Source organism: Stenotrophomonas sp. LC732 (genome assembly GCF_052446685.1).
GTDB classification, from domain to species: Bacteria; Pseudomonadota; Gammaproteobacteria; order Xanthomonadales; family Xanthomonadaceae; genus Stenotrophomonas; species Stenotrophomonas muris.
On the sequence record NZ_CP199214.1, the window covers coordinates 4,777,242 to 4,833,028 of the forward strand.

At 66.9% G+C, this 55,787-nt stretch carries 52 protein-coding genes and 1 riboswitch (2 of these 53 cut by a window edge); of the genes, 37 read left to right on the forward strand and 15 right to left on the reverse strand.

Annotation, left to right across the window (positions count from 1 at the left end; translation table 11 throughout):
* Window positions 1–1,483, forward strand: the 3' portion of a protein-coding gene (locus ACT6SE_RS22460; protein ID WP_046427990.1) for a putative peptide modification system cyclase. The gene continues 1,007 nt to the left of window position 1, outside the view; 1,483 of the gene's 2,490 nt are visible here — the last part of the coding sequence; its start codon lies off the left edge, out of view; it ends in the stop codon at window positions 1,481–1,483.
* Between the two features lie 7 nt (window positions 1,484–1,490).
* Here ACT6SE_RS22460 and ACT6SE_RS22465 read toward each other — a convergent pair whose 3' ends face one another.
* Window positions 1,491–1,784 (reverse strand): NHLP-related RiPP peptide, encoded by a 294-nt coding sequence (locus tag ACT6SE_RS22465; RefSeq protein WP_014645567.1) that lies wholly within the window; start codon window positions 1,782–1,784, stop codon window positions 1,491–1,493.
* A 138-nt stretch (window positions 1,785–1,922) separates the two neighbouring features.
* Here ACT6SE_RS22465 and ACT6SE_RS22470 point away from each other — a divergent pair, with 138 nt between their 5' ends.
* Window positions 1,923–3,089, forward strand: a complete 1,167-nt coding sequence (locus ACT6SE_RS22470; RefSeq protein WP_046427993.1) for a putative peptide maturation dehydrogenase — start codon at window positions 1,923–1,925, stop codon at window positions 3,087–3,089.
* Between the two features lie 19 nt (window positions 3,090–3,108).
* Here the strand turns inward: ACT6SE_RS22470 and ACT6SE_RS22475 are convergent, their stop codons facing one another.
* Genes ACT6SE_RS22475 through ACT6SE_RS22485 form a run of 3 tightly spaced genes read right to left on the reverse strand, consistent with a single transcriptional unit; the run spans window position 3,109 to window position 7,917 of the window.
* Window positions 3,109–5,124, reverse strand: a complete 2,016-nt coding sequence (locus ACT6SE_RS22475) for an acetyl/propionyl/methylcrotonyl-CoA carboxylase subunit alpha (RefSeq protein ID WP_414616865.1) — start codon at window positions 5,122–5,124, stop codon at window positions 3,109–3,111.
* Window positions 5,125–5,132: 8 nt separating this feature from the next.
* The gene (locus ACT6SE_RS22480) at window positions 5,133–6,743 is read right to left on the reverse strand and encodes a carboxyl transferase domain-containing protein (protein ID WP_046427997.1); all 1,611 of its coding nucleotides are present in this window, start codon (window positions 6,741–6,743) and stop codon (window positions 5,133–5,135) included.
* A 10-nt stretch (window positions 6,744–6,753) separates the two neighbouring features.
* Window positions 6,754–7,917 carry an isovaleryl-CoA dehydrogenase gene (locus tag ACT6SE_RS22485; protein WP_014645571.1) on the reverse strand — a complete coding sequence of 388 codons (1,164 nt, stop codon included), beginning with the start codon at window positions 7,915–7,917 and terminating at the stop codon, window positions 6,754–6,756.
* Between the two features lie 159 nt (window positions 7,918–8,076).
* Between ACT6SE_RS22485 and ACT6SE_RS22490 the strand changes: the two genes are divergently transcribed.
* The 3 genes from ACT6SE_RS22490 to ACT6SE_RS22500 all read left to right on the forward strand — a co-directional run bounded on the left by ACT6SE_RS22490 (window position 8,077) and on the right by ACT6SE_RS22500 (window position 11,075).
* Window positions 8,077–8,694: a TetR/AcrR family transcriptional regulator gene (locus ACT6SE_RS22490; RefSeq protein ID WP_014645572.1), complete on the forward strand. Its 618-nt coding sequence runs from the start codon at window positions 8,077–8,079 to the stop codon at window positions 8,692–8,694.
* Window positions 8,695–8,902: 208 nt separating this feature from the next.
* Window positions 8,903–9,421, forward strand: a complete 519-nt coding sequence (locus ACT6SE_RS22495) for a c-type cytochrome (RefSeq protein ID WP_014035592.1) — start codon at window positions 8,903–8,905, stop codon at window positions 9,419–9,421.
* 208 nt (window positions 9,422–9,629) lie between these two features.
* Entirely contained in the window at window positions 9,630–11,075 is a 1,446-nt protein-coding gene (locus ACT6SE_RS22500) for an ExeM/NucH family extracellular endonuclease (protein ID WP_014645574.1), read from the forward strand.
* 122 nt (window positions 11,076–11,197) lie between these two features.
* Here ACT6SE_RS22500 and ACT6SE_RS22505 read toward each other — a convergent pair whose 3' ends face one another.
* The gene (locus ACT6SE_RS22505) at window positions 11,198–12,055 is read right to left on the reverse strand and encodes a membrane protein (protein WP_046428023.1); all 858 of its coding nucleotides are present in this window, start codon (window positions 12,053–12,055) and stop codon (window positions 11,198–11,200) included.
* A gap of 43 nt (window positions 12,056–12,098) precedes the next feature.
* On the opposite strand from ACT6SE_RS22505, the gene ACT6SE_RS22510 reads away from it, so the two are divergent.
* Both ACT6SE_RS22510 and zapE read left to right on the forward strand, forming a co-directional pair.
* The gene (locus ACT6SE_RS22510) at window positions 12,099–12,770 is read left to right on the forward strand and encodes an alpha/beta hydrolase (protein WP_014645576.1); all 672 of its coding nucleotides are present in this window, start codon (window positions 12,099–12,101) and stop codon (window positions 12,768–12,770) included.
* Window positions 12,767–13,867: a cell division protein ZapE gene (zapE, locus tag ACT6SE_RS22515; protein ID WP_046428031.1), complete on the forward strand. Its 1,101-nt coding sequence runs from the start codon at window positions 12,767–12,769 to the stop codon at window positions 13,865–13,867. Before ACT6SE_RS22510 ends, zapE begins: the two co-directional genes overlap by 4 nt.
* A gap of 100 nt (window positions 13,868–13,967) precedes the next feature.
* Here the strand turns inward: zapE and ACT6SE_RS22520 are convergent, their stop codons facing one another.
* Entirely contained in the window at window positions 13,968–14,804 is an 837-nt protein-coding gene (locus ACT6SE_RS22520; protein ID WP_032956617.1) for a DUF2884 family protein, read from the reverse strand.
* 554 nt (window positions 14,805–15,358) lie between these two features.
* Between ACT6SE_RS22520 and ACT6SE_RS22525 the strand changes: the two genes are divergently transcribed.
* Both ACT6SE_RS22525 and ACT6SE_RS22530 read left to right on the forward strand, forming a co-directional pair.
* Window positions 15,359–17,761 (forward strand): ribonucleoside-diphosphate reductase subunit alpha, encoded by a 2,403-nt coding sequence (locus tag ACT6SE_RS22525; RefSeq protein ID WP_014645579.1) that lies wholly within the window; start codon window positions 15,359–15,361, stop codon window positions 17,759–17,761.
* A gap of 144 nt (window positions 17,762–17,905) precedes the next feature.
* Window positions 17,906–18,925, forward strand: coding sequence for a ribonucleotide-diphosphate reductase subunit beta (locus tag ACT6SE_RS22530; protein ID WP_005420683.1), 1,020 nt, complete (start codon window positions 17,906–17,908; stop codon window positions 18,923–18,925).
* A 123-nt stretch (window positions 18,926–19,048) separates the two neighbouring features.
* Here the strand turns inward: ACT6SE_RS22530 and ACT6SE_RS22535 are convergent, their stop codons facing one another.
* Window positions 19,049–19,684, reverse strand: a complete 636-nt coding sequence (locus ACT6SE_RS22535; RefSeq protein WP_032956621.1) for a LysE family translocator — start codon at window positions 19,682–19,684, stop codon at window positions 19,049–19,051.
* Window positions 19,685–19,836: 152 nt separating this feature from the next.
* On the opposite strand from ACT6SE_RS22535, the gene ACT6SE_RS22540 reads away from it, so the two are divergent.
* From ACT6SE_RS22540 to ACT6SE_RS22550, 3 genes are all read left to right on the forward strand, one after another.
* Window positions 19,837–20,238, forward strand: coding sequence for an acyl-CoA thioesterase (locus tag ACT6SE_RS22540; protein WP_004153688.1), 402 nt, complete (start codon window positions 19,837–19,839; stop codon window positions 20,236–20,238).
* Between the two features lie 56 nt (window positions 20,239–20,294).
* Complete coding sequence (locus tag ACT6SE_RS22545) at window positions 20,295–21,101, forward strand: NAD-dependent protein deacetylase (RefSeq protein WP_046428042.1); 807 nt, start codon at window positions 20,295–20,297, stop codon at window positions 21,099–21,101.
* A gap of 140 nt (window positions 21,102–21,241) precedes the next feature.
* Window positions 21,242–22,339, forward strand: coding sequence for an NADH:flavin oxidoreductase/NADH oxidase (locus ACT6SE_RS22550; protein ID WP_080342702.1), 1,098 nt, complete (start codon window positions 21,242–21,244; stop codon window positions 22,337–22,339).
* Window positions 22,340–22,342: 3 nt separating this feature from the next.
* On the opposite strand, the gene ACT6SE_RS22555 is transcribed toward ACT6SE_RS22550, so the two are convergent.
* The gene (locus ACT6SE_RS22555; protein WP_046428070.1) at window positions 22,343–23,254 is read right to left on the reverse strand and encodes a LysR family transcriptional regulator; all 912 of its coding nucleotides are present in this window, start codon (window positions 23,252–23,254) and stop codon (window positions 22,343–22,345) included.
* 114 nt (window positions 23,255–23,368) lie between these two features.
* On the opposite strand from ACT6SE_RS22555, the gene purU reads away from it, so the two are divergent.
* Complete coding sequence (gene purU, locus ACT6SE_RS22560) at window positions 23,369–24,220, forward strand: formyltetrahydrofolate deformylase (protein WP_005411937.1); 852 nt, start codon at window positions 23,369–23,371, stop codon at window positions 24,218–24,220.
* Window positions 24,221–24,353: 133 nt separating this feature from the next.
* Here the strand turns inward: purU and pncA are convergent, their stop codons facing one another.
* The 4 genes from pncA to ACT6SE_RS22580 all read right to left on the reverse strand — a co-directional run bounded on the left by pncA (window position 24,354) and on the right by ACT6SE_RS22580 (window position 28,770).
* Window positions 24,354–24,980 (reverse strand): bifunctional nicotinamidase/pyrazinamidase, encoded by a 627-nt coding sequence (pncA, locus tag ACT6SE_RS22565; protein ID WP_014645585.1) that lies wholly within the window; start codon window positions 24,978–24,980, stop codon window positions 24,354–24,356.
* A gap of 55 nt (window positions 24,981–25,035) precedes the next feature.
* Entirely contained in the window at window positions 25,036–25,722 is a 687-nt protein-coding gene (locus tag ACT6SE_RS22570) for an epoxyqueuosine reductase QueH (protein WP_080281917.1), read from the reverse strand.
* Window positions 25,723–25,883: 161 nt separating this feature from the next.
* A riboswitch (cobalamin riboswitch) is annotated at window positions 25,884–26,113 on the reverse strand.
* A gap of 133 nt (window positions 26,114–26,246) precedes the next feature.
* Window positions 26,247–27,656, reverse strand: coding sequence for a nicotinate phosphoribosyltransferase (locus ACT6SE_RS22575; RefSeq protein WP_046428045.1), 1,410 nt, complete (start codon window positions 27,654–27,656; stop codon window positions 26,247–26,249).
* 64 nt (window positions 27,657–27,720) lie between these two features.
* Window positions 27,721–28,770: a bifunctional nicotinamide-nucleotide adenylyltransferase/Nudix hydroxylase gene (locus tag ACT6SE_RS22580; RefSeq protein ID WP_014645588.1), complete on the reverse strand. Its 1,050-nt coding sequence runs from the start codon at window positions 28,768–28,770 to the stop codon at window positions 27,721–27,723.
* Window positions 28,771–28,963: 193 nt separating this feature from the next.
* On the opposite strand from ACT6SE_RS22580, the gene ACT6SE_RS22585 reads away from it, so the two are divergent.
* Entirely contained in the window at window positions 28,964–30,856 is a 1,893-nt protein-coding gene (locus ACT6SE_RS22585; protein ID WP_046428047.1) for a patatin-like phospholipase family protein, read from the forward strand.
* A gap of 134 nt (window positions 30,857–30,990) precedes the next feature.
* On the opposite strand, the gene ACT6SE_RS22590 is transcribed toward ACT6SE_RS22585, so the two are convergent.
* Window positions 30,991–32,358 (reverse strand): helix-turn-helix domain-containing protein, encoded by a 1,368-nt coding sequence (locus ACT6SE_RS22590; protein WP_014645590.1) that lies wholly within the window; start codon window positions 32,356–32,358, stop codon window positions 30,991–30,993.
* Between the two features lie 115 nt (window positions 32,359–32,473).
* On the opposite strand from ACT6SE_RS22590, the gene ACT6SE_RS22595 reads away from it, so the two are divergent.
* From ACT6SE_RS22595 to mmsB, 5 genes are read left to right on the forward strand one after another with little or no spacing between them, the layout of a single operon-like run.
* Entirely contained in the window at window positions 32,474–33,979 is a 1,506-nt protein-coding gene (locus ACT6SE_RS22595; protein ID WP_014645591.1) for a CoA-acylating methylmalonate-semialdehyde dehydrogenase, read from the forward strand.
* A gap of 14 nt (window positions 33,980–33,993) precedes the next feature.
* Window positions 33,994–35,160: an acyl-CoA dehydrogenase family protein gene (locus tag ACT6SE_RS22600; RefSeq protein WP_014645592.1), complete on the forward strand. Its 1,167-nt coding sequence runs from the start codon at window positions 33,994–33,996 to the stop codon at window positions 35,158–35,160.
* Window positions 35,157–35,954 (forward strand): enoyl-CoA hydratase, encoded by a 798-nt coding sequence (locus ACT6SE_RS22605; RefSeq protein WP_005407685.1) that lies wholly within the window; start codon window positions 35,157–35,159, stop codon window positions 35,952–35,954. The genes ACT6SE_RS22600 and ACT6SE_RS22605 overlap by 4 nt, the downstream gene beginning before the upstream one ends.
* A complete protein-coding gene (locus ACT6SE_RS22610; protein WP_046428050.1) occupies window positions 35,951–37,126 on the forward strand; it encodes an enoyl-CoA hydratase/isomerase family protein in 1,176 nt (391 codons plus the stop codon). Before ACT6SE_RS22605 ends, ACT6SE_RS22610 begins: the two co-directional genes overlap by 4 nt.
* Window positions 37,123–38,013, forward strand: a complete 891-nt coding sequence (gene mmsB, locus ACT6SE_RS22615; RefSeq protein ID WP_005407687.1) for a 3-hydroxyisobutyrate dehydrogenase — start codon at window positions 37,123–37,125, stop codon at window positions 38,011–38,013. Before ACT6SE_RS22610 ends, mmsB begins: the two co-directional genes overlap by 4 nt.
* A gap of 219 nt (window positions 38,014–38,232) precedes the next feature.
* Here mmsB and ACT6SE_RS22620 read toward each other — a convergent pair whose 3' ends face one another.
* Together ACT6SE_RS22620 and ACT6SE_RS22625 are read right to left on the reverse strand one after the other, a co-directional pair.
* Complete coding sequence (locus ACT6SE_RS22620) at window positions 38,233–38,658, reverse strand: organic hydroperoxide resistance protein (protein WP_004153735.1); 426 nt, start codon at window positions 38,656–38,658, stop codon at window positions 38,233–38,235.
* A 111-nt stretch (window positions 38,659–38,769) separates the two neighbouring features.
* Window positions 38,770–39,726 (reverse strand): cation diffusion facilitator family transporter, encoded by a 957-nt coding sequence (locus tag ACT6SE_RS22625; RefSeq protein ID WP_014645594.1) that lies wholly within the window; start codon window positions 39,724–39,726, stop codon window positions 38,770–38,772.
* A 378-nt stretch (window positions 39,727–40,104) separates the two neighbouring features.
* Here ACT6SE_RS22625 and ACT6SE_RS22630 point away from each other — a divergent pair, with 378 nt between their 5' ends.
* The 18 genes from ACT6SE_RS22630 to ACT6SE_RS22715 all read left to right on the forward strand — a co-directional run.
* Window positions 40,105–40,617: a head-tail connector protein gene (locus ACT6SE_RS22630; protein WP_014645595.1), complete on the forward strand. Its 513-nt coding sequence runs from the start codon at window positions 40,105–40,107 to the stop codon at window positions 40,615–40,617.
* Window positions 40,614–40,964 (forward strand): head-tail adaptor protein, encoded by a 351-nt coding sequence (locus tag ACT6SE_RS22635; RefSeq protein ID WP_014645596.1) that lies wholly within the window; start codon window positions 40,614–40,616, stop codon window positions 40,962–40,964. Before ACT6SE_RS22630 ends, ACT6SE_RS22635 begins: the two co-directional genes overlap by 4 nt.
* 23 nt (window positions 40,965–40,987) lie before the next feature.
* Window positions 40,988–41,344, forward strand: a complete 357-nt coding sequence (gene gp17 / locus ACT6SE_RS22640; RefSeq protein ID WP_014645597.1) for a tail completion protein gp17 — start codon at window positions 40,988–40,990, stop codon at window positions 41,342–41,344.
* A 71-nt stretch (window positions 41,345–41,415) separates the two neighbouring features.
* Complete coding sequence (locus tag ACT6SE_RS22645; RefSeq protein ID WP_014645598.1) at window positions 41,416–42,075, forward strand: phage tail protein; 660 nt, start codon at window positions 41,416–41,418, stop codon at window positions 42,073–42,075.
* Window positions 42,075–42,383, forward strand: a complete 309-nt coding sequence (locus ACT6SE_RS22650; RefSeq protein WP_014645599.1) for a phage tail assembly chaperone — start codon at window positions 42,075–42,077, stop codon at window positions 42,381–42,383. The genes ACT6SE_RS22645 and ACT6SE_RS22650 overlap by 1 nt, the downstream gene beginning before the upstream one ends.
* Before the next feature lie 8 nt (window positions 42,384–42,391).
* Entirely contained in the window at window positions 42,392–42,691 is a 300-nt protein-coding gene (locus ACT6SE_RS22655) for a DUF1799 domain-containing protein (RefSeq protein ID WP_227863846.1), read from the forward strand.
* A 75-nt stretch (window positions 42,692–42,766) separates the two neighbouring features.
* Entirely contained in the window at window positions 42,767–44,131 is a 1,365-nt protein-coding gene (locus ACT6SE_RS22660) for a phage tail tape measure protein (protein ID WP_046428054.1), read from the forward strand.
* The gene (locus ACT6SE_RS22665; RefSeq protein WP_014645602.1) at window positions 44,128–44,457 is read left to right on the forward strand and encodes a phage tail protein; all 330 of its coding nucleotides are present in this window, start codon (window positions 44,128–44,130) and stop codon (window positions 44,455–44,457) included. Before ACT6SE_RS22660 ends, ACT6SE_RS22665 begins: the two co-directional genes overlap by 4 nt.
* A gap of 2 nt (window positions 44,458–44,459) precedes the next feature.
* On the forward strand, window positions 44,460–45,626 hold the full coding sequence (locus ACT6SE_RS22670) for a hypothetical protein (RefSeq protein WP_046428057.1): 1,167 nt from the start codon (window positions 44,460–44,462) through the stop codon (window positions 45,624–45,626).
* A gap of 61 nt (window positions 45,627–45,687) precedes the next feature.
* On the forward strand, window positions 45,688–46,839 hold the full coding sequence (locus ACT6SE_RS22675) for a hypothetical protein (protein ID WP_049420446.1): 1,152 nt from the start codon (window positions 45,688–45,690) through the stop codon (window positions 46,837–46,839).
* A gap of 31 nt (window positions 46,840–46,870) precedes the next feature.
* A complete protein-coding gene (locus tag ACT6SE_RS22680) occupies window positions 46,871–47,992 on the forward strand; it encodes a hypothetical protein (RefSeq protein WP_152665595.1) in 1,122 nt (373 codons plus the stop codon).
* 1 nt (window position 47,993) lies between these two features.
* Window positions 47,994–48,446, forward strand: a complete 453-nt coding sequence (locus tag ACT6SE_RS22685; RefSeq protein ID WP_046428060.1) for a hypothetical protein — start codon at window positions 47,994–47,996, stop codon at window positions 48,444–48,446.
* A gap of 12 nt (window positions 48,447–48,458) precedes the next feature.
* Window positions 48,459–49,598, forward strand: coding sequence for a hypothetical protein (locus ACT6SE_RS22690; protein WP_046428063.1), 1,140 nt, complete (start codon window positions 48,459–48,461; stop codon window positions 49,596–49,598).
* 40 nt (window positions 49,599–49,638) lie between these two features.
* Window positions 49,639–50,775, forward strand: coding sequence for a hypothetical protein (locus ACT6SE_RS22695; RefSeq protein WP_046428065.1), 1,137 nt, complete (start codon window positions 49,639–49,641; stop codon window positions 50,773–50,775).
* 152 nt (window positions 50,776–50,927) lie between these two features.
* A complete protein-coding gene (locus ACT6SE_RS22700) occupies window positions 50,928–51,623 on the forward strand; it encodes a phage minor tail protein L (protein WP_014645608.1) in 696 nt (231 codons plus the stop codon).
* 63 nt (window positions 51,624–51,686) lie between these two features.
* Window positions 51,687–52,427 carry a C40 family peptidase gene (locus ACT6SE_RS22705; RefSeq protein WP_032956266.1) on the forward strand — a complete coding sequence of 247 codons (741 nt, stop codon included), beginning with the start codon at window positions 51,687–51,689 and terminating at the stop codon, window positions 52,425–52,427.
* On the forward strand, window positions 52,420–53,025 hold the full coding sequence (locus tag ACT6SE_RS22710; RefSeq protein WP_041862966.1) for a tail assembly protein: 606 nt from the start codon (window positions 52,420–52,422) through the stop codon (window positions 53,023–53,025). Before ACT6SE_RS22705 ends, ACT6SE_RS22710 begins: the two co-directional genes overlap by 8 nt.
* On the forward strand, window positions 53,022–55,787 hold the 5' portion of the coding sequence (locus ACT6SE_RS22715; RefSeq protein WP_088375298.1) for a host specificity protein J. 723 nt of this gene lie beyond the right edge of the window; only the first 2,766 of its 3,489 coding nucleotides appear in the window; its start codon is at window positions 53,022–53,024; its stop codon lies off the right edge, out of view. The genes ACT6SE_RS22710 and ACT6SE_RS22715 overlap by 4 nt, the downstream gene beginning before the upstream one ends.

The following is a 55,787-nucleotide window of genomic DNA, read 5'->3' on the forward strand; positions in this document are numbered from 1 at the left end:
GAAGATCGGTGGCTACGAGCTGGCCATCGATGTTGCCGCACCGGGCAGTGGCCAGGTGATCCAGACCTTCACCGCCACCGCCGATCGATCCGACCAGATGGTGTTCGCCGTGGACGACGTGGTCGGTCGCCTGCGTCGCGGACTGGGCGAGTCGGTGGCCAGCCTGGAGCAATCCCTGCCGCTGCCGCGCGCCTCGACCCAGGACCTGCGCGCACTGCGCGCGTTCGCGCTGGCCGAGAGCGCACTGGGTCAGCGTCGCTTCGAAGAAGCCCGCAACCTCTACCAGGCCGCGATCGACATCGATCCCGGTTTTGCCCTGGCCTACATGGGCGTGGCCAAGCTGCATGCGCGCACCGCGCAGGTCGCGGACGCGCGTGACGCGCTGGAGCACGCGCTGGCCCAGCAGCAGCGCCTGCCCGCGCGTGAGCGCCTGTACCTGAAGGGCTGGCAGGCCGAACTGGAACCCGGTGGCTGGCCGCTGGAACAGTGGCGTGCACTGGCCAAGATCTATCCGGATTCGTTTGCTGGGCTGTCCAATACCTCCTGGGGGTTGCTGCAGGACAATCGCTTCACCGAGGCCGAGCCCTATGCGCGCGCCGCGACGGTGCCTCAGGACCCGTTGCGGCTGTATCCGACCATCCATCTGGCGCGGGCACAGCTGGGCCTCGGCCAGCCGCAGCAGGCAATGCGCACCTTGCGCCAGGCACGGATGTTGCGCGGCAATGACGAGGCCGACGACCTGGATGTGGACGTGCTGGTTGCGCAGGGCCTGGATGCACAGGCGCAGCAGCTGTTGATGCGGTTGCCGCGGGGGGACGACCTGCAACAGCGCATGCGCCTGCGGGCCCACCTGCTGGTGGCTGCGGAGCAGCGTGATTGCAGCAGTTTGCATGCCGCGATTGCTGCGGACGGTCCAGCACCGGATCTGATCGACTACCAGATCCATCAACGCCTGCAGCACGCCACCGTAACCACGCTGTGCACGGCCGGCGATGCGAAGGAGCTTGAATCCATTGCCGCCGTGCTGCGGCCGCTGCTGCGGAACAACGACGACTCCGCCGTGGGCAGCCGCAGCCTGCAGCTGCTGGCCCTGACTTATCTGGCCCAGCGCCAGGGCCAGCATGCGCTGGCCGCAGAGTGGCTGCGCGACCATGGCGAACTGCTGGAGCGGCAGCGCAGCCCTGTGGTGGGCAAGTGGCGTCGGGTTGTGTTGGCGATGGCCGAACTGGCGCAACAGCGTCCGCGGGCGGCACGCCATCTGCTCGAGCCCACCTTTGATGGCAGCGAACCTGTGCAGGCCCACGTTGTGCTGCTGCAGGCACTGCGTGCCGAGCAGGACACTGCCGGCGTGCGTCGCGAGCAGGCCTGGCTGGCCCGGCACCACGGCCAGGCCATTGCCGAGGTGGCGTCCATGCAGGTCTGGCAACCCCTGAATGTGCACGACATCGCCACCGAGGCGACGTCGGTGCGAGTGTCGCGCTGATGCGGACTCAGGCGTTGACGCGCTCGTCGATGCGGTCGGCTTCGAAGCAGAACACCACGGTCATCGAGGCGGTCGAGGTACTCAGGTACGCATGCAGCGAATCACGGGTGCGGCTCAGCTCCTCGACCGAGGCCAGGGTGCCGATCTTCATGCAGTCGTTTTCGCCAACGGCACCGTCCAGCCCGATCGAGGCCAGGGCCTTGGCCGGCGAAGCGGTGAAGTGGCTGCGGAACGCTTCGCTGCCGATCAGGTGGTCCAGCAGGGTGCTGGCGTCGGCGGCGGAAAGACGGGGATGGCTCATGGGGATTGTCCGTAGGTGGAGCTACTCCTATCGGCCGCGACAGCCTGCCATTGAGGGCCGCGCTGTGCACGTCGCTAAAGTTGGCCGCGCTGCGGTCGTTGCTGCTATGCCGGCTGTGCGGCACAAGGAAGGAAACCGATGCGCCTGCGCCGCTGCGCCAGCCTGATGTTCGAGCCTCGCGAGGCGGTCACCCTGGACCTGCGCGCGATGCTGGCCGGCCACGCCGAGATGGACAGCCAGATCAGCTGGGTGGCGCTGGCCGCCCACCTGGACCAGCCACTGCCGGTGGACGCCGAGGAGCGCCAGCTGCTGGGCGGGCTCAGCGCGCACCGCTGGAGCGAACCGCCCGCCGATGCCTGCCCGGCCATGCTGGCCCGCCTGGTCGAGCAGGGCCTGCTGTTGACCGACCCACCGAGCGAGGTGGGGCACCAGATGCGCGACGAGGCGCTGCGGCGCAGCCAGTGGTGGCCATTGGCTGCGCTGGCCCATCGCCATGCGCGCTGGCAGGCCGTGGACAGCGTGGAGGACATGCGCCGGCAGGGGTTGGACACCGCGGCCGGCCTGCGCCAGCGCCTGGGGCCGCCACCGCCGGTGGTGCAGCCCATGCAGGGCGACTACCAGCCGCTGCCGCGCAGCGAAGAGGCCGCGTTCGATGCACTGCTGGCGCGTCGCACCACCTGCCGCAATTTCGACCCGCAGCGCGCGTTGCCGCTGCCGCTGCTGGCCCAGGTGCTGCAGCGTACGCTGATGGCGCACGCGGTGCAGAAGGTCGAGCGCGATACCGAGTTCCTGAAGAAGAACGTGCCTTCCGGTGGCGGCCTGCATCCCACCGAGGGCTTCCTGCTGGTGCAGAACGTGGAAGGACTGGCGCCGGGCTTGTACCACTATCATCCGGTGCAGCACGCCGTGCTGCCGCTACCCTCGCCACCGCCGCAGGCGTTGCCTGCGATGGCGAGGCGGATGCTGTCCGGGCAGGCGTGGTTCGCCGATGCGCCAGCGCTGCTGGTACTGGCACCGCGTTATGACCGCTGCTTCTGGAAGTATCGCAACCATGCCAAGGCGCACCGTGCGGTGACGCTGGACGTGGGCCACATTTCGCAGTTGCTGTACCTGTGCGCCACCGAGCGCGGGCTGGCAGCATTCGTGACAGCGGCGATCAACGATGCCGATGTCGATCGTGCTTTTGGGTTCGATGGCATCGGCCAGAGCGCGATGGCCATCTGTGGCCTGGGCTGGCGCAGTGCCACGCTGGACACGGCCGAATTCGATCCGGCCGGGCGGGTGGCGACGGGCGACGACCGCTGAGCGGCCGCCGCCCCGGCGATCAGGTCGCCTCGAAGTCCACCAGCACCGCGCCGTCGCCGACCTGGTCGCCGGCCTTGGCACGGTAACCCTTCACCGTGCCATCGGCCGGTGCCTGCAGGGTGTGCTCCATCTTCATCGCTTCCAGCACCACCAGCGGCGTGCCGCGCTTGACCTCGGTACCGGCCGCGACCAGCGTGGCCACGATCCTGCCCGGCATGGGTGCCAGCAGGCTGCCGGCGTCGGCCACGGCGTGGTCCGATTCACCCACTGGATCATGCAGGGTGAAGCGGTGCTGGCCGTCGGCGCCGAACAGGTACAGCTGGTTACCGTCGCGCAGCAGCTGCAGCGACCCGCGGCGCTCGCCCAGCTGCACCGTTAGTCCGTGCACATCGGCCGTGCCGATCACCCGCACCGGTGCAGTGTCATCGCACTGCACGCGCCAGCCATCGGCCTGCGCCCACACCTTCAGCGTGTGCTTGCGTTCGCCCTGCTGCAGCGGCACTACGCGCGGCGCGGACGCACCGAGCCGCCAGCCATCCTGTGACCGCCACGGCGAATGCGGATCGCGCACGTCGGTGCTGGCGGGCGCCGTGCTTGCCACCGCGGCCACGGCGGCCAGCAGCCACAGGTCCGCACCCGCGTCGCCCACGGCACTCAATGCCGCCTGTTCGCGTTCGATCAGCGCCGTATCCAGCCTGGCGTGCGCGAACGAATCGGTATTCACCAGGCGGCGCAGGAAGCCGGCGTTGGTGGTCACGCCCACCACCTGGCAGTCGGCCAGGGCCTGGCTCATGCGGCGCAGCGCGGCGTCGCGGTCCACGTCCCAGACGATCAGCTTGGCGATCATCGGATCGTAGTACGGGGTGATGCTGTCGCCTTCCTCCACGCCGGTATCGACGCGCACGTTGGCCGACGCTGCCGGCAGGCGCAGGCGGCGCAGGGTGCCGGTGGAGGGCAGGAAGCCACGGTCGGCATCCTCGGCGTACAGACGCGCTTCGATCGCGTGGCCGTGGACGGCCAGCTGGTCCTGGCGCAGCGGCAGCGGTTGGCCCGAAGCCACGCGCAGCTGCCACTCCACCAGGTCGGTGCCGGTGATGTATTCGGTGACCGGGTGCTCGACCTGCAGGCGGGTGTTCATTTCCATGAAGTAGAAATCGCCGTCCGGGCCGGCGATGAATTCCACCGTGCCCGCACCCTCATAGCCCACTGCGCGTGCGGCATCGACCGCGGCCTTGCCCATTGCAGCACGACGTTCCGCGCTCATGCCCGGCGCGGGTGCTTCTTCCAGCACCTTCTGGTGGCGGCGCTGCACCGAGCAGTCGCGCTCGAACAGGTAGACCGCCTCACCGTGGCTGTCGCCGAACACCTGGATCTCGATATGGCGCGGGCGCTCGACGTACTTCTCGACCAGCACGTGGTCGTTGCCGAACGCCGAGGCCGCCTCGCGCTGGCAGCTGGCCAGCGCATCGACGAAGTCCTCGCTGCGTTCGACCTTGCGCATGCCCTTGCCACCGCCACCGGCGCTGGCCTTGATCAGCACCGGGTAGCCGATGCCATCGGCCTGCGCGCGCAGGAAGTCCGGCGCCTGCTGGTCACCGTGGTAACCCGGCGTCAGCGGCACACCGGCCTTGGCCATCAGCGCCTTGGCCGCGCTCTTGTCACCCATCGCGCGGATGGCGCTGGGCGGTGGCCCGATGAAGGTGATGCCGGCGGCGGCGCAGGCATCGGCGAAGTCGGCATTCTCGGACAGGAAGCCGTAACCGGGGTGGATGGCCTGTGCGCCGGTAGCGCGCGCGGCGTCAAGCAGGGCATCGCCACGCAGGTAGCTCTCGCGTGCGGCGGCCGGGCCGATGTGGACGGCTTCGTCGGCCAGGCGCACATGGCGTGCGTTGCGGTCGGCATCGGAATACACCGCCACGGTGGCGATGCCGAGGCGGCGGCAGGTAGCGATGACGCGGCAGGCGATTTCGCCGCGGTTGGCGATCAGGACTTTGCTGAACATGGCAACGTGCTTCATAGGAGCGTGCTCGGTCATGGCACGGGTCACATGCGGAACACGCCGAAGCGCGTCTGCTGCGGGGCGGCGTTGAGGCTGGCCGACAGCGCCAGCGCCAGCACCTGGCGGGTGTCGGCCGGATCGATCACGCCGTCGTCCCACAGGCGCGCGCTGGCGTAGTACGGGTGGCCCTGCTGTTCGAACTGGTCGCGGATCGGTGCCTTGAAGGCATCCTCTTCCGCCGCCGGCCACTGGCCGCCCTTGGCTTCAATGCCGTCGCGCTTGACCGTGGCCAGCACACTGGCGGCCTGCTCGCCGCCCATCACGCCGATGCGCGCGTTCGGCCACATCCACAGGAAGTTCGGCGAGTACGCACGGCCGCACATGCCGTAGTTGCCGGCACCGAACGAGCCGCCGATCACCACGGTGAACTTGGGCACCCTGGCACAGGCCACCGCCATCACCAGCTTGGCGCCGTCCTTGGCGATGCCGCCCTGTTCGTACTTGCGGCCGACCATGAAGCCGGTGATGTTCTGCAGGAACACCAGCGGGATGTTGCGCTGGGTGCACAGCTCGATGAAGTGCGCGCCCTTCAGGGCCGACTCGGAGAACAGGATCCCGTTGTTGGCGATGATGCCGATCGGGTAGCCGTTCAGATGGGCGAAACCGGTCACCAGCGTTGCGCCGTAGCGCGGCTTGAACTCGTCGAAGCGCGAGCCATCCACCAGCCGCGCGATCACTTCGCGAACGTCGTAGGGCTTGCGCGTATCGGCCGGGATCACGCCATACAGCTCATGGGCCGGCAGCAATGGCGCTTCAGGGGGCCGCACCGCCATCGCCGGTTCCGGCTTGCGCCAGTTGAGCTGGGCGATGATCGCGCGCACCCGTGCCAGTGCCTGCAGATCGTTGTCGGCCATGTGGTCGGCCACGCCGGAGATGCGGGTGTGCACGTCGGCGCCACCCAGTTCCTCGGCCGTGACCACTTCACCGGTGGCCGCCTTCACCAGCGGCGGGCCGCCGAGGAAGATCGTGCCCTGCTCGCGCACGATCACGGTCTCGTCGCTCATCGCCGGCACATAGGCGCCACCGGCGGTGCAGCTGCCCATCACGCAGGCGATCTGCGGAATGCCCTGCGCCGACAGGTTGGCCTGGTTGTAGAAGATGCGGCCGAAATGGTCGCGGTCGGGGAAGACTTCGTCCTGCAGCGGCAGGAACGCGCCACCGGAATCGACCAGGTAGATGCACGGCAGGTGGTTCTGCTCGGCGATCTCCTGCGCGCGCAGGTGCTTCTTCACCGTCATCGGGTAGTAGGTGCCGCCCTTGACCGTGGCGTCGTTGGCCACGATCACGCATTCCACGCCGCTCACCCGGCCGATGCCGGCCACCACGCCCGCGGCGGGCACGGCGTCTTCATACATGCCGTGCGCGGCCAACGGCGCGATTTCCAAGAAGGCGCTGCCGGGGTCGAGCAGGGCGTCGATGCGGTCGCGCACCAGCAGCTTGCCGCGCGCGGTGTGCTTGGCGCGTGCCGCCTCGTTGCCACCCAGCGCGGTGCGCGCGAGGGTGGCATGCAGGTCGTCGACCACGGCCTGCATGGCCGCGCGGTTGCTTTCAAACGTTTCGCTGCCCGGTTGCAGCTGGCTGTTCAGGACGGTCATCGCGGTGGCCTTACAGGGTGCGCTGGAACAGTTCGCGGCCGATCAGCATGCGGCGGATCTCCGAGGTGCCGGCGCCGATTTCATACAGCTTGGCGTCGCGCCACAAGCGGCCGGTCGGGTATTCGTTGATGTAGCCGTTGCCGCCGAGGATCTGGATCGCCTGGCCGGTCAGCCAGGTGGCCTTCTCGGCGGCGTACAGGATCGCACCGGCGGCGTCCTGGCGGGTGGTGCGGCCCTGGTCGCAGGCGCGCGCCACGGCATAGACATACGCGCGGCAGGCACCCAGGCCCACGTACATGTCGGCGATCTTGGCCTGGATCAGCTGGAAGCTGCCGATCGGTTCGCCGAACTGGTGGCGCTCGTGCACATAGGGCATGACCACGTCCATGGCCGCGGCCATCAGGCCCAGCGGGCCACCGGACAGCACCACGCGCTCGTAGTCCAGGCCGGACATCAGTACGCGCACGCCACCGCCGACCTGGCCCAGCACGTTCTCTTCGGGAATCTCGCAGTCCTGGAACACCAGCTCGCAGGTGGGCGAGGAGCGCATGCCGAGCTTGTCCAGCTTCTGCGCGGTGGAGAAGCCCTTCATGCCCTTCTCGACCAGGAACGCGGTGATGCCCTTGGCACCGGCCTCCATGTCGGTCTTGGCGTAGACCACCAGCACGTCGGCATCCGGGCCGTTGGTGATCCACATCTTGTTGCCGTTGAGCACGTAGCGGTCGCCGCGCTTGTCGGCGCGCAGCTTCATCGACACCACATCCGAACCGGCACCCGGTTCGCTCATCGCCAGCGCGCCGACCAGGCTGCCGTTGCACAGGCCGGGCAGGAAGCGCTGCTTCTGTTCTTCGTTGCCGTTCTTGCGCAGCTGGTTCACGCACAGGTTGGAGTGCGCGCCATAGGACAGGCCGATGCCGCCGGAGGCGCGCGAGATTTCTTCCATCGCCACCACGTGGGCCAGGTAGCCCATGCCGGTACCACCGTATTCTTCTTCCACGGTGAGGCCGAGCAGGCCCTGTTCGCCCAGCTTCGGCCACAGGGCCAGCGGGAACTGGTTGCTGGCATCAGCCTCGGCGGCCAGCGGTGCGACCTCGGCGGCGGCAAAATGGGCCACGCTCTGGCGCAGCAGGTCGATGTCTTCGCCAAGATCAAAGTTCAGGGATGGCACGTGCATTGTGGTGGCTCCACGGCGGGATGGCAGGGAATGGACGCACCCGGCGGGGGAGCGGGCGGCGGTCGGCAGGACCGCCACCCGCACGGGCGATGGCCCCAGCGTAGCGGGGTTCGGATAAGAAGTGAATACGAATTCAAAAATTGAAACTAGAATCAGAACATGGCCTATAAACGCTCTGCATTGATGGAAGAACGCCTGGCGGGCGCCCGTGAACGGATCCTGCTGGCCACCCGCGAGCTGGTCGCCACCGGCGGCTGGCGCAACGCCCCGGTGACCGCCGTGGCGACCCAGGCGGGGGTGTCCACCGGCCTGATCTATCGCCACTTCCCGTCCAAGGCCGAGCTGTTCGTGGAGGTGCTCAACGCCGCGGTGGCCCACGAGGTCGCGATCATGGAGCGCATCGCCAGCGGTCCGGAGGTGGCCAGCGAGCGCCTGCGGCTGGCAATCACCGCCTTCGTCCGCCGCGCCCTGGCCGGGCCGGGGCTGGCGCACGCCTTCATCGTCGAACCGGTCGATCCGGACGTGGAGGCCGAGCGCATGCGCGGACGTCGCGCGTTCGGCGACGTGTTCCTGCGGCTGGTGGAGGAAGGCGTGGCCGCCGGTGAGCTGCCGGCGCAGGACGCGCATGTGGCCGCCGCGTGCCTGGTCGGCGCCTTCACCGAAGCGATGGTCGGTCCGACCGCGCCCAGCCGCGAAGCGCACCGCGACGAAGACGCGCTGGTGGATGCGATCTGCAGCTTCTGCCTGCGCGCGATCGGTGCCCCGGTAATCCGGTAGCGCCGGCCGCTGGCCGGCTTCTGTTGCTGGGGTCAGATCCCTTTTGCGGCGCAAAAGGGATCTGACCCCATCCCCGACCCCAGCCCCCGGCATGTTGCGCCGCACCAGCAGTGACGCCTGTTGTCGCACGCAAGGCGCGTTCTATACTCGGTCCATCACGCAGTCGCTCAGCCGTGGTCCAACGACTATCAGCCAGGGGTAACGAAGAGTGCGGAATTACGATCTGGAGTTCCTGAAACGCTTCTCCATGGTGATCGCGCTGCTGGCGACCATCACCCTCGGCCTCATCCTCCTTGCCGCCTACATCCACACCCGGATTCCGCCCGAGGTGTCGCCCACTGCGGCCAAGCGCACCGAACAGCGCATTTCGCCCACCGGCGCGGTCTATGCCGGCAGCACCGGCGCCGCCGCGCAGGCCGCGGCCAAGGCCGCCGCGCTGGCCAAGGCGGCGTCGCAGGTGGCCTACGGCGGCACCAAGGATGGCAAGGTGATCTTCGACAACCTGTGCACCGCCTGCCACACCAACGGTGTGGGCATGGCACCGACGCTGGACCATTCGCATTGGGACAAGCGCATCGCGCAGGGCAAGGACACCCTCTACAAGCACGCCATCGAGGGCTATACCGGCCCCGACGGCGGGATCATGCCGCCCAAGGGCGGCAACCCGGCGCTGACCGAAGAACAGATCCACGCCACCGTGGACTGGATGCTGGGCAACCTGAAGTAACCGCCGCAACGCGCCGCTTCCTGTAGAGCCGAGCCCGCGCTCGGCTGCGCTCCGCGCGGTGTGGCCAGGTGCAGCCGAGCATGGGCTCGGCTCTACGATCCCCCGGCTTTGCCCACCGAGGCCTGATCGCTCATATGCCCCCGCTGCGCAGGCGGGGTTTCGCATTTCAGGGTTAGTCTGTGCGCCTCTTCCATGGAGTCGCCCGTTGATGCGCCGCCGTTCCCTCGCCCTTGCCCTGTCCCTGCTGCTGCCGGCCGGCGCCTTTGCCCAGGCCCAGCCGCAGGCCACGCCGGTCGCGCCGCCCTCCGTCGCGCGCGGCAGCGCCACTGTGGTGCTGACCGCTGCGCCGGCCGACTGGCGCGCGCTGGATGGGCAGCGCGTGCGCATCGCCGCGCCGCTCACCCTGGCCGGTACCGATGGCCTGCAGCACTTCGGCCAGCTCACGGTGGCGTTCGATGGCCGCCTCTGGCAGCCGACCGAAGTGGCCGCGCCGGGCACTGCCGGCTATGAGCAGGTGATGGCCGACAACCGGCGCCGCCGCCTGGTGCTGGAGGATGGCAGCGATGCCCGCGACCCCGCCAGCGTGCCCTACCTGCCGGGCAACCCGGTGCTGCGCACCGGCATGCAGCTGCGCAACGTGGAGGGCATCGTGCGCGTGGACGCGCAGGGCCATCCGCGCCTGCAGGTCGAAGGCGCGCTGAAGCTGCCGGAACTGAAGCGCCCGGCAGTACCCACGGTGCCGGGAAGCCTGCACGTGGCCGCCTTCAACCTGGAGAATTTCTTCAATGGTGACGGCCAGGGCGGTGGCTTCCCGACGCTGCGCGGCGCGCGCACGCTGGACGAGCACAAGGCGCAGCTCGCCAAGCTGGTCACCACGGTCAATGCGTTGGGCGCCGATGTCGCTGCGCTGATGGAACTGGAGAACGACGGCTACGGCCCGCAGTCGGCCATCGCCGAACTGGTCGATGCGCTCAACCGCGACCGCGGCGCGCAGGGCGACTGGCGCTTCGTCGACGCCGGCAACGGCCCCGGCGACAACCCGATCCGGGTCGGCATCATCTATCGCAGCACGCGCCTGCAGCCGGTCGGCAAGCCGGCCACGCTGACCGGCGGCCCGTTCGTCGAGCACAGCCGCGTACCGTTGGCGCAGGCCTTCCAGGGCAAGCAGGGGGCGCCGTTCGTGGTGGTTGCCAACCATTTCAAATCGAAGGGTTGCCGTGACGCGGCCGGTGCCGACGCCGATCGCAACGACAATCAGGGCTGCTGGAACGCCACCCGTGTGACGTCGGCGCAGCAGCTGCACGCCTGGCTGCAGACCGATCCGACCGGTACCGGCGCCAGGGACGCGGTGCTGCTGGGTGACTTCAATGCCTACGCGATGGAAGACCCGATCCGCGCCCTGCATGATCTGGGCTGGCAGGACGCGTTCAAGGTTGCCAAGGTCGAGCATCCCTACAGCTACGTCTACAACGGCTACACCGGCCGCCTCGACCACGCGCTGCTGAACCCGGGCATGGCCAGGCGCCTGCGCGGTGCCGCCGAATGGCACAGCAACGCCGACGAGCAGGACGCCAGCGGCTACCAGGGCCGCAACGTGCAGGGCCCGTGGCGCAGCTCCGACCACGACCCGCTGCTGCTGGGCTTCGACAAGTAACGCGCCAGGCCGGGGTCGGATCCCATTCCCACGGAATGGGCTCTGACTCAAGGCATCGCGGGGTCTGAGGCGTAGGGGTCAGAGCCCATTCCGTGGGAATGGGATCCGACCCCGGGTATCGCTCACCCCCAGGCGATCATCCCGATCGCCAGCACCGCCAGCGCCAGTCCCGCGCGGTTCCACTTCGTGGTGGCCTCGCCGAAGACGAACATGCCTACCAGCGCGCCCAGCACCACCACGCCGATGTTCATGCCGGCGAACACGGTGGCCGGGCTCTCTGGCATCGCCTGGTGCGCATGCACATAGAACAGGATGTTGCCGCCATTGAGCAGGCCCAGCAGTGCACCCGCGCCGAGGTTGCGCCAGGCCAGTCGGCTGCGGCCACTGACATGCCGCCACAGCTGCATTGCCAGCATCAGCACGAAGGCGACGCTGAAACTGGCCAGCACCGCCGCCATCGACGGCGTGCCGGACAGCGCCACCTGCTTGAGCAGCACGTCCACCACTGCGAATCCGGCCCATACGCCCAGCAGCCAGCCCCAGCCGCCGGGTGAGGACGCCACCGCCGGGCCGCGCGGGCGCAGGCTGATGGCCACCATCGCCAGCAGGCCCAGGCCCAGGCCGGCCAGTTTCCAGGGCGTTGCGGTCTGGCCGAAGCACAGGAAGGCGGCGGCCAGGGAAAGCAGCAACGACAGCCGCTGCGCCACGTCGCTGCGGACGATGCCGGCCACCGCCACCGCGCGGCCCAGTACCAGGAAGATCGAGGGCAGCACCACCGCCAGCGCCAGCAGTGACAGCCACGGCGCATGCGGCGCGCGCAGCGCATCCAGCGGTGGCTGCAGCACCACGGCGGTGAGCGTTGCCGCCACCAGATAGTTCCAGGTGACCATCTGCGCAACATCCAGCTGGCGGCGTGCGGCCACCTTCAACAACACCGAAACCAGCACACTGCAGATCACGGCCAGTGACAGATAGAGCATGGGGCGGGCACAGGGCAGGGGCGGGGGACGGTATCATGGTGCCATGCACAAGCCCTTGTTCCCCGTCGCCCCCGGCGAAACCGCCTGCCTCGAACTGGACGGCCCGGCCGGCCCGCTGGAAGTGGTCGTCGACCTGCCCAAGGCCGATGTGCCGGTGCAGCCGATCGTGGCCATCGTCTGCCATCCGCTGTCCACCGAAGGTGGCACCCTGCACAACAAGGTGGTCACCATGACCGCCTCCACCCTGCGCGAGCTGGGCATCGCCACGGTGCGCTTCAACTTCCGCAGCGTGGGTGGTTCGGCTGGCACCTTCGATGGCGGCGTGGGCGAGCAGGATGACCTGAAAGCCGTCGCGGCCTGGGTGCGCAGCCAGCGCCCGGACGACCGCCTGTGGCTGGCCGGTTTCAGCTTCGGCGCGTTCGTGTCGCTGAAGGCCGCCGCCACGCTGCAGCCGGAAGCGCTGATCTCGATCGCGCCGCCGGCCGGTCGCTGGGATTTCGACGGCATCGCGCCGCCGGCGCGCTGGCTGGTGATCCAGGGCGAGCAGGACGAGATCGTCGACCCGCAGGCCGTCTACCAGTGGCTGGACACGCTGGACGCCCCGCATGAGCTGGTACGCATGCCCGAGACCAGCCACTTCTTCCACCGCAAGCTGATCGACCTGCGCGGCGCGCTGACCCACGGCGTCAAGCACTGGCTGGGCGCGGCGGCATGAGTGCACCCGAGCTGACCCCGTCGCAGCGGTATGCGGAAGGGGTTGCCCGTGGCGACTGGCAGAACGATCCGGCCCAGCATGCGGCGCTGGCCGAGCTGGACCGCATCCACCTGGGCCTGCTGGACAGTGCCGAGGATGGCTGGCTGGACCGCCTGTCTTCGTTCTGGAAGAAGCCCGAGCCGATCAAGGGCCTGTACTTCTGGGGCGGCGTCGGCCGTGGCAAGACCTTCCTGGTCGACCTGTTCTACGACGGGCTGCCGATCAAGCAGAAGTACCGCACCCATTTCCACCGCTTCATGCGCAGCGTCCATGAGCGCCTGCGCGAGCACCAGGGCCAGAGCGACCCGCTGGCGAAGATCGCCCAGGAATGGCGCAGCAACCTGCGCGTGCTGGTCCTGGACGAGTTCTTCGTCACCGACATCGGCGATGCGATGCTGCTGGCGCGGCTGCTCGAGCGCCTGTTCGCCGAGGGCGTGACCCTGGTCACCACCTCCAACACCGCAGTGGAGAACCTGTACCTCAACGGCCTGCAGCGCGAGAGCTTCCTGCCGGCCATCGGCCTGCTGCAGCGCTTCTGCGTGGAGCTGTACGCCGAAGGTACCGAGGATTACCGGATGCGCGCGCTGACCCGCTCGCCGGTATACCGCGCACCGCTGGCGGCCGACAGCGACGACTGGCTGGCCACGCGCTGGAACGAGCTGAGCGGCGGCCAGCCGGCCAAGCCCGGCAACATCGAGATCGAGGGCCGCAAGATTCCGGCACGCGGCCGTGGCAAGAGCATTGCCTGGTTCGATTTCGCCGCGCTGTGCGAAGGCCCGCGCGGGCCCTCGGATTACATCGAGATCGCGCACGAGTTCAACACGGTGCTGCTGGGCGGCATTCCCGCCTTCGACCGCTTGAATGAGGATGCCGCGCGCCGCTTCGTCAACCTGATCGACGAGCTGTACGACCGCCACGTCAACCTGGTCTGCACCGCCAGCACTTCGCCGATCGAGCTGTACACCGGCCAGCGCCTGCAGGGCGCGTTCGAACGCACCGCCTCGCGCCTGATCGAGATGCAGAGCGCCGAGTACCTGGGTACCCCGCACCGGGCGTGAGGGCGGTTTACTGTAGAGCCGAGCCCACGCTCGGCTGCTTCTGGATGATGTGCCGAAAGGGAGCCGAGCATGGGCTCGGCTCTACAGCAGCGCCGCGCAGCTATCGGGAAGGCGCCACCGCATTCCCACGCGGCCGCTCATCCGGCCCGGCCGACACCTGCAGGCCCGAGCCATCGCCGTGCTCCACCCGAACGCTCTCGCTGCGCTCCAGCAGCCGCAGCGGTTGGCCTTGGTAGCGCACTTCCAGCGCGTCATGGGTGTCGGCCAGCGACTGCACCAGCGGGCACAGCGATTGTGCTTGGGCCTCGATGCGTTCGGCGCGGCCTTCCAGCTGCTGTTCCATCTGCGCGTCCAGACGGTCGGCGCGTGCCTCCATCGCATCGCTGCGTCCGGTGAAGATCTGCCACAGCATGCTGCGGGCGATGGAGGCGGACAGCGACTCGGCCATGTCCTGCACCTTGGCCTCGAAGCCTGGCCCGAACACAGCCTGTTCCCAGTAGCCCTTGCCCAGCGTGCCGCCGATCCAGTCATCGGCCTGCCGGCGCAGGCGCCGGACCTTGCGGCTGTTGGCGGTACCGGTGAGGCTTTCATAGACCCCGTCGAGCACGTCGAAGCTCAGTCCGCTCACTTCATGGGCCAGCGCCGTGGCGGCCGGCATCAGCTGCCGTGCCCCGGCCTCCATCTGCCGAAGGCGGGCCGCGTCGGCCTCGCTGACCGGCACGACCGTGTCGTCCAGGCTCAGCACGCCATCGTGGAACACCACCTCGTGCGGTGCCTGCGGGCCATGCCGCAGCCAGATGCCACCGCTGTCCACCAGCACGTCATAGTCGGTGTGGATACCGCACTGGTCCGCGCGCAGCTTCGGGGTGTCAGCGGCAATTGCAGGTACGGTGACCACAGCAGCCAACAGGGCCAAGGCGGGTGCTGACAGGCGCATGGTGGAATCCTTTCCGGTCATTGCAGGACCCCAGCATCCCGCGTTCGGCAGGCGCCGTCACCCGCCGAAAGTCACTGCGCGATGGCGATTCGTCCGGCCATACCGGCTTTCCCACCGGCTGCCCACCACCTATCCACAGGGTTGTCCCTAGCCAGTTTCATCACTGTCATGTGAAGCTGTCATTGTTCCGTTTTCGCGGTGCGTTGTGCCACCGCAATGACGCCTTTCGGACTTGACTGCGCAGCCCGTTCCGGCAGGTCTGAAGCGTCTGATCAGGGCGCCGATGGCACGATCCTTGCGGCGCAAGGGATTGCCGAATTTCACTACATTTGGCGTTGACGGACCCCATTACCCCCACTATCTTGTGGCCGTCGGTCGCAGCAACCCCCATTCCAGGGGTTGCCCCGGGGTACCCATCCGCGATCGTCAACGGCAGTGGCAGGCGCAGGGTCTCATCCCCTGCGACGCCGTCCTGCCATCCTGGGCTGTCATGTCCCGGGCCGCGTCACCCGATGCATCGAGCACCCCCAAATCACGCCAAGAGGACACACGCCGTGAGCACCGAATCCAGCGCCACCATCGAGAAGGAAAGCGAATTCCTGTTGACGTCGCCGCCGACGGCCAACGCGATGAGTGTGACCAAGCGCAATGGGACCACCGAACTGGTGGACCTGAACAAGATCGTGCGTGCGGTGCAGCGTTCCTCCGAAGGCCTGCACGCCGTCGACCCGATGCGCGTGGCCACCCGCACCATTTCCGGCCTGTACAACGGTGCCACCACCCGCGAGCTGGACGAACTGTCCATCCGCACCGCCGCCCTGCTGATCGGTGAAGAGCCCGAGTACGGCCGTCTCGCCGCGCGCCTGCTGGCCAACTACATCGCCAAGGAAGTCTCGGGCCAGGAAATCTACGCCTTCTCGCAGTCGGTCAGCCGTGGCCATGAAGTCGGCCTGATCAACGACCGCCTGCTGAACTTCGTGCAGACCAACGCACGCAAGCTCAACGATGCCATCGACATCTCGCTGGACCTGAACTTCGATTACTTCGGCCTGCGTACCCTGTACGACCGTTACCTGCTGCGCCACCCGCACACCCGCAAGGTGATCGAGACCCCGCAGCAGTTCTTCCTGCGCATCGCCAGCGCGCTGAGCGAGGACGTGTCCGAGACCCTGGCGCTGTACAAGCGCATGGGCAACCTGGACTACCTGCCGTCCAGCCCGACCCTGTTCAATTCCGGCACCACCCACGAGCAGCTGTCCTCGTGCTTCCTGCTGGACTCGCCGCAGGACTCGCTGGAATCGATCTATTCCAAGTACGGCGACATCGCCCAGCTGTCGAAGTTCTCCGGCGGCATCGGCGTCAGCTACACCCGCGTGCGTTCGCGTGGTTCGCTGATCAAGTCGACCAACGGCCATTCCAACGGCATCGTGCCGTGGCTGAAGACCATGGATTCGTCGGTGGCCGCAGTGAACCAGGGCGGCAAGCGCAAGGGCGCGGCCTGCGTGTACCTGGAAACCTGGCACGCCGACATCGAGGACTTCCTCGAGCTGCGCGACAACACCGGTGACGAAGCCCGTCGTGCGCACAACCTGAACCTGGCCAACTGGGTGCCGGACCTGTTCATGAAGCGCGTCGAAGCCGACCAGGAATGGTCGCTGTTCGATCCGCGCGTCGTGCCGGAGTTCACCGACCTGTTCGGCGAAGCCTTCGAGCAGGCCTACCTGCAGGCCGAAGCCCAGGGCAAGGCCAACCGCACCATCTCCGCGCGCAAGCTGTATGCCCGCATGATGCGTACCCTGGCCGAGACCGGCAACGGCTGGATGACCTTCAAGGACAAGTGCAACCGCGCCAGCAACCAGACCCTGCGCCCGGGCAACGTGATCCACCTGTCCAACCTGTGCACCGAAATCCTGGAAGTCACTTCCAACGATGAAACCGCCGTGTGCAACCTGGGTTCGATCAACCTGGGCAACCACTTCGACGAGCACAACGAGTTCGACTTCGAGAAGCTGGCCGAGACCGTTCGCCTGGCCGTGCGCCAGCTCGACCGCGTCATCGACCTGAACTTCTACCCGATCGAAACCGCCCGCCGCGCCAACCTGCGCTGGCGTCCGGTCGGCCTGGGCTGCATGGGCCTGCAGGACGTGTTCTTCCGCAAGCGCCTGCCGTTCGACAGCGCCGAAGCCCGCGCCCTGTCGAAGAAGATTGCCGAAGCGATCTACTTCCACGCGCTGGAAACCTCCTGCGAGCTGGCCCAGGAACGTGGCAAGCACCCGTCGTTCAACGACACCCGTGCCGCCGGTGGCGAACTGCAGTTCGACGCCTGGAACGTGGTGCCGGAAGACACCGCGCGCTGGGATGCCCTGCGCGCCCGCATCAAGGAACACGGCCTGCGCAACTCGCTGATGATCGCGATCGCCCCGACCGCGACCATCGCCTCGATCGCCGGCTGCTACGAGTGCGTCGAGCCGCAGGTGTCCAACCTGTTCAAGCGCGAGACCCTGTCCGGTGACTTCCTGCAGGTCAACCGCTACCTGGTCAACGAGCTGAAGAAGCTGGGCCTGTGGACCGCCGACATGCGCGATGCCATCAAGCTGGCCGAAGGCTCCATCGCCGGCGTGGCACAGATTCCGGAAACGCTGCGCGAGGTCTACCGCACCGCGTGGGAACTGCCGATGCGTTCGCTGATCGACATGGCCGCCGAGCGTGGCGCCTTCATCGACCAGTCGGCCTCGCTCAACCTGTTCATGGAAAGCCCGAACATCGGCGCGATGTCCTCCATGTACATGTACGCCTGGAAGCAGGGCATCAAGACCACCTACTACCTGCGTTCGCGCCCGGCCACCAAGATCGCCAAGACCACGGTCAGCGCTGCGGCCCCGGCCAAGGTGTTCAGCCCGGACGAAGCCATCGCCTGCTCGCTGGAAAACCCGGAAGCCTGCGAGGCCTGCCAGTAAGACACCGCGCGGTGGGTGCCGACCGTTGGTCGGCACTCGAACACCTCGCACCTGTAGAGCCGAGCCATGCCCGGCTGCGGAAAAACACCCACGGTAGCGCCGGGCCACGCCCGGCGGCTCACCCAGGAATTCAAGGAAACACCCATGGCCGACAAGCCCAAGCAGATGCTGCTCGATCCCGGTTTTGAACTGACCCTGCGCCCGATGCGCTACCCGCAGTTCTATGACATGTACCGGAATGCGATCAAGAACACCTGGACGGTGGAAGAGATCAACTTCCAGATCGACATCACCGACCTGCACAGCAAGATGTCGCCGGGTGAGCGCCACCTGATCCACCGCCTGGTCGCGTTCTTCGCCACCGGCGATTCGATCGTGTCCAACAACCTGGTGCTGAACCTGTACCAGCACTTGAATGCGCCCGAAGCGCGCATGTACCTGTCGCGCCAGCTGTATGAGGAAGCACTGCACGTGCAGTTCTACCTGACCCTGCTGGACAACTACCTGCCGGATCCGGAAGAGCGCGCCAAGGCGTTCTCGGCGGTGGAGAACATCGACTCGATCAAGAAGAAGGCCGATTTCTGCTTCAAGTGGATCGACTCGATCCAGGACCTGACCCGCATCGAGACCCGCGAACAGCGCCGCCAGTTCCTGCTCAACCAGATCTGCTTTGCCGCCTGCATCGAAGGCCTGTTCTTCTTCGCTGCGTTCGCCTACGTGTACTACTTCCGTTCGCGCGGCCTGCTGCCGGGCCTGGCCTCGGGCACCAACTGGGTGTTCCGCGACGAGAGCGCGCACATGGAGTTTGCGTTCGAGTCGGTGCGCGTGGTGCGTGAGGAAGAGCCGGACCTGTTCGACGACGAGATGAAGCAGCAGGTCTACGACATGCTGGCCGAAGCCATCGAATGCGAAGTGCAGTTCGCCGAGGACGTGCTGTCCGGTGGCGTGGCCGGCATCTCGACCCGCGACATGCGCCAGTACCTGCAGCACTGCGCCGACCAGCACTTCGCCAAGCTGGGCATGGAAAAGAAGTACAACGTGCGCAACCCGCTGCCGTTCATGGAACTGCAGGACGTGCAGGAGCTGACCAACTTCTTCGAACGCCGCGTCTCGGCCTACCAGGTCGGCGTTCAGGGCGAAGTCGCCTTCGACATGAACTTCTGATCGAACCGGCCAGGCCTGCCGCAACGAAGAACCCCGGCCAATGCCGGGGTTTTTTGTTTCCGTAGCGTCGAGCCACGCTCGACTGCTGCTCGCAAGAAAGTCGAGCATGGCTCGACTCTACAATCAGCGCCGCCCTTCCACCGCCATGCGCACCGCCAGCCCGGCCAGCACCGTGCCCATCAGCCAGCGCTGCACCATCTGCCAGGTGGGGCGCGCGGCCAGGAAGCCGGCGATGCTGCCGGCGGTCAGCGCGATCATGCCGTTCACGCTGACGCTGACCAGGATCTGGGTGGAGCCCAGCACGATCGACTGCATCAGCACGCTGCCTTCGCCGTCCGGGTGCAGGAACTGCGGCAGCAGCGACAGGTACATCACCGCCACCTTCGGGTTCAGCAGATTGGTCAGGAAGCCCATCGTGAACAGCTTGCGCGGGCTGTCCTGCGGCAGGTCGCGCACCGCGAACGGCGAACGGCCGCCGGGCCTGAGCGCCTGCCAGGCCAGGTACAGCAGGTACAGCGCGCCGCCGATGCGCAGCGCGTCGTAGGCGAACGGCACGGTCATCAGCAGGGCGGTGATGCCCAGTGCCGCACACAGCATGTAGAACACAAAGCCCAGCGCCACCCCGCCCAGCGAGATCAGGCCAGCCATCGGCCCCTGGCAGATCGAGCGCGAGATGACGTAGATCATGTTCGGCCCGGGCGTGAGCACCATGGCCAGCGAAACCAGCGCAAAGGCCAGCAGGTCGGAAGTGGCGGGCATGGGCAGTCCTGGCAGTGGGCGTGGCGCAGTGTAACGCCTGCCGCAGGCGCGGCCTGCGCAGGCACCGCTGCCGGGTGACCGTTGCACGTGCATGCCGATGGCCATCACGCCGGTCGCTTAGAATCCGCAGCACCCCACACCGAAGCACCCTCATGACCCCGATCCCCGAGACCGTGCCGCCCACCGAAGTGCGCATGGCTGAAATCGTCTTCCCCAACCACACCAACCACCTGGGCACCCTGTTCGGTGGCCAGGCATTGGCATGGATGGACAAGGCCGCGTTCCTGGCCGCCGCCCGCTATTCGCGCCGCACCGTGGTGACCGCGCGCAGCGACCAGGTCGACTTCAAGCTGCCGATCCGCATCGGCCAGATGGTGGAAACCATCGGCCGCATCGTCGAAGTCGGCCGCAGCTCGATGAAGGTCGAGGTGGAACTGGTCGCCGAGGACCTGCACAGCGGCGAGCGCAAGCTGTGCACCCGCGGCCACTTCGTGATGATCGCGCTGGACGAGGAAGGCCACCCGATCGCGGTGCCGCCGCTGCCGGCCGCCTGAGACCAGCGGCTGAACCGGTGCTTGCGGGGGCGCTGCGGCGCCCCCATCTGGCAGCCATGACCCTGCCACTGACCGACTTCATCGACCGCGCCGAGCGCCTGTTCGTGCTGACCGGCGCGGGTTGCAGCACCGCCTCGGGCATACCCGATTACCGGGACGCCGACGGCCAGTGGAAACGCACGCCGCCGGTGACCTACCAGGCCTTCATCGGCGAGTCGACCACCCGCCAGCGTTACTGGGCGCGCAGCCTGCTGGGCTGGCCGCGCTTCGGCCTGGCCCGGCCCAACGGCAGCCACCAGGCCCTGGCCGCCCTGGAAAGCCGCGGCAAGCTGCAGGTGCTGCTGACCCAGAACGTGGACGGCCTGCACCAGCGCGCCGGCAGCCGCAACGTGATCGACCTGCATGGCCGCCTGGATCTGGTGCGCTGCATGAGCTGCGAGCGCCGCAGTGGCCGCGAGGATTTCCAGCAGCGCCTGCTGGACGCCAATCCCGGCTGGGACGCGCTGGAGGCCGGCATCGCCCCCGACGGTGATGCCGACCTGGAGACCGATTTCTCTAGCTTCGTGGTACCCGGGTGCCCGCACTGCGGCGGGGTGTTGAAGCCGGACGTGGTGTTTTTCGGCGAAAACGTGCCCCGCGAGCGGGTGGAGGCGGTGCACGAGCACCTGCAGCAGGCCGATGCGGTGCTGGTGGTGGGCTCGTCACTGATGGTCTATTCCGGCTTCCGCTTCGTGCAGGCGGCGGCGAAGGCAGGATTGCCGGTGGCGGCGCTGAACCGCGGCCGCACCCGTGCCGACGACCTGCTGTTGTTCAAGGATGAGCGGGACTGCGCTGAAGCCTTGTCCGGTTGGGTGGCGGGCTGAGCCGAGCGTCGGCTTGGCTCTACAAGGGGCTGTCGGCGCTCGGCGGCATGATCGGCTGCGAAACAGCGATCCATCCAGACGGTTGATCCAGGAGCCGCGCAGCGGTGCAATACGCACCCCCTACGTCGTTCATCACCCCCTTGAGCCAGCTGTTTTCGCCGATCTCGTTCGGCCCCCTGACCCTGTCCAACCGCATCGTCATCGCGCCGATGTGCCAGTACTCCGCCGAAGACGGCCGCGCCAGCGACTGGCACGCCATGCACCTGGGCAACCTGGCGCAGTCCGGCGCCGGCCTGTTGATCCTGGAAGCCACCGCGGTCGAGCCGCGCGGCCGCATCAGCTGGGCCGACCTTGGCCTGTGGGATGACGGCACCGAGGCCGCGCTGGCACAGGTGCTGGCCAGCGTCCGCCGCTGGTCGCCGATGCCGCTGGGCATCCAGCTGGGCCATGCCGGCCGCAAGGCATCCACCGCCCGTCCGTGGGACGGGGGTGGCCAGTTGCCGGCCGGCGATGCGCGTGGCTGGGCCACCGTGGCGCCGTCGCCGCTGCCGTTCCATGCCGCCGATCCGGCACCGCAGGAACTGGACGAAGCCGGCATCGCCGAGGTCATCGCCGCCTTCGCTGCCAGTGCGGTGCGCGCCGAGCGCCTGGGCTTCGAGCTGATCGAGCTGCATGCCGCGCACGGTTACCTGCTGCACCAGTTCCTGTCGCCGCTGAGCAACCGCCGCACCGATGGCTACGGTGGGTCGCTGCCGAACCGCCTGCGCCTGCTGGTGGAAGTGTTCGACGCGGTACGCGCGGCGGTGTCCGACAAGGTCGCCGTGGGCGTGCGCATTTCCGCCAGCGACTGGGTCGAGGGCGGCTGGGATCTGGTGCAGAGCGAAGCGCTGGCCCAGGTGCTGGACGCGCGCGGCTGCAATTTCCTGCATGTCTCCAGTGGCGGCCTGGACGAGCGCCAGAAGATCACCGTCGGTCCGGGCTACCAGGTGCCGTTCGCGGCGGCGATCAAGGCCAAGGTGCGCATGCCGGTGATCGCCGTGGGCATGATCACCGAACCGGAGCAGGCCGAATCGATCCTGCGCCATCGCCACGCCGATGCCGTGGCCCTGGCGCGCGGCATCCTCTACGACCCGCGCTGGCCGTGGCATGCCGCCGCCGCATTGCGCGACAGCGTGGAACCGGCGCCGCAGTACCTGCGCTGCGAGCCGCGCGATGCGCGCGGCGTGTTCAAGGCCTGAGGCTCACACCCGCCAGGCCGGCGCCATGCCGGCCTGCAGGTGCTCGAACAGCGCGCGGATCTTGGCGGTGAAGTCGCGGCGATCGCTGACGCAGAAATAGACCTCCATCGGCTCCGGACGCCACGTGCTGTCGGCGCCGAACACGGCCTGCAGGCGTCCATCGCGCAGGTAGGGCTGGGCCACGAACGCAGCCAACCGCGTGATGCCGGCACCGGCCGCCGCCAGCGACGCCAGCGCATCGATGTCATCGCAGACCATGCTCGGCGGTAGCACGGCGTCCACACGCTGGCCGTCCTTCAGCAGGCCCCAGCGCAACGGCCGGCCATCGGTGGGGAAGCGGTGCAGCAGCCCGCGATGGCTGCCCAGATCCGATGGTTCCTGCGGGGTGCCATGGGCCTTCAGGTAGGCCGGCGAGGCACAGAACACGAACGGAACACGCGCCAGCTGTCGCGCGACCACCCCATCCTCCAGCTGCGCCCCGATGCGGATGCTGGCATCCACCGCCTCTGGACCATGCTGCACGGCGCGGTCGGTCAGGCGCAGTTCCAGCTGCAGCTGCGGGTAGCGTTGCTGCAGTGACGGCAGCAACGGGGCCAGCACGTGGCGGCCGAACGCGCTGCTGCTGGCGATGCGCAGCGGCCCGGCCGGTTCGATATCACCGGAGGTGACCATCGTCTGCGCGCGCGCCAGGTCGGCCTCGATGTGGCGGACCTGCGCCAGGTACAGCGCGCCGGCCTCGCTGAGCGCCAGCTGGCGCGTACTCCGGTTCAGCAGCCGTACGCCCAGATGCGCTTCCAGCCGGTTGATGTTCTGGCCGACTGCGGTGGCGCTGATGCCAAGGATGCGGGCCGCGGCGGCAATGCTGCCGGTCTCTGCGGTGCGGGTGAAGCTGCGGATCAGTTGCAACAGGTTCATGACCGACCAGCTTGCCACGGTGATGGCCAAGTATCGCTTGGGACTGAACCAAGCGGTTCGGTTGCATCGGTGATCATCCGGCTGCTGGGCAGGAAGCTGCCCTACACTGTGGCGATGCGCCCCGATTCCATCCTCACCCTGTCCTGCCCCGACCGTACCGGCATCGTCTATCGCGTGTCCGGCCTGCTGTTCGACCACGGCTGCAACATCCTCGACGCCCAGCAGTTCGGCGATGAGGAAAGCGGCCGCTTCTTCCTGCGCGTGCATTTCGACCGTGACGCCGGCCTGCCGCTGGAGACCGTGCACGCCGCGATGGCCACGCTTGCCGAAGGCTTCGGCATGGACTGGCAGCTGCATGATGGCCGCCGCCGGGCACGCCTGCTGGTGCTGGTCAGCAAGCAGGGGCACTGCCTCAACGACCTGCTGTTCCGCGCCCACAGCGGCCAGCTGAAGGTCGACATTGCCGCGGTGGCCTCCAACCACGCCGACTTCGCGCCATTGGCCGCGTCCTACCAGGTACCGTTCCACCACCTGCCGGTGACCGCCGATACGCGTGCGGTGCAGGAGCAGCAGATCATCGACCTGGTCGAGCGCGAGCGCATCGACCTGGTGGTGCTGGCGCGCTACATGCAGATCCTGTCACCCACGCTGTGCCGCGCGCTGGCCGGGCGTGCGATCAACATCCACCACAGCTTCCTGCCCAGCTTCAAGGGCGCGCAGCCGTACCACCAGGCGCACGCGCGCGGGGTCAAGATCATCGGCGCCACCGCGCACTACGTCACCGAGGATCTGGACGAAGGACCGATCATCGAACAGGACGTGGCCCGCGTGGATCACGCCATGGCGCCGCGCGAGCTGGTGCGGCTGGGCAGCGATACCGAATCGCTGGTGCTGGCACGCGCCGTGCGCCGCCATGTGGAGCACCGCATCCTGCTCAACGGGCATCGCACGGTGGTGTTCCGGTAACGTGCTGCCCCTTCCAGGTCCGCCGGGCATGGCCCGGCGCTACCCACGGGTGTGATCCGGTAGTGCCGGCCGCTGGCCGGCAACTGCAGGGATCCAGGCGTTGCCGGCCAGCGGCCGGCACTACCGTTGTGGGTCAGGCGGTCGCGATTCCCGCCTTGCCCAGCGCATCGCGCACCATCGCGTCGTTGGCTTCGGTCACCGGCCGGGTCAGGTCCCACAGGAACTTCACCCGGAAGCCGGACTTCACCGCATCCTGCGCGCTCCACAGCACGCAGTAGTCGCGGGCCAGGCCGCACACGTGCACTTCGCGGATGCGGCGTTCGTGCAGCCAGCCGGCCAGGCCGGTGGCCGGGCGTTCGCCATCGGGGCCATGGTTCTCGCGGAAGGCGCTGTACGAATCCACCTGTTGGCGCGTGCCCTTGCGCAGGATCAGGTCGGCCACGGTCCAGTCCACGCCCGGGTGCAGCGCGGCACCGGCGCTGCCCTGCACGCAGTGGTCCGGCCACAGGGTCTGCGGCTGCGCGTGCAGCAGGATGGTCTCGAACGGGCGTTGGCCGGGGTGCTGGCTGGCGAACGAGGCATGGTCGGCCGGGTGCCAGTCCTGGGTCGCCACCACGGTGCGGTAGCGGCGCTGCGCCAACAGATCGGCGATCGGTGCCACCAGCGCATCGCCCTGGTCGCAGGCCAAGGCGCCACCGGGCATGAAGTCCGGCTGCAGGTCGATCACCAGCAGGGCGACATCGGCGGGCAGGGCGGTCATGGCAGGTCCGCTACAACAGAAGGGGCGACCAGCGTGGCCGCCCCATGCCTGCACGTCAATCGCCCTGTGGCGTCCCAGCGTCCTGCCCGTAGTACAGCAGGCCGATCCTGATCCGCTCGCGGCCATTCTCGCGGCGATGGCGGTTCGCATCGCGAAGCGAGTACACGCAGCCGCAGTATTCCTGCTGGTAGAACTGCTCGCGCTTGCTGATCTCGATCATGCGGCTGGCGCCGCCGCCCTTGCGCCAGTTGTAGTCCCAGTACTGCAGGCCTTCATAGCGCGAGGCGGCGCGGATCCCGCAGTCGTTGATCTGCGCCATGTTCTTCCAGCGCGAGATGCCCAGCGACGAACTGATGGTGTCGTAGCCGTGCTCGTGCGCATACAGCGCGGTGCGCTCGAAACGCATGTCGAAGCACATCGTGCAGCGGATGCCGCGTTCGGGTTCGTTTTCCATGCCCCGCGCACGGCTGAACCAGTTGTCGGTGTCGTAGTCGCAGTCGATGAAAGGAATGCCGTGCTGCTCGGCGAAGCGGATGTTCTCCTGCTTGCGCAGCTCGTATTCCTTCACCGGGTGGATGTTGGGGTTGTAGAAGAAGATCGCGTAGTCGATCCCGGAGGCGGTGATCGCCTCCATCACTTCGCCGGAACAGGGCGCGCAGCACGAATGCAGCAGCAGGCGCTTGCCGTCGGCGGGCAGGGTCAGGGTGGGGCGTTGGAGCTCGGTCATCGTCAGGTACCGCATGGACCGCCGGCAACGGCGGTGGCCCATGCATCAGTGCGTGGGTGAACGGGTCTGGCCGGATACCGTGAACAGGACGCGCGCGGCCATGCTGCCTGCACGCGCAGGACAACGACGGCCCCGGCAACCTCCCCGCGGAGATTCCAGGTCGAGTCAGGGGACGGTCGTGTCCCCCGGCCGGGGCCGGTATTCGGGCTGATGGACACGGGCCGCAGCCCACCTACTACCCGCCGCTTCCCAGGCGCGAGCCCAGTGCTGTTGGCAGGATTCGTTTCCATTCACCGCTGCGGGGCAGCTCCGGAATGGACGCGCGAGGCGCCTTCACCGGATTCCCGTTTAATTCCCTCCCCGCGCCGCAGCGATGGGAGGGATACCTTCGGCGTGTGCAAGGTGGACCTGTTGGTGGCGCCGGTCAAGAGCGCAGGGGTCAGAACCCGCTACGCTGCAACGGGATCCGACCCCAGCGGAAGGAAGGGGTCGGATCCCGCTGCCACGCAGCGGGCTCTGACCCCGGTCGGGATGCACCTTCAATGCCCCACGGCCGCCCGCGTGCGGATGTCGTCCAGCCGCTGGTCGTGCAGCAGGCGGCCGTTCTCCCACACGGTCACCATTGCGTCCTCGAAGCCGTCCGGCAGGGTGTCGTCGCCGTTGGCCGGCAGTGGCACCGTATGCAGGCTGCCATCGTCCAGGCGCCGCAGCAGGCGCATGCGGCCGCGCTTGCTGGTCTTGCCAGCATCGGTGACCGGATCCTTGTAGACGTCGATCCACTCACCCTCGACCCTCGCCGCCGAGCACTTCAGTGCGAACTTCTGCGTATCGCGGTCCAGCCGCTGCAGCAGCGCACCGCCCATGCCGAAGGCTACGTTGTCGGCGGCGTAGCCGTCGTCGGTGATGCGTTGCAGGATGGTGCGGATGGTATCCGGGTTGATGCCATCGCCCTGGATCACCCGCACGTGGTTGAGCACGCGGTAGCCCTTGCCGTTGAGGGTGTGGCCGAACGCTTCATCCAGCCGGCGCAGGCTTTCGGCAACCACCTCCACCGGGTCCCCCGAGTCCGGGCGGATGACCAGGGTGGCGCCCGAGGCGATCACGTCATCGCGCAGGGTGGTACCCCAGTGCTCGCTGATGGCGCGGTAGATGTCATAGCTGTCCGATACCACCGCCACGATCGCACCGGGCGTGCCGAACTGGCGCAGCATGTTGCGGTAGGCGTCCACCTCGCGCTCGCGGCCCCAGCTGGTGATGGTGCTGTGCTCGGCGGCGGGAATCGAATAGCCGGCCATCGGCGCGTGGTAGTGCGCGCGCGCCAGGCACAGGGCCGAGACCGTATCGGTGCCGAGGAAGTTGACCAGGTGCGCGGCACCGCCCAGCGCGGCCGATTCCAGGCTCGAGACACCGCGCGCGCCGAAGTCGTGCAGCTTGAACGGTAGCTGCCCCTGCGGATCGTCGCTGGTCTGCTGCAGGAACGCGGCAATGGTCTGCCGTGCGTGCCAGCTGATGGTGGCCACGGTGACCGGGTACCACACGCGCAGCAGCAGCGTTTCCAGGTACGACGGCACCCAGAACGCGGCCGGATCGGTCGATTCAATGGTCATCAGTGCCTGGTGGGTGGGCACCACGCTGCCTTCGGGCACGGCGCGGATGCGTATCGGCAGATGGCCGCCAAGCCGGTCGACGATACCGCGCCAGCCGACCTCGTTGAACGGTTCGCCATGCGCGGCGAACACCGCAGCAGCGTCGTCGATGTCGGCGTGGGTGACCGGCCGTGCCAGCGCGTCCTTGAGGATCGCCTGCAGGCCGAAGAACACCGTGCGATCGTGCAGTCCGCCACGTGATTCGACGTAGAAGAACGTGGCATCGGTACCCGGCGGGTACTGCAGCCAATGGCTGGCCTTGTAGCTGTCGGTGTTGAGGAGAAGATTATCGAGGTAGTGCATGACGGAAGCTCCTTCGCGTCGGGTGGCACCGGCGGTCTATCCGCCAGTGGGAAAGCCGGGCCGGTCAGCCGCGGCCGAGGAAGTACTCCAGGATGTGCAGGTGGTCTTCGAACAGCTGCGGGCCCATGTCCAGGGCCTCACTCACCGGTATCCAGCGTGCCTTGTCGGCATCGTCGCCGCCGCGCACCGGCGGCAGCTCGCCGGCCGGAAACTCGAAGTGGAAACCGTGGGTGATGGTGCGGCCACGCTGGCTGCGGTCCGGGTGGTCGAACACCTGCTGGCCCTTCAGCGACCCCTTCAACACCGGCAACGGAATCTTCAGGCGGGTTTCCTCGCGCAGTTCGCGCAGGCAGCTGTCGAGCAGGCTCTGTTCCTGGCCGACGAAGCCGCCGGGCAATGCCCACAGCCCCTTGCCGGGTTCCGAGCGGCGACGCACCAGCAGCACGTGGCCCGAATGCACCACCACCGCATCGGTGGTGACGAAGGTGGGCGCGTAGGGCGCATCCTTCCAGGCGGCCTTGTACTGTTCGATGAAGCGGTACTCGGCCACCAGCTGGCCATACGCAGGCGCGCTTTTGCGGAACGCTTCGAGCATGTCGTACACCGGCGCCGGCACATTGCCACGCAGCATCAGCAGCGCGCCGTGGAAGTCGACGTCGCCGGCCTCGAACAGGTAGCGCCGCAGCTCGGTGGCCGACAGGGTGGCGGTGTGCTGCACGTCCACCAGCGGCCACTGCGGGAACTCGCGCAGGTAGTAGCTGGACGCATCCTTGTCCATGCCGATCAGGCCCACCCTGGCATCGGCGGCGGCACCGTCGTTGCGCAGGGCGTCAGCCACCTGGCGCTGCACGTTGGCGATCCATTGTGCTTCGTTGTACAGGTGGTCACGCAGCGGGCGGATCAGCAGACGGTCGGTGTGGCCGTCGAGGGCCGCCTGGATCATCACGGCGCGTTCGGCCACGGTCCATGGATTGCGGAGGCTGCGGGGGGTATCGGCAGAGCCGACCAGGAAGATCAGCTTGCGGGCCCGGCTCAGGGCCAGGCGGGCAACGGCGGCGTGGCCGTTGTGGAAGGGCTCGAATCGCCCGATGAAGACGAGATAGTCGAATTCCATGAGAATCCCTCATGTCGTTGTGGCAGCCGCGGGTCTGTCCCTTGGCTTGCTGCAGATGCTACGCCGATGGCGGGGCGGGTCAAGCCTGCAGCCGTGCTTTCTGCTGAACGGCGCATTGCGTGCGCGGACTGCGCCGTTGTTCTCAGGCCCTGAGAAGCCGCTGCGCCATACTGCAACCCACGCGGCGGACGGCATGCTCGGGGGCAAGACAGTGGCGGACAAGTACTGCGATCTGGTCATGAAAGGCGGCATCACCAGCGGCATCGTGTACCCCAATGCGGTACTGGCGCTGGCCCGCGAGTATCGCTTCAAGAGCATCGGCGGCACTTCAGCCGGCGCCATTGCGGCAGCGGTGGCGGCTGCAGCGGCCTGCGGCGATCGCCGCCAGCAGGCCGGCGAGCAGCTGCCCGGCGATGCAGGCTATGGCGGGCTGTCGGCGGTGTCGGCACAGCTGTCCCGGCGCGGCTTCATCTACAGCCTGTTCCAGCCGGCGCGCGGCGCGCGCGCGGCCTATCGGCTGCTGGTGGTGCTGACCGGCAATGCCCGCCTGCCGCACAAACTGCTGTGCCTGGCCGTTGCGGTATTCGAGATCGCGCCGCTGGAAGTGCTGGTGTCGCTGGCGCTGCTGCTCGGCCTGGGCTGGTGGGGCGGTGGCTGGAGCGGCGTGGCCGCCACGCTGCTGCCATCACTGCTGTGCGCCTACGGTGCGGGTGTGGCCGGTGCCGCGCTGCGGGTCGCGCGGGTGGCGCGTCGCAACCTGCTGGGCCTGTGCAGCGGCCTCAGCCGCGATCCACGCAGGCCGGCGCTGACCGAGTGGTTGCATGAATGCCTGCAGCAGCTGTCCGGCAAGCCGCTGGATGCACCGTTGACCTTCGCCGACCTGCACGATGCGCCGCGCTACGCCGGTGAGCCTGACAGCCCGCATGCGATCAGCCTGCAGATGATCACCACCTGCATCTCGCACAACGAGCCGCGCACGCTGCCACTGGGCGGCGCGCAGTTCTGGTTCCTGCGCGAGGAGTTCGAACAGCTGTTTCCTGCCAGCGTCGTGCAGTGGCTGGTGAGCCAGGCCGGCCCGCCGCTGGAGGTGGACGGGCGGCAGTATTACCACCTGCCGCAGGGCCCGAAGCTGCCGGTGCTGGTGGCCACGCGCATGAGCCTGAGCTTCCCGCTGCTGATCAGCGCGGTGCCGCTGCATGAACCCTCACGCCGCGAACGACGCTGCGAACCGGCCGCCCCTGCGGCCGACCAGGAGCACAACGTTGCCGACAGCATGGAAGGGCTGACCAGTGCCGGGCAGACCTGCGGCCCGGTGATCACCGCCTTCCGCATCTGCTGGTTCTCCGATGGCGGCATCAGCAGCAACTTCCCGATCCATCTGTTCGATGCCGCGCTGCCGCGCTGGCCGACCTTCGCCATCAACCTGGTCTATCCACAGCACGCCGAAGCGGTGAGCCAGGGCAGCGGTGGCCGCCAGGCGCTGGAACATGCGGTGTTCCTGCCCACCGAAAACCGCCACGGCTGGCAACGGCATTACCAGTCCATCGCCACGCCACTGGCCGCAGCCGAGCTGGGTCGTTTCCTGTTCGCGGTGGTGGCGACCATGCAGAACTGGCGCGACCTGCTGCAGGCGCGCGCACCGGGCTACCGCGACCGCATCGTGCACGTCAGCCTGCAGGGCGACGAAGGCGGCATGAACCTGGACATGCCGCAGGAGGTACTCTCCCGCATTGCCGACAAGGGCAGCCTGGCCGGTGCGCGCTTCTGTTCGTTCTCGTTCGAGAACCACTACTGGATCCGCTGGCGCAACCTGGCCTCGGCCTACCAGCGCTACACGCTGGAAGTGGCGCGCACCGATGATCCGGCGCAGCAGGTGCTGGCCTACCGCGCGGCGTACGCGATGGTCGCCAGCGGTCAGCCGACGCCACCGTCGTACAAGCTGGGCTCGGAAGACAAACGGCTGGCCTCGCAGCAGTTGTGGGGCTTGATGGTCGAGCAGGGCCGCACCTGGGAGGACCTCGGCCCGGACCTTACCGACGGCGCACCGCGTCCGCTGCCGCAGATGAAGGTGACCCCGATCTACTGAGCCGGTCCTGCGGTCGAATCGGGGTCAGATCCGTTTCCGCAGGAAAACGGATCTGACCCCGCAGTGGTTGCTGCTCTTGCCGGCCAGCGGCCGGCGCTACCACGGGTGCAGGGCGCGGCCCTGCCAAACCCGCCCTATCGCCCCGGCAACTGCGCGAACGCGCGCTGCATGCAGTCCTCGCGCGGGCACACCCGGCACCCCGGGCCGATCGATACCGAATTGCCCGGGCTCTGCACATCCAGCCCCAGTGAATACACCAGGCGTTCGGCATGCTGCAGGTCGCAGCCCAGCGCCACCGCGAAGGTCTTGCGCGGTTGGCCATGGCCGACCGGGCCACTGCTGACCTGCCGCGCCAGCCAGAAATGGCGGCGGCCATCGGGCATGCGCGCGGTCTGGGTGAGGATGCGCCCGGGTTGGTTGAACGCCTCGTAGACGATCCACAGCGGGCACGATCCACCCACCTGCGAGAAGTGGAAATCGGTGGCCGAATGGCGTTTTGAGACGTTGCCGGCGCGGTCCACGCGGATGAAGAAGAACGGCAGGCCGGGCGCGCTGCGCCGTGCCAGCGTGCTCAGCCGGTGGCAGACCGCTTCGAAGCCGACGCCGAACTGGTGCGCCAGCAGTTCGATGTCGTAGCTGCTGGTTTCGGCTGCACGCAGGAAGCGCATGTACGGCATCACCAGCGCACCGGCGAAATAGTTGGAGAGACCGATCCGCGCCTGCGCGATGCGTGCCTCATCGGTGAACCCGGCGCGCGCCACCACCGCATCGATCTGCGGCAGGTAGCCGTGCAGGGCCAGCTCGGCCGCCATCTGGAACGCCTGCTGTCCGGGCTCCAGGTAATCGGGCAGCCACAGCCGCCGCGCACCGGCATCGTAGTGCCGCTTTTCGCGCCCGGCCTGCAGTGCGGCCACTTCCACCAGCACGCCATGGCGGTCGGCCAGCAGCTGGCGCAGCCGCGGTGCCACATGCCCGGGCGACAGCCCCCATTCGGCGAACAGCTGCTCGGCCAGCTCGTCCAGCTCGGGAATGTGGTTGTGCATGCGGTTGAAGAACTCGCGCACCTGGTCACCGGCGGGCAGGGTGCTGCCGGCGCCGGGCTCGCCCAGCTGGAACTCCAGTGCGGCCGCGTGCTCGCGCAGCGCCAGGTGACGACGGTGCAGGTCCAACAGCGCGCGGCTGACCTGCGGCAGGTTGCCGGCCAGGGCGCGCAGTTCGGTCGCGCTGACCTCGGCCAGGCCCAGGTCGCGCAGGGTTTCGCCCAGCGCCTCCTGCAGGGCGGCGGGCTCATCGTCATCGAACAGCGAGGAAACGTCGCCCAGCACCTCTCCCAGCTTCTTCTGCACCGCCGGTGTCAGTGGGCGCTTGTTGCGCTCGATCTGGTTCAGGTAGCTGGCCGACAGCCCCAGCGCACGCGCCAGATCGGCCTGGCTGTAGCCGCGCTGCTCGCGCAGCCGCAGCAGGCGCAGGCCGAGTTGCCGCTGGGGAGCTGAATAATTCACAGAATTAACAGGAATCGTGGGGCGCGTTGGCCAGATTAAGCGGATTCAGCCCGGAAATCGAGCCGGGTGCTGTGAATAATGCCAAGCATCTTTCGCACCCTGTGGGATTGTCGTCATGACTGTTGCAGCGCCCCGTATCCGCATGCTGATCGATGGCCAGTTCGTTGAATCGGCCACTTCCCACTGGCAGGACGTGATCAATCCGGCCACCCAGGACGTGCTGGCCCAGGTGCCGTTCGCCACCACCGGCGAAGTGGACGCCGCCGTCGCCGCCGCCAAGGAAGCCTTCAAGACCTGGCGCAAGACCCCGATCGGCACCCGCGCGCGCATCTTCCTGAAGTACCAGCAGCTGATCCGCGAAAACATGAGTGAGCTGGCCCACATCCTCACCGCCGAACAGGGCAAGACCCTGCCGGACGCCGAAGGTGATGTGTTCCGCGGCCTGGAAGTGGTCGAGCACGCCGCCGCCATCGGCAACCTGCAGCTGGGCGAGCTGGCCAACAACGTGGCCAATGGCGTGGACACCTACACGATCATGCAGCCGCTGGGCGTGTGCGCTGGCATCACCCCGTTCAACTTCCCGGCGATGATTCCGCTGTGGATGTTCCCGATGGCGATTGCAACGGGCAACACCTTCATCCTCAAGCCGTCCGAGCAGGACCCGATGGTCACCATGCGCCTGGTCGAGCTTGCCCTGGAAGCCGGCATTCCCAAGGGCGTGCTGAACGTCGTCCACGGCGGCGAGGAAGTGGTCAACGCGATCTGCGACCACCCGGACATCAAGGCCGTGTCGTTCGTCGGGTCCACCCGCGTCGGCACCCACGTCTACAACCGCGCCTCGCTGGCCGGCAAGCGCGTGCAGTGCATGATGGGCGCCAAGAACCACGCCGTGGTGCTGCCGGACGCCAACAAGGAACAGACCCTCAACGCAATGGTCGGTGCCGCCTTCGGTGCCGCTGGCCAGCGCTGCATGGCGGCTTCCACGCTGGTGCTGGTCGGTGAAGCGCGCAACTGGGTGCAGGACCTGGTGGCCAAGGCCCAGACCCTGAAGGTCAGCGCCGGCACCGTGTCCGGTACCGACGTCGGCCCGGTCATCTCCTGCAGCGCCCGCGAGCGCGTGGAAGGCCTGATCGCCTCGGGCGTGGAGCAGGGCGCCAAGCTGGTGCTCGATGGCCGCAAGCCGCAGGTCGATGGCTTCGAGAAGGGCAACTTCGTCGGCCCGACCATCTTTGCCGGTGTCACCACCGACATGCGCATCTACCAGGAAGAGATCTTCGGGCCGGTGCTGGTCATCCTCGAAGCGGAAACGCTGGAAGAGGCCATCGCGATGGTCAACAGCAACCCGAACGGCAACGGCACCGCACTGTTCACCCAGTCCGGCGCTGCCGCGCGCAAGTTCCAGGAAGACATCGACGTCGGCCAGGTCGGCATCAACGTGCCGATCCCGGTGCCGGTGCCGCTGTTCTCGTTCACCGGTTCGCGCGCCTCCAAGCTGGGTGACCTGGGCCCGTATGGCAAGCAGGTGGTGCTGTTCTACACCCAGACCAAGACGGTCACCGCGCGCTGGTTCGATGACGAGACGCTGAGCCACGGCGTCAACACCACGATCAGCCTGAAGTAACGGCAGGAGCAGCCATGAGCCACTCGATGACGACGGAACTGGAAGAAGCGCAGCAGGCGTACCGCGAGGCGGCGCGCGACTTCGCACAGGCCGAACTGGCGCCGCACGCCGCGCGATGGGATGCGGAGGGCATCTTTCCGCGCGAGGCGATCGCCAAGGCCGGTGAGTTGGGCTTCTGCGGTCTGTACATGGACCCGGAAGTGGGCGGCAGCGGCCTGAGCCGACTGGACGCCGCCGTCGTCATCGAGGAGCTCGCCAACGTCGATCCGTCGACCGCGGCGTACATCAGCATCCACAACATGGCCTCGTGGATGGTGTCCAGGTGGGGCCAGCCGGCCCTGCGCGATGCGTGGGGCACCGATCTTTCCTCGGGCAGCAAGCTGGCCTCGTACTGCCTGACCGAACCGGGTGCGGGTTCCGATGCGGCGTCGCTGAAGACCACCGCCGTGCGCGATGGTGACTTCTACGTGCTGAACGGCTCGAAGGCCTTCATTTCCGGTGCCGGTGCCACCGAGCTGCTGGTGGTGATGGCGCGTACCGGCGGTGCCGGTGCCGGCGGTGTCAGCGCCATTGCGGTGCCGGCGGACCTGCCGGGCATCAGCTTCGGCCGCAAGGAAGAGAAGATGGGCTGGAACAGCCAGCCCACCCGTGGCATCACCTTCGAGAACGTCCGCGTGCCGGTCAGCCACCTTCTGGGAGAGGAAGGCGGCGGCTTCAAGCTGGCCATGAAGGGGCTGGACGGCGGCCGCATCAACATCGCCGCCTGCTCGCTGGGTGCCGCACAGGGTGCACTGGATGCTGCGCGCCGCTACATGGGCGAGCGCCGCCAGTTCGGCAAGGCGCTGGCCGAGTTCCAGGCGCTGCAGTTCAAGCTGGCCGACATGGTCACCCAGCTGGTGGCTGCACGGCAGATGGTGCACACCGCGGCACGCAAGCTCGATGCCGGTGCCAGCGATGCCAACGTGTGGTGCGCGATGGCCAAGCGCTTCGCCACCGATGCCGGTTTCAACGTCTGCAATGAAGCGCTGCAGATCCACGGGGGCTACGGCTACATCCGCGAATACCCGATCGAGCGCCTGCTGCGTGACTGCCGCGTGCACCAGATCCTGGAAGGCACCAACGAGATCATGCGGGTGATTGTTGCCCGTCACCTGCTCAACACCGAAGAGGAACTGCGATGAAGGATTGGCGTACCCAGGAGCACGTGGGCCTGAAGGTGGAGGTGGATGGCCACACCGCCGTGGTCACCCTGAACAACCCGCCGGCGCATACCTGGACCGTGCACAGCCTGTCGGCGCTGCGCGACCTGGTCGGCGCGCTCAACGCAGACCGCGACATCTACGCGCTGGTGATCACCGGTGACGGCGAGAAATTCTTCTCCGCCGGTGCCGACCTCAACCAGTTCGCCTCCGGCGACAAGGCCGCTGCACGTGAGGCCGCGCGCCGCTTCGGTGAAGCCTTCGAAGCGCTGTCCGGTTTCCGTGGCGTGTCGATCGCCGCGATCAACGGCTACGCCATGGGCGGTGGCCTGGAGTGCGCGCTGGCCTGCGACCTGCGCATCATTGAAGACCATGCCCAGGTCGCGCTGCCGGAGGCCACCGTCGGCCTGCTGCCGTGTGCCGGCGGTACCCAGAACCTGCCGCGCCTGGTCGGCGAGGGCTGGGCCAAGCGCATGATCCTGCTGGGTGAGCGCATCAACGCCGAGACCGCGCTGCGCATTGGCTTGGCCGAAGAAAAGGTCGGCAAGGGCGAAGCCAAGGCGCTGGCGCTGGAATGGGCGAAGAAGGCCGGCAAGCAGAGCCCGACCAGCATCGCCGCCTGCAAGACCCTGGTGCAGTCCACCCGCACCGGCACCCACGCTTCGGCGCTGGTGGCCGAGCGTGAAGCCTTCGTCGACCTGTTCGACACCGCCGACCAGGTCGAGGGCGTGACTGCCTTCCTGGAAAAGCGCGCCGCGCAGTGGAAGAACGCATGAGCACGGATACCGCTGCCGACGACGCACCGGTGCTGTTCGAAGAGCGCGTGGCCGGCAATGGCACGCGCATCGGCATCGCCACGCTCAATGCGCCGCGTACGCTCAACGGTTTCTCGTTGCCGATGGCGCACCTGCTGCTGAAGCAGCTGAATGCCTGGGCCGACGACGATGGCATCGCCATGGTGGTGCTGCAGGGCGCCGGCGAAAAGGCGTTCTGTGCTGGTGGCGACCTGCACAGCCTGTACAAGGCCATGGTCGCCTTCCGTGAGGCCGGCCACAGCGACATCCGCCAGAACGCCTATGCCGCCGAGTTCTTCGACGTCGAATACCGCGTCGATTACCTCATCCACACCTACACCAAGCCGATCCTGTGCTGGGGCCACGGCATCGTGATGGGCGGCGGCATCGGCCTGATGTCCGGCGCCAGCCACCGTGTGGTCAGCGAACGCTCCAAGCTGGCCTTCCCGGAAATCACCGTCGGCCTGTTCCCCGATGTCGGTGGCAGTTGGCTGCTGTCGCGCGTGCCGGGCAACGGTGGCCTGTTCCTGGCCCTGACCGGCGCACTGCTCAACCCGGGCGATGCCATCTACGCCGGCCTGGCCGACGTGCACGTGGCCGAAGAACGCCGCAGCGCGGTGTTCGATGCGCTGCTGCAGGTGGCCTGGTCCAATGACACCGCACACAACCACGAACGCCTGACCCATCTGCTGCAGTCGCATGCCAGCGATGCCGCCACCGGTCCACTGCTGGCCCACGCGGCGCAGGTCGATGCGTTGTGCGAAGGCGATGACCTTGAAGCCATCGTGGCGCGCATTGCCGGCCTGCAGACCGACGACGCCTGGTTGCAGGCGGCTCAGAAGACCCTTGCTGCCGGTGCACCGGGTTCGGCACGGTTGGCGTACGAACTGCAGCGCCGCAGTGCCGGCCAGGACCTGGCCGCGATCTACCGCCTGGAGTACATCGTCGCCCTGCATTGCGCCGCCCATGGTGATTTCGCCGAAGGCATCCGCGCGCTGCTGGTCGACAAGGACCGCAATCCGCAGTGGAACCCGGCCACCCTGGCCGAGGCCACTGGCGCGTGGGCAGACACCTTCTTCGCTTCCCCCTGGGCCGACGCCGCGCATCCGCTGGCCGACCTGGGCACTCCCCTTGTTGAAAGGAGCCTTGCATGAGCCGCATTGCATTCATCGGGTTGGGCAACATGGGTGGCCCGATGGCCGCCAATCTGGTCAAGAACGGCCACAGCGTGCGCGTGTTCGATCTGGTTCCGGCCGCGGTGCAGGCCGCTGTCGACGCCGGCGCCAGCGCTGCATCGTCGGCGCGCGACACCCTGGCCGATGCCGAAGTGGTGATCTCGATGCTGCCGGCCAGCCGTCATGTCGAAGGCGTGTACCTGGGCGACGACGGCATTCTTGCCGCGATCCCGGCCGGTGCGCTGGTCATCGACTGCAGCACGATCGCCCCGGCCAGCGCCCGCAAGGTCTCGGAAGCGGCCGCCGCGCGTGGCCTGCAGATGATCGACGCGCCGGTGTCCGGCGGTACCGCCGGCGCCCAGGCCGGCACCCTGACCTTCATCGTCGGCGGCGAGGAAGACGCGCTGGAACGCGCACGCCCGGTGCTGCAGGCGATGGGCAAGAACATCTTCCACGTCGGCGCCAGCGGCGCTGGCCAGGTCGCCAAGCTGTGCAACAACATGGCGCTGGGCGTGATCATGGCGGTGACCGGTGAAGCCATCGCACTGGGCGTGGCGCACGGGCTGGACCCCAAGGTGCTGTCGCAGATGATGGCGGTCAGCACCGGCCGCAGCTGGGCCACCGAAGTGTGCAACCCGTGGCCGGGCGTGCTGGAGAATGCGCCGGCCTCGCGTGGGTACAGCGGCGGTTTCGGCAGTGATCTGATGCTGAAGGACATGGGCCTGGCGGTGGAAGCGGCGATGAGTGTCGGCGCTTCGATTCCGCTGGGCGAGGTGGCCCGCAATCTCTACTCGATGAACCACCAGGCCGGCCGCGGCAAGCTGGATTTCTCCAGCGTCGTGCAGCTCATCACGAGCGAGAAGTGACCTGGTAGTGCCGGCCGCTGGCCGGCAACCTCATGCCCCCGTGCGGGACAACGGAGGTGGGATGGGCGGATGTTCGGTTTCGACCGGCATCCGCCCATTTTTTTGGGGGTCGGATCCCTTTCGCAACGCGAAAGGGCTCTGACCCCATATAGCCGTGCGGGCCTGGGATGGGGTCAGAGCCCTTTGCCGGTGGCAAAGGGATCCGACCCCGGCGCCGCATCAGGCAACGATCAGCGTTACATCAATGTTGCCGCGGGTGGCGTTGGAGTACGGGCACACGATGTGCGCCTTCTGCACCAGTTCTTCCACCTGCTCGCGCGGCACGCCCGGCACGTTGATGGTCAGCTCGGCCTCGATGCCGAAGCCGGTCGGGATCTGGCCGATGCCGACCTTGCCGGTGACGGTGGTGTCGGCCGGCAGCGCGACCTTGGCCTGGCCGGCCACGAACTTCAGCGCGCCCAGGAAGCAGGCCGAGTAGCCAGCGGCGAACAGCTGTTCCGGGTTGGTGCCCGGGCCGCCGGCGCCACCCAGCTCGCGCGGGGTCGACAGCTGAATGTCCAGCACGTTGTCGGACGAGACGGAACGGCCTTCACGGCCGCCGGTGGAGGTGGCCTGGGCGGTATACAGAACCTTTTCGATGGACATCGGGATGCTCCTGGTCAGTGGGTGGGTACTGCTATGGAGCCTACTTTGCCCGGTTTCTGCGTACGATGGGTTGCAGTCCGTACGAAAAACTTGATTGATCGTCCTGTTGACCTAGATCGTCCACTCGCGGTCGGTGGTGAACATGATGGTCAGCCAGCGGTCCGGCGAGGCCTCGCCCAGCGCATCGCCGATCTCGTCGCGCAGCTGGTCCCATTCCAGCAGGGGCCGCGGCGGGTCGTCCTCGCGTACCACGAAGAACAACTCGATCTGCTCGCCACGCCCCACTTGGGCGACGTAGCTGCGATGCTCGACGAAGCCATGCTTGGCCACGATCGCGCGTGCCACCGCGTCCACGTGCGCCTGCAGTTCCGGCGGGGTGACCAGCAGGATGCCGGCCAGCGCCCGGCGCACCGTCCCGAGCGGGGCGATCATCACCAGCACGCAGACGAAGGCAAGGATGGCCGGGTCGATGTACGGCCCGACCCAGGCCAGCGAGGTGCCGCGCACCAGTACGCCGCCAAGGAAGGCCAGCAGGTAGCAGGCCGACATGCTGGCGGCGATCACCCAGTTCTTCGCGTCCAGCGCGATGAACTCCGAACCGATGCGGCGGTTGGCGCGCAGCACGAACCAGGCCAGCGCACCTTCGCCGATGATCGACAACCCGGCGAAGGCGATGGCTGGGCCGAGTGCGATGTGGCGGCCGCCGGACATCAGCGCATCCACCGCATTGACCAGCGCATACAGTGCCGCGCCGATCATCAGCGTGCCGCTCACCCCCAGCACGATGGGCTCCAGGTGCCAGAAGCCCATGGTGAAGCGCTGGTTGAGCCGCGACTGCAGCGCGTCGGTGCTGGTGGACAGTGCGATCAGACGCGCGACCAGCAGTGACAGCCACGTCATCACCACATCGATCAGGCCGTAGATGCCATCGAAGATGATCAGCGAGGAATTGGCCAGAAGACCAAATACCACCGCAGCGGCAGCCAGCAGCAATGAGCCTGCGATGGACAGGCGCAGCACGCCTTGTTCGGTACGCGCATCGAAGAAGCGTTCGGTGTTGGCAGGCATGCGGGAATCCAGCGGGAAATGGGCTGCGGAAGCAGCGCGTTGCCATTCTATCCAGCCTGCGGCACGTCGCCATGACCACGCCCGCACAGCGCCTGGAAAAGTCACCAGACTGGTAACCGTTTGCGGATTGACGGGTGCACACCCGAAGCGTATCGTTTGTACCACGATGACATAGAAGCCTCCGGTGACCCCGGGGGCTTCTTTCGTTTGCGCCGTCGCGCGCTGCGAGGTCACCGCCACCGACCCTGACGTCCCCGTCGCAGCCGTTCTGTTTTCCGCCCCGATCCTGCCTTTCCCGCGCCGTCCTGGTGATCGCGTGGGGCGCCGCCGTGCGCGCAGGATCGGGGCACTCCACATCCATCAACGAAGGAGGATTCGATGCCCCTGCTGACCCTTGAGCAGTGCCGCGCGCACTGCCGTATCGACGGCGATTTTGACGACGCCATCCTGGGTGACCTGCTGGCCGCAGCCAGCGATGCAGCCGCGGCCTATCTGGGCCGCGAGCTGTACGCCGACCAGGCCGCGCTGGACCAGGCGCTGGACCAGCTGCCGCAGGACATGGCGGCGGCGGTGACCGGGCATGAAGCCGCGGTTGCCGCCGCCAATGCCGAGACCAACGCGGCCAAGGCCAAGGCCATGCGTGATGTGGCCGATCGCCGCCTGGCCGTGGCGACCGCGCGCAGTGCGCGCCTGCTGCAGGGCATGCCGGTCAACGACAGCATCCGTGCAGCGGTGCGCCTGTTGCTGGGCCACCTGTACGCCCATCGCGAAGCCGTGGTCGTCTCTGCGCAGACGTTCGATGCACCGGCAGGCGCCGCTGCCATCGCAATGGAGCTGCCGTTCGGCGTGGCCGCGCTGCTTGATCCGTACCGATCGGCAGCAACGCCATGAACGCCGGCCACTTCAATCGCCGCATCCGCATCGAGCGCCAGGACGGCCAGCTCGATGCATGGGGGCAGCCGCTGGACGCCTGGCAGCCGGTGGCAGAACTGTGGGCCGCCATCATCGCCGACCGCGCAGACAGCGTGCAGCGGCTGACGCTGGAAAGCCGCCTGCCGGCAACGATCCGGCGCCAGCGCTTCCATGTCCGATTGGCAGCCGCACGACAGGCAGGCATCCAGGCCGGCATGCGCATCGTGCATGACGGTCGTGTTTTCAACATCACCGGCGTTGCGCCCGACTTCAGCCGGCGCCAGACCACGGTGCTGTTCACCGAACAGTCTTCAGGCATCGCCTGAGCGACGCCAACCAGGACACCGCGATGAGTTACGAAGCACAGCTGCACGCGCTGCTGGCCCCGCTGCTGCAGGGCCGGCTGTATCCCGACCTTCCGCCGGAACCGGTCATCTATCCGTGTGCCGTCTACCAGCAGATGGGTGGACAGTCCGTGTGGTTCAACGAAGGTTCCATTCCCGAACAGAAGCACGCACGCGTGCAGCTGACCGTCTGGGCAGACAGCCGCGCCCAGGCCAACACCCTGATCCGCAACATCGAGGATCAGGTATGCGCAGGATTGCCGACCGCCGAATCGTTCGGCGCTGCAATCGCCGTGCATGAGCCGATGCTGCACAAGTACGGCGCGCGGCTCGATTTCGGCCTGTGGTACGTCGACCCGTAAACCGCATCACCCGTGCAACACCCCAGCCCGGCATTCGCCGGGCTTTTTTTCATCCAACGAGGAAATACACCATGGCACTCAAGCTTCCCAAGGGCACCCAGTTCGGCTTCGCACCGGTCGTCTCCACCGCGATCGCCACCAGCGCGATCTCCAAGGCTGCGCCGGCGCTGGCCAGCGTTGCCGCCAACAGCGTCGACACCGGCGATGTGGTAGTCATTGAACTGCCGGGCTGGCCGGCCCTGAACAACCGCGCCACCCGCGCCGGTGCTGAAGCCACCGGCAGCGTTGAACTGCTGGGCATCGACACCACCGATACCGTGCTGTTCCCCGGTACCAGCGGTGCCGGTGTACTGCGCAAGGCGGGCGCCTTCGTCGACCTGGACCAGCAGGGCGACCCGACCACCGCCGGTGGCGAGCAGCAGTACTGGAGCGGCACGCTGCTCGAAGACCCGACCGGTCGCCAGGTTCAGATGCCGACCTTCAAGAACGCCAAGACCATCACCCTGCCGCTGTTCTACGATCCGAAGAAGCCGTGGTATTCGGCACTGAAGAACGCTGACGCCAAGGGCGAGCCGGTGATCCTGCGGGCCAAGCTGGTCGGTGGCGACGTGCTGTACTGGTACGGCTACCTGAGCTACAACGGCGACCCGACCATGGCCGCCAACACCCCGATGGGCACCACCGCGACCTTCACCGCGCTGGCAGACTCCATCCTGGTCGAGGGCGCCTGATGTTCCAGGTCAAGGCGCCGGAGAGCTTCAAGAGCACCCTGACCATCGTCGGTCACGGCCGCGAGCAGAAGCTCAACCTGACCTACCGGCACCTGTCGGTAGCCGACTACGCCAGCCTGCTGGAGCGTCTGGGCGATGACACGTTGAGCGTGGCCCAGGCCATCCTGGACATCGTGGTGGACTGGGATGCCGATGTGGCGCTGGACACCGCCGGCGTCGAGCTGGCGCTGCAGCAGCAGGCCGGCCTGGATGGCGCCATCATCGGTGGCTACACCCAGGCCCTGCAGGTCGCACGCAAGGGAAACTGATCGAGGCGGTGGGGGCCCTGTACTGGCGGGCCCCCACCGAGTCCGAGCTGATGAAGCTTGGATTGAAGGCAAAGCACTTTCCACCACCGCAGGTCGAGCTGTGGCCGGAGTGCGTGCTTCCCATCGAACTTTTTTCGCGGGTTGCCACCCAGTGGCGCGTCGGCGCAGGTGGCCCGATCGGGCTGGATTACAACGTGGTGTACCGGGAGCTGGAGCGCGAAGCGCTCGACGGCGACCAGCATGACGAGGTGATGGCGGCCATCCGCATCATCGAACGCGCTGCCTTGGAGCAGATGCAACAGGAATGAGCCGGCCATCGCGGCAATGCCGATGGCCGATCCCGGCTCCGCCGAAGCGGAGCCGACTCTCCCGAGGAACACTCAATGAGCACTACATCGCCTGGCAGCACACGGACCACCGTGGAGGCCAGCAACGCATTGGAAACGGCCATGCAGGCAGCAAGGCGCGGCATGACCGAGATGACCGGCACCACACAGGAGTTCCAGCGGCAGCTGGAGAAGATCAACACGGTGCAGCAGGCCTTCAATGCCGTGCTGACCACCAGCGCATCATTGGTCACCGCACTGTCCACGCAGCTGACCGCCCTGAACACGCAGCTGCAGGCGGCGGCGAAGGCAGGAACAACCGCAGCGGGCGCGGACGCCGGCAAGGCTGCAAAGAAGGAAGAGAAGGCCCAACAGGACGACAAGGGCCTGGCAGGCATCCGCAAGGGCCTGGGCGGCGCGCTCGGCGACTATATCGGCAAGACCGAAAACACCGCCACGGCTGCCAAAAAAGCCTTCGACAAAGCATTCACCGGCGCCGACGAAGCGTTGAGGAGCTTCGTGACCACCGGCAAGTCCAAGTACAAGGAACTGGCCCAGTCCATCCTGTCCGACCTCAAGATGATCGCCGCACAGCAGGCACTGGTCTGGGGGGCGAGGAAGATCGCCGGCTTGATGGGGGTCGACCTGACGCCCAAGGATGCAGCGACGGACGCGGCGGCGGTGGCTGCAGGCGTGGCGACTGCCAAGGACGCCAAGGTCGGTGATGCCAAGGCGGGCGAAACCAAGGACGCCAAGGACACCAAGGGCACCACAGGACTTTCGGGGTTCCGCAAGGGCTTCGGCAGCGCGCTCGGCGAGTACATGGAAAAGACCGAGAACTCCGCCAAGTCCACCCAGGATGCCTTTTCCAAGGCGTTCACCGGCGCAGAGGCGGCACTGCAGAGCTTCGTGAAGACGGGCAAGTCCAACTACAAGGATCTGGCCAAGTCGATCATCGCCGATCTCAAGATGATCGCCATCCAACAGGCAATCGTCTGGGGCGTCAAGAAGATCGCGGGCCTGTTCGGATACGGCACGGGGGTGGAGGCCAACGCCAACGGTGGCGTCTACCAGTCGCCGAGCCTGTCGGCCTATTCCGGCGGTGTCTACAACACTCCGCAGCTGTTCGCCTTCGCCAAGGGCGCCGGCGTGTTCGGCGAAGCGGGACCGGAAGCGATCATGCCGCTGCGGCGCGGGCCGGACGGCCGCCTGGGTGTGGCCGCGCACGGTGGCGGCGGTGGTGGCGGAGTGGGAGTCAGCATCCGCATCGACAACAACGGTGGCAAGGAAGTCACCACCAACGAAAGCATGCTGCAGCAGTTCGGCAACGAGATCGGCCAGTTCGTGGAACGCAAGTACCGCGAGCTGCAGAGTCGTGACCTGAAGGCAGGTGGTGTGCTCAGCAGGAGTGCCATGCAATGACCGACACCTTCACCTGGCCGGCAACCAGCCAGAGTACTGGAACCACCACCGCCGCCGTGAAGCGCGCGAAGTTCGGAGATGGCTATGCGCAGGCCGCTGCCGATGGCCTGAACGTCACTTCACGCAGTTACCAGCTGCAGTTCGTCGGCAACCGCAAAACGATCAACGAGATCGTGACCTTCCTGGATGGTCATGCCGGCCGCAGCTTCCTGTGGAAAGGGCCACTGGGGCAGGGGCTGTACATGTGTGATTCCTACACCGACAGCCATCTCGGCGGCCAGGTATCGACCATCACCGCCACCTTCGAGCAGACCTTCCACGCGTAGGCATGAGCATGGATCTTCAACGGATCGACCTGGATACCATCCAGCCCAACGGAAAGCGTGGGGAGACCCAGCGGCCCGCCTTCACCAAGATCAACCAGAACTTTCAGCAGGTTGGCCAGGCAGTCGACGGCCTGCCCGGGCAGCTCGCCGATACCATGATGCGCGCGCCGGCACGGCGCAATCGCCTGCTCAATGGCAATTTCGACATCTGGCAGCGCGGCAGCAGCTTCGGCATCTCCGGGAACTACACAGCCGACCGATGGTTCCTGCAGATGGGCAACGTCGAAGACGCCGTGTTCAAGCGCAATCCCGCAGCGGCAGGCGACAACAACTTCCCGTTCAGCACCTTCACGTTGTCGGTCAGTTCGAGTGGCAATACGGATGGCACAAACCACTTCTTTGTCTTCGAGCAGCGCGTGGAAGACGTCCGCAACTTCGCGGGCGTGGAGAGCACCGTTTCGTTCCTGGTGTTCAACGCCGGCGCCGCCGGGCGGAAGATCGCCCTTGAATTCGCCCAGACCTTTGGCGCGGGGGGAAGCACGCCTGTGCTGGGAATCGCGCCGGAGGTGGTCGAACTGGCCTCCGGCCTGAACCGGATCCGCAGGACAGTGACCCTGCCTTCCATCTCAGGGAAGGCACTGTCCGGTGACGGTGCGGCCGTGGTCTGCATATGGGTAACGGCGGGCACGCAGTTCGCCAGCCGCACCGCAGGACTGGGCGCGCAACAGGGCCAGCTGTACTTCGGAGAGTTCCAGTGGGAGGCGGGCCCGCTCGCGACGCCGTTCGAGTGGAGGCCGAAGGGGGAAGAGCTGCGGCTGTGCCAACGCTACTACCAGGTGGACGCCACTGGCGTGCCGTTCGACGGTGGATCGCGCTTCAACGCGGGCGTGGGCCTGATTCGGGGCGACAACGCGGTGTACCTCACCTACCGATTCAATCAGCGAATGCGGTCGGTACCCGCGGTCGCCTTCTCGAACCCATCGCAATGGCGGCTGCTCACGGGAGACGGTGCAACCAGCCTGACAGCGCTCAGTGCGGCGGAAGTTACGTCGACCCGCATGACCATCATCGGTGCGCTGAACACTGCCGCAGCGGGTCAGGCCGGCATCCTGCAGAGCGGAGATTCGGCAGCGGAGGGCACTGGATTGACCATGGATGCCGAAATCTGAGGTCCGCGGGAGGGCTGGAGAGCGTTCCTTCGCAACCGAAACCATCAAGGAAACAGCACAAATGCCACGAAAGATCATCGACCTCGATTCCGTTCAACCGAACGGAAAGCGGGGTGAAACACAGCGCCCGGCGTTCACCAAGATCAACGACAACTTCGCCGAAGTCTACGACGCGTTGACTGAGGTGGCGAAAATCCCGCAGATCGTGGGGAATGCCATCACCGAGCGCGTTCCAGGCAGGAATCTGCTCATCAATGGTGCCCTGCAGTTCTGGCAGCGCCGTACATCTGGTCGTGTCGGCACTGGGTCGGGGACGCTGGGCGCGGAAGTGTTCTTCGCCGACCGTTTCACGAACTCGGCGCTGGTCTGCAACCACGACGTACAGCGGGTGGCGTACGACGGGCAGGCCGGATTTCCGGAAGATACACGGTCGATTCTGGTCTGCACCGTATCCGAGGCCATCGCCAGAAGTGGCGCCTGGATGGGGCAGAAGATCGAGGGTGTCCGCAGTGCAAGCGGAGACATCACGATCTCGGTATGGGCGAACTCTGATGCGCCCGGTCGCAGTGTGGGCGTGCGTGTCATCCAGGATTTCGGAACCGGCGGCTCACCCTCGCCGCAGGTGGTGCTGGAAGCCGGTGTGCTCACACTGGGCACCACCGCCAAACGTCACAGCATCACGGTGACGTTGCCGAGTACCCGGGGAAAGGTGCTCGGCAGCAACGGCAACGACCACCTCTACGTAGTGTTCGACCTGTGCGGTGCTGGTCAGAAGGGCGAGCTGGTGGCACAGAACGGCTCGTTCGGCTTTACCCAGTTCCAGGTCGAATCGGGCCGCGCAGCGACACGCTTCGACTGGCGGCCGCCAGGTGTGGAACTGGCGTTGTGCCAGCGCTACTACGAGAAGAGCTACAACCTCGACATCGTACCCAACACGGCGCACAACGAAGGGCGCGAGGCATTCTCGATCAACTCACCGGGAATGGCGCATTACCAGAGCGTGCGATTCCAGACGGCAAAGCGTGCCCATCCCTACGTGATGATCATCTCGGCCGACAACATCCAGCAGGATGGACACATCGCGGAAGACAACATCTCCCGCGTGCCCTGCCTGGTCAACTACGCCTCGCCTTCCGGGTACGAAGTCAGCTGGACCAACAATCCAGGCCGCTGGGGCGGCTGGTGGCATTGGTGGGCCGACGCCGAGCTTTGATGGGGCGCCCGCAGGGAACAGGACGACAGCAATGACGAGAAAAATCATCGACCTCGATTCCGTTCAGCCGAACGGAATGCGGGGCGAAACCCAGCGCCCGGCGTTTACCAAGATCAACGACAACTTCGCCGAAGTGTATGGCGCGCTGGATTCGCTGGAAAGCGCATTGCAGAGCGCGGCTCCAGGCAGGAACCGCCTGATCAACGGCAACTTCGATTTCTGGCAGCGGGCCACCACTGGCACCACCCAAGGCGGCGAGATCTATGTGGCCGATCGTTGGACCGTGGCAGCGCTGAGCTGCACGCATACCGCAAATCGCGGGGCCAATCTTCCTGCCGGCGGAGCCGCGCCGGAATCGCGCCGTTTCCTCAACAGCGTTGTCTCCAAGGTCAGTGCAGGCAGCAGCGCCTATGTCGCACAGAAGGTCGAAGGGGTCGCCACGCTGTCCGACGGCGAAGTGGTGGTTTCCGGCTTCGCCTATGGCCCGCCAGGAAAACGCATCGGTGTTCGTCTCATCCAGCACTTTGGCACCGGTGGTTCGCCGTCCGCCGCGGTCAGCGTAGAGCTGGGAACCGTGGCGGTCACCGCCGCGTCCTGGACCTATTTCCAGCTCAGTGCGCGACTGCCATCGGTGAAGGGGAAGACGCTGGGCAGCAATGCCGACAGCGATTTCCTGTGGCTGGTGGTGGATCTGTGCGCCGATGCCTATGGCGGTGTCATCTCCGGTCAGAGCGGAGAGTTCGGCCTTGCGATGATGCAGCTGGAGCGCGGCGACAGGGCAACGGCATTCGACCTGCGCCCGCTGGCCCACGAGCTGCAGCTGTGCCAGCGCTACTACGAGAAGAGCTACAACCTGGATGTGCCGCCTGGCACGGCCGATGGCATCGGACGCGACAACCAGTTCTACGACCGCAGCGTCGGCGTTGGCAGCACCTCGCATATCCGGTGTCGCGTCCCCAAGCGGGCCATCCCAGCCTACACGGTCTACAGCGATGTGAACGGGCAGGCAGGGCGCATATCCGGCGCAAGCGGCGGCATCGGCACGGTGACGTCCATCGTATATGCCGGCCAGTCCGGCGCACAGGTCAATTACCAATCCGCCGCAGGCAACTGGGGCTCCTCCTTCCATTGGACCGCCGACGCGGAGCTATGACATGTATCAACTGACCGAAGAGATCGACACCATCAAGTGCCTGCAGACCGGCGCCTTCATTCCACGTGGCCACCGTCTGTGGAATGACTATGAAGCCTGGTGTACGGCAGGCAATGAGCCGGAGCCGGTACCGCCGCTGTTCGCACCCGGCTCGGCGCAGTTCCATCGCTTCATCCGCGGAAAGGCGTGGGAGTGGATGGCCCAGTGTGCCCGCGATCGCGGCTATGACAGCATCGAGAGCTGCTGCAGCTACGTAGGCAGTGCGGTGCCGCGCTATGCGCAGGACGCCATCGCCATGATTGCCTGGCGCGACGGGGTCAACCTCGCACTGGAGACTATTGAGTCCACCGCCGAGGAGAACGCGCCGGACTGGCGGAAGGTCCAGGCGCAACTGCCGCAGCCGGATGCATTCGGCTGGCCTGCCGAGCAGGCGCCGGAAATCATCGGCGGCTGAGGAGGACGACGCATGGCACGACGCACAATCGACCTTGATACCGTGCAGCCGAACGGAAAGCGGGGTGAGACGCAACGGCCGGCCTTCACCAAGGTCAATGAGAACTTCGCCGATCTCTACACGGATCTGGATGAACTCGAAACCACGGTGCAGGATCTCCGGCGCAGGCAGAACGGCCGGAACCGGCTGATCAACGGTGACTTCAGGTTCTGGCAACGGGGCAGCAGCCGCACTGTGGTGTCGCCTCTGGCGGTGTATGTTGCCGATCGCTTCCAGGTGGTATGCACTGGGGCGGGGCAGGTCGCGGTGTCACGCCGCAGCTTCGATGCCCCGGCATTCGGGGTCACGGGATTCATGAACTGCGATCTCACCGGATCGACGGCCGCGACCGAGGCGTTCGTCACCCAGCCGGTGGAAGGCGTGCAGACGCTGGCGGGAAGTACCGTGACGCTGAGCATGCAGGCATGGGCCGCGACGCCGGGCTGCCGCATCGGCGTTCGCTTCATCCAGACGTTTGGTACCAATGGGTCTCCGGATGTGACGGTCCGGGCAGGCGTCCAGGAGATCGGCACCGCGGCCGCGCTCAGGTACTTCACCGTCGAGTTGCCATCCATTGCTGGCAAGACCGTGGGAGCCAACAGCAAGCTGCACGTCATCGTCGACTTTGCGACACCCGGTGGTTATGGCGGACAGCTTGTCGGCCAGTCTGGGTCCTTTTCGCTGACCTGCATGCAGTTGGAGAAGGGGGCGACACCTACCGACTACGACATGCGTGATGACGCAACCGAGTTGATGCTGTGCCAGCGGTACTACGAGAAGAGCTTCCCGCTGGAACAGGCACCGCAGCTTGGCATGCCGTCACCGCAGGGCGTCGCCGCCGCGTTCCAGGCAGGCCTGGCGCGCAGTGAGCAGATCTCCTTCAAGGTCGCCAAACGCACTGTGCCCGCACTCACGCTCTACTCCAACAGTGAAGTGGCGCCGGCCCTCGGCTACTGGTCGTTGTTCAACGGCAACGGGTGGTCACGCGGAATGGCTGTCCCGCTGTTCCTTCGTCCCGATGGATTCACGCTTCAGCTTGATTTCGGTTCTGGCCTGACGCCGTTCTATGCCTATCTGGTGGGCGGCAACTGGGCGGCTGACGCCGAGATCTGACCCTGGCCGTCAACACCGGCGCACGCAGCGAGGACTGCACATGACACGAAGAATCATCGACCTGGACACCGTCCAGCCCAACGGCAAACGAGGTGAGACCCAGCGGCCGGCATTCACCAAGATCAACGACAACTTCGCCGAGATCTACGCTGGTCTGGACGACGCGCAATCGGCGCTCATGCATCTGGAAGGCCGCATGGCCGGAAGGAACCCGCTCATCAACGGCGACTTCCGGTTCTGGCAGCGCGGTGCAGCGTTCCCTGCATCCACGGGCTCTCGCTACATCGCTGACCGCTGGGCGATCAATGCCATCGGCACCAGGGTGGCTGCCTCACGCGAGGATGTGCCTCCAGGCGGCGGCCAGGGAGGGCGCCTGCTGGCTGGGTCGTGCCACCTGCTTCGGCTGGAGGTGCAGAGCGTTGCCGGTGCCGGCAACATGGCGCTGGTCCAACAGCGCATCGAGGATGTCCGGACACTGGCCGGGCGCACCGTCACGATCAGTTTCAAGGCGCGCGCCTCGGTGGACGACTTCCGCATCGGCGTGGAGTTGCAGCAGTCCTACGGAACGGGTGGGTCTACCGCGCGCGACAGCATCGGCGCCTCGGTCGTGCTCGATACGCTGTGGCGATGGCACCAGGTCACCGTGGAAGTTCCCGGTCTTGCCGGCAAGACGCTGGGCCCGGACAGCTACCTGCAACTGAGCTTCTGGCTGGACGCAGGTGCCGATTTCGGCGGCCGCGCGTTCGCCGCCGGGCAGAAGAGCGGCAGCGTGCAACTGGCCGAAGTGCAGATCGAAGAAGGCGATAACGCCACCGACTTCGACCGCCGGTCCGAAGCACTGGAGCTGCTGTTGTGCCAGCGCTACTACGAGACGGTGGATGTAAACCGGATCATCGGCATCACCTACACCGCCAACGGCGACACGCGTGCGTGCATCCCGTTCAAGGTGCGCAAACGCTCAGCGCCCAGAATCTCCTCGCCGTCCACCGCGCTGAACCTGGTGGGCTTCGGCAATGCCGGCAACCTGGTCAACTTCGACGGCGGAGCGCCCAGCTGGCAGTCCACGGTTGACGCGGCAGTCATCGCCTCGATGCCGAACAACATGCAGCTCTGGGGCGCGGTGGTGGTGTGGTCGACCACCTCGCAGGTGCTGGTCCAGGCCGATGCGGAGCTCTGAGCCATGACAACCCCCGCTCCGCAGGCGCCAAAGCACGCCTGCTTCACCACCACTGCTTCGCTGCGCCCAGGCCACCACGTCATCGTACCGTGCGGCCAGGAACGGTACCCCGTGCCACCCCCTCTTCCCAATGCCGCACAGGAGAACACCCCATGATCACCGCCGATGCCCAGCAGCTTGAGCCGGGTGGCCGCATCACCGTCTATGAACTCGACGCCAGCAGTTTCGGCGCCGACAAGCTCTTCTTCCACGCGCACCTGCAGAGTGGCCTCATCTGGTGGCAGGGCCAGGAATATGGCCCCTGGCCGATCGAGGCCAGCGGCTTCGAGCGCACCAGCGACCAGCCGCCGAACCCGCGCCTGCGCGTAAGCAACATCGATGGCCGCATCACCGCCATGTGCCTGTTGTTCGATGACCTGGTCGGTGCACGCATCATCCGCCGGCAGACGCTGGCCAAGTACCTGGATGCCGCCAACTTCGAGGAAGGCAATCCCAGCGCGGATCCTGGCGAGCACTTCCCTGATGAAGTCTGGTTCATCGAGCGCAAGATCGGTGAGGACAAGCAGATGGTCGAATTCGAGCTGACCACCGCGATCGATCTCAATGGGCAGCAGCTGCCGGGCAGGCAGATCATCGCCGGCATGTGTGGCTGGCTGGTGCGTGGCGGTTATCGCGGCGCGTACTGCGGCTACAACGGTCCAGCGGTGGCCGACAGCGACGACGTCGCCACCGATGATCCGGCGCGTGACCAGTGCGGCGGTCGGGTACGCAGCTGCAAGCTGCGCTTCGGCCAGGACAAGCCGCTGCCCTATGGCGGCTTCCCCGCCGCGGGCCTGTTGCGCTCCTGATCGATCCCCTCCCGAATTCCACTTTCCAGGCCCGCCCGCGCGGGCCTTTTTCATGGGTGAAACATGCAACCGACAACCCTGCAGGCCATCCAGGCGCACGCCGTGGCCGAGTACCCGCGCGAATGCTGCGGGCTGATCGTGGCCATTGAAGGCCACGAACGCTATCTTCCCTGCCGCAACGTGGCCGCCACGCCCAGCGAGCATTTCCGCCTGCCCGCTGAGGACTATGCCGTGGCCGAGGACAAGGGCGAGGTGCTGGCCCTGGTGCACAGCCATCCCGATGCCGCCGCAACGCCGTCCGACGCCGATAGGGTCATGTGCGAGCGCAGCGGGCTGACCTGGCACATCGTCAGCGTCGGCCAGGTAACAGGCGAGGCACCGCTGTGCGGTGATCTGCAGACCCTGCATCCCACTGGCTACATGGCACCGTTGGTCGGTCGCCAGTTCGCCCACGGTGTGCTGGACTGCTACAGCCTGGTCCGCGATTTCCACGCACGCGAACTGGGCATTCCGCTGTCCGAGTACGAACGCCAGGACGACTGGTGGAGCCACGGCCAGGACCTGTACAGCCTTGAACGGCTGCACGCCGAGGGCTTCGACCTGATCGAGGGCGAGCCGCAGCGGGGCGACATGATCCTGATGCAGATCCGCTCGCCGGTCACCAACCACGCGGGCATCTACCTCGGCGACGGTCAGATGCTGCATCACCTGCATGGGCGCCTGTCCGAGACCGTGCCGTACGGCGGCATGTGGGCCGAGCGCACCCGCTGCATCGTCCGCCATCGCGGGGTGCGACATGACTGACCGCCTTCGTACGATCCGCCTGTACGGCAAGCTGGGTGCGCGCTTCGGGCGCAGGTTCCGGCTGGCGGTGAACAGCCCGGCCGAGGCGGTGCATGCACTGTGCACCATGCTGCCAGGATTCCAGCAGTACCTGATGGGCGCAAAGGCCAAGGGCATGGAGTTTGCCGTGTTCAACGGCCGGCAGAACCTGTCGCGGGATCAGCTGCACGACCCGCCGGGACAGGATGACATCCGCATCGCGCCGGTTCTGGTGGGCAGCAAGCGAGGGGGCGTACTGCAGACGATTGTGGGCGTCGTCCTCATCGTTGTTGGCGCCGTGGCATCGGCATGGGGATATGGAGCGATCGGCCAACCGATGATGAAGCTCGGTGTTTCCATGGTGATCGGCGGCATCACCCAGATGCTCTCCCCCCAGCCAAAAGGCCTGGGTGCCAAAGACACACCCGAAAACGCGCCCAGCTACAGCATGAACGGCACCGTCAACACGCAGGCGCAAGGCAACCCCGTGCCGGTCGCCTATGGCGGCCATGACACCAAGGGCATGTTCATCGGCTCGGCCGTGATCAGCGGCGGCATCCTGGCGGAGGACCAGTTTTGAATCAGACCACTCATCCCACGCCGCGCACGCGCGGCGCAGCCACGCCAGTGCTGGCGGGTGCCAAGAAGGGCGCGAGCAACGCCCGAACCCCGGTCGAAACCGCCGACAGCCTGCACTCGATGGCGGTGGCCCGCATCATCGACCTCGCCAGCGAGGGCGAGATCCGTGGCCTGGTTGCCGGCAAGCAGTCGATCTACCTGGACCAGGTGCCGATCGAGAATCCGGACGGCACGCTGAACTTCTCCGGCGTGGACGTGCAGACGCGTTCCGGCACCCAGGACCAGGAGCACATCAGCGGCTTCCCCTCCATCGAGAACGAAGTCGGGGTCAACGTCGAGCTGCGCAGCGATGCGCCGGTGGTGCGCACCGTATCGGGTGCCGATCTGTCAGCCGTCCGTATCCGCTTTGCGGTGCCGGCGTTGCAGAAGACCAACACCGAGAACGGCGACACTGAAGGCTACCGGATCATGTACGCGGTGGATCTGTCCACCGACGGCGGCCCGTTCAGCACGGTGCTGACCGATGCCTTCAGTGGCAAGACCACCAGCCAGTACGAGCGCAGCCGCCGCATCGATCTGCCTGCCGGCAGCCAGTGGCAGGTGCGCATCCGCCGGCTGACCGCCAACGCCAACAGCAGCACCATCGCCGATACCATCAACGTGCTGTCGATGACCGAGATCATCGATGCCAAGCTGCGCTATCCGAACTGTGCGTTGGCGGCGGTGCAGGTTGATGCCAGCCAGTTCCAGAACATTCCCACCCGGTCCTACCAGCTGTGGGGCCGCATCGTACGCATCCCCTCCAACTACGATCCGCTCAGCCGTCTCTACAGCGGTGTGTGGGACGGTACCTTCAAGAGTGGCTGGACCAACAATCCGGCCTGGGTGTTCTTCGACATCGTCACCAACGATCGCTTCGGCCTGGGCCATCGTGTTCCGCTGGACTGGGTGGACAAGTGGCGGCTGTACCAGATCGCGCGCTACTGCGATGAACTGGTCAGCGATGGCCAGGGCGGCAAGGAGCCGCGCTTCACCTGCAGCCTGTATCTGCAGACCCGCGCCGAGGCCTACCGCGTGCTGCAGGACATCGCCACCATGTTCCGCGGCATCAGCTTCTATGCGGCGGGGCAGGTGATGGCCTCGGCCGACATGCCCAAGGACCCGGTGCTGACCTACAGCCAGGCCAACGTCATCGAAGGGCGCTTCCACTATGCCGGCAGCAGCCGCACGGCGCGGCACACGGTGGCCCTGGTGTCGTGGATCGATCCGGACGACTTCGGCCGGCAGAAGGTCGAAGTGGTGCAGCACCTGCCTGGCGTGGCCCGCTACGGCATCAACCAGACCGAAGTGACGGCGGTGGGCTGCCACTCGCGTTCGCAGGCGCAGCGCGTGGGCAACCACATCCTGCATACCGAGATGCTGGAAACCGAGACGATCAGCTTCTCGGTGGGCCTGGATGCGCTGGGCTGCATGCCCGGTGATGTGATCCAGGTGGCCGACCCGAACCGCGCCGGCCGCCGCAATGCGGGCCGCATCCGTAGTGCGGGCACGCGCAGCCTGGTGCTGGACCGCATGCCGGAACAGATCGCGGCCGGTGACACCCTGCGTGCCACCCTGCCCAGCGGGCAGACCGAAGCACGCACGGTGCAGTCGGTGGACGGCGAGACGGTGACCGTCAGCGCGCCGTGGTCGGCGGTGCCGGTGGCGCAGTCGGTCTGGGCATTGGAATCGCCGGAGCTGGCCCTGCAGCACTATCGCGTGCTGTCGATCAGCGAAGGCGAGGACCTGACCTATCAGATCACCGCGCTCAAGCACGTGCCGGGCAAGTACGCCGCCATCGACGATGGCACGCGCCTGGAACAGCCGCCGATCAGCATCATCCCGCCCAGCGTGCAGCCGGCACCGGCCAACGTGCGGATGGCCTCGCATGTGGTGGTCGACCAGGGCATCGCTACCTCCGTGCTCACGATCGAGTGGGATGCTGCGGACAAGGCGATCGGTTATGACGTGGAATGGCGCCGTGGCGATCTCAACTGGGTCCGTGCTGGCCGCGTCGGGACGCAGAGCCTGGAAGTGCGGGGCGTCTACGCAGGCGAGTATCTGGCCCGCGTACGCGCGGTCAATGCGCTGGGCGCGGTGTCGCAGCCGACGCTCAGCATGCTCACCACCATTGAAGGCAAGACGACGCCGCCCCCCTCGCTGGCATCGTTGACCAGCACTGCCCGCCCCTTCGGCATCGCACTGTCCTGGGGCTTCCCCGCAGGTGCAACCGATACCGAACGGACCGAACTCTGGTACAGCACTGGCCCCAATCGCGAGAGCGCGATCAAGCTGGGCGACTTCGCCTACCCGCAGGCCCAGCACCAGATGAACGGCCTGGCCGCTGGCGCGCGCTTCTGGTTCTGGGGACGGCTGGTGGATCGAAGTGGCAACATCGGCCCGTGGTATCCGGCGCAAGCCGGGGTGATGGGTGAGTCCAGCAGCAACCCGGATGACTACGACGCCTACTTCGCCGGCCGCATCAACGAAAGCGCGCTGGGCCAACAGCTGAAGGGCAAGATCGAGCGCGTCACCCAAGTGCTGCCGCTGGTCTGGGATGCCGAGGCAACCTACAGCCCAGGGCAGACCGTCATCCACGACGGCAGGATCTGGAGCTGGCAGGGCGCCGCTGCAGGCAACGAGACGCCGCCGGGCAGCCACTGGAAGAACATCGGCGACGCGATCGCCGAGGCGGGTGCCATCGTCGGCCGTGTCGACCAGCTG

What these genes read in the sequence shown, in the direction of transcription:
- ACT6SE_RS22465 (WP_014645567.1), bottom strand. Translation starts at nt 1,784, where the DNA reads ATGAGCCATCCCCGTCTTTCCGCCGCCGACGCCAGCACCCTGCTGGAC.
- ACT6SE_RS22470 (WP_046427993.1), top strand. Translation starts at nt 1,923, where the DNA reads ATGCGCCTGCGCCGCTGCGCCAGCCTGATGTTCGAGCCTCGCGAGGCG.
- ACT6SE_RS22475 (WP_414616865.1), bottom strand. Translation starts at nt 5,124, where the DNA reads ATGACCGAGCACGCTCCTATGAAGCACGTTGCCATGTTCAGCAAAGTC.
- ACT6SE_RS22480 (WP_046427997.1), bottom strand. Translation starts at nt 6,743, where the DNA reads ATGACCGTCCTGAACAGCCAGCTGCAACCGGGCAGCGAAACGTTTGAA.
- ACT6SE_RS22485 (WP_014645571.1), bottom strand. Translation starts at nt 7,917, where the DNA reads ATGCACGTGCCATCCCTGAACTTTGATCTTGGCGAAGACATCGACCTG.
- ACT6SE_RS22490 (WP_014645572.1), top strand. Translation starts at nt 8,077, where the DNA reads ATGGCCTATAAACGCTCTGCATTGATGGAAGAACGCCTGGCGGGCGCC.
- ACT6SE_RS22500 (WP_014645574.1), top strand. Translation starts at nt 9,630, where the DNA reads ATGCGCCGCCGTTCCCTCGCCCTTGCCCTGTCCCTGCTGCTGCCGGCC.
- ACT6SE_RS22505 (WP_046428023.1), bottom strand. Translation starts at nt 12,055, where the DNA reads ATGCTCTATCTGTCACTGGCCGTGATCTGCAGTGTGCTGGTTTCGGTG.
- ACT6SE_RS22510 (WP_014645576.1), top strand. Translation starts at nt 12,099, where the DNA reads ATGCACAAGCCCTTGTTCCCCGTCGCCCCCGGCGAAACCGCCTGCCTC.
- zapE (WP_046428031.1), top strand. Translation starts at nt 12,767, where the DNA reads ATGAGTGCACCCGAGCTGACCCCGTCGCAGCGGTATGCGGAAGGGGTT.
- ACT6SE_RS22520 (WP_032956617.1), bottom strand. Translation starts at nt 14,804, where the DNA reads ATGCGCCTGTCAGCACCCGCCTTGGCCCTGTTGGCTGCTGTGGTCACC.
- ACT6SE_RS22530 (WP_005420683.1), top strand. Translation starts at nt 17,906, where the DNA reads ATGGCCGACAAGCCCAAGCAGATGCTGCTCGATCCCGGTTTTGAACTG.
- ACT6SE_RS22535 (WP_032956621.1), bottom strand. Translation starts at nt 19,684, where the DNA reads ATGCCCGCCACTTCCGACCTGCTGGCCTTTGCGCTGGTTTCGCTGGCC.
- ACT6SE_RS22540 (WP_004153688.1), top strand. Translation starts at nt 19,837, where the DNA reads ATGACCCCGATCCCCGAGACCGTGCCGCCCACCGAAGTGCGCATGGCT.
- ACT6SE_RS22545 (WP_046428042.1), top strand. Translation starts at nt 20,295, where the DNA reads ATGACCCTGCCACTGACCGACTTCATCGACCGCGCCGAGCGCCTGTTC.
- ACT6SE_RS22555 (WP_046428070.1), bottom strand. Translation starts at nt 23,254, where the DNA reads ATGAACCTGTTGCAACTGATCCGCAGCTTCACCCGCACCGCAGAGACC.
- purU (WP_005411937.1), top strand. Translation starts at nt 23,369, where the DNA reads ATGCGCCCCGATTCCATCCTCACCCTGTCCTGCCCCGACCGTACCGGC.
- pncA (WP_014645585.1), bottom strand. Translation starts at nt 24,980, where the DNA reads ATGACCGCCCTGCCCGCCGATGTCGCCCTGCTGGTGATCGACCTGCAG.
- ACT6SE_RS22570 (WP_080281917.1), bottom strand. Translation starts at nt 25,722, where the DNA reads ATGCGGTACCTGACGATGACCGAGCTCCAACGCCCCACCCTGACCCTG.
- ACT6SE_RS22575 (WP_046428045.1), bottom strand. Translation starts at nt 27,656, where the DNA reads ATGCACTACCTCGATAATCTTCTCCTCAACACCGACAGCTACAAGGCC.
- ACT6SE_RS22580 (WP_014645588.1), bottom strand. Translation starts at nt 28,770, where the DNA reads ATGGAATTCGACTATCTCGTCTTCATCGGGCGATTCGAGCCCTTCCAC.
- ACT6SE_RS22585 (WP_046428047.1), top strand. Translation starts at nt 28,964, where the DNA reads ATGCTCGGGGGCAAGACAGTGGCGGACAAGTACTGCGATCTGGTCATG.
- ACT6SE_RS22595 (WP_014645591.1), top strand. Translation starts at nt 32,474, where the DNA reads ATGACTGTTGCAGCGCCCCGTATCCGCATGCTGATCGATGGCCAGTTC.
- ACT6SE_RS22600 (WP_014645592.1), top strand. Translation starts at nt 33,994, where the DNA reads ATGAGCCACTCGATGACGACGGAACTGGAAGAAGCGCAGCAGGCGTAC.
- ACT6SE_RS22605 (WP_005407685.1), top strand. Translation starts at nt 35,157, where the DNA reads ATGAAGGATTGGCGTACCCAGGAGCACGTGGGCCTGAAGGTGGAGGTG.
- ACT6SE_RS22610 (WP_046428050.1), top strand. Translation starts at nt 35,951, where the DNA reads ATGAGCACGGATACCGCTGCCGACGACGCACCGGTGCTGTTCGAAGAG.
- mmsB (WP_005407687.1), top strand. Translation starts at nt 37,123, where the DNA reads ATGAGCCGCATTGCATTCATCGGGTTGGGCAACATGGGTGGCCCGATG.
- ACT6SE_RS22620 (WP_004153735.1), bottom strand. Translation starts at nt 38,658, where the DNA reads ATGTCCATCGAAAAGGTTCTGTATACCGCCCAGGCCACCTCCACCGGC.
- ACT6SE_RS22625 (WP_014645594.1), bottom strand. Translation starts at nt 39,726, where the DNA reads ATGCCTGCCAACACCGAACGCTTCTTCGATGCGCGTACCGAACAAGGC.
- ACT6SE_RS22630 (WP_014645595.1), top strand. Translation starts at nt 40,105, where the DNA reads ATGCCCCTGCTGACCCTTGAGCAGTGCCGCGCGCACTGCCGTATCGAC.
- ACT6SE_RS22635 (WP_014645596.1), top strand. Translation starts at nt 40,614, where the DNA reads ATGAACGCCGGCCACTTCAATCGCCGCATCCGCATCGAGCGCCAGGAC.
- gp17 (WP_014645597.1), top strand. Translation starts at nt 40,988, where the DNA reads ATGAGTTACGAAGCACAGCTGCACGCGCTGCTGGCCCCGCTGCTGCAG.
- ACT6SE_RS22645 (WP_014645598.1), top strand. Translation starts at nt 41,416, where the DNA reads ATGGCACTCAAGCTTCCCAAGGGCACCCAGTTCGGCTTCGCACCGGTC.
- ACT6SE_RS22650 (WP_014645599.1), top strand. Translation starts at nt 42,075, where the DNA reads ATGTTCCAGGTCAAGGCGCCGGAGAGCTTCAAGAGCACCCTGACCATC.
- ACT6SE_RS22660 (WP_046428054.1), top strand. Translation starts at nt 42,767, where the DNA reads ATGAGCACTACATCGCCTGGCAGCACACGGACCACCGTGGAGGCCAGC.
- ACT6SE_RS22665 (WP_014645602.1), top strand. Translation starts at nt 44,128, where the DNA reads ATGACCGACACCTTCACCTGGCCGGCAACCAGCCAGAGTACTGGAACC.
- ACT6SE_RS22670 (WP_046428057.1), top strand. Translation starts at nt 44,460, where the DNA reads ATGAGCATGGATCTTCAACGGATCGACCTGGATACCATCCAGCCCAAC.
- ACT6SE_RS22675 (WP_049420446.1), top strand. Translation starts at nt 45,688, where the DNA reads ATGCCACGAAAGATCATCGACCTCGATTCCGTTCAACCGAACGGAAAG.
- ACT6SE_RS22680 (WP_152665595.1), top strand. Translation starts at nt 46,871, where the DNA reads ATGACGAGAAAAATCATCGACCTCGATTCCGTTCAGCCGAACGGAATG.
- ACT6SE_RS22685 (WP_046428060.1), top strand. Translation starts at nt 47,994, where the DNA reads ATGTATCAACTGACCGAAGAGATCGACACCATCAAGTGCCTGCAGACC.
- ACT6SE_RS22690 (WP_046428063.1), top strand. Translation starts at nt 48,459, where the DNA reads ATGGCACGACGCACAATCGACCTTGATACCGTGCAGCCGAACGGAAAG.
- ACT6SE_RS22695 (WP_046428065.1), top strand. Translation starts at nt 49,639, where the DNA reads ATGACACGAAGAATCATCGACCTGGACACCGTCCAGCCCAACGGCAAA.
- ACT6SE_RS22700 (WP_014645608.1), top strand. Translation starts at nt 50,928, where the DNA reads ATGATCACCGCCGATGCCCAGCAGCTTGAGCCGGGTGGCCGCATCACC.
- ACT6SE_RS22705 (WP_032956266.1), top strand. Translation starts at nt 51,687, where the DNA reads ATGCAACCGACAACCCTGCAGGCCATCCAGGCGCACGCCGTGGCCGAG.
- ACT6SE_RS22710 (WP_041862966.1), top strand. Translation starts at nt 52,420, where the DNA reads ATGACTGACCGCCTTCGTACGATCCGCCTGTACGGCAAGCTGGGTGCG.